Raw genomic sequence first — 57,671 nt, 5'->3', positions numbered from 1 at the left:
TCACGAAGGTGGTAGATCACTTTGGGGGCATCGATTTTTTAATTAATAATGCCGGGCAGGGAAAAGTAGCTACCTTTGAGGAGACACAAGATGAAGATTGGCTCGGAGAGGTCACTCTTAAATATTTTGGTGTCTTAAATCCGATCAAGGCGGCATTACCTTATTTGGAGCAATCTGATGTTGCTTCAATTACCAATGTTAACTCGCTCTTAGCACTTAAGCCGGAGCGCCATATGATTGCAACATCGGCGGCAAGAGCTGGATTACTCAATCTAAGTAAAACCTTAGCACAAGAGTTCGCTCAAAGAGGGGTAAAGGGGATTCGAGTTAATTCGATCTTAATCGGGATGGTGGAATCAGGTCAGTGGCGCCGACGCTATGAGGATCGATCAGATCGTTCTAAGAGCTGGGAAGAGTGGATCGCCGGTATTGCTCAAGAGCGAGGAATTCCTATGGGGCGTCTCGGTAAGGCAGAAGAAGCTGCGCGAGCACTTCTCTTTCTAGCATCCCCGATGTCCTCTTATACAACAGGATCGGTGATCGATGTCTCCGGCGGATTTAGTCGCGAAATATAATGAAAAGTGCTTTATGGAGATAAGAGAGGGGGAGAGATAATGAAAAAAATTGTAATGGTCGGTTATGGTGCAATGGCACAAGCGGTTATGCCACTACTACCTGCAGATGTCAAAGTTGGCTGGTTGGTGGTGATGCCACAAGATGTGGCTAAAATTCAAGCTGTAGTTGGAGATGATATTAAAGTTGTCAGTACTGTTTCAGCTATTGAGGGGAAACCTGATTGTGCGGTTGAGATGGCAGGACAAGCAGGATTGAAAGCACATATTTTTGATCTTATTGCTGCTGGAATTGATGTTGGGGTGATTTCGGTAGGAAGCTTTGCTGATGAAACGTTTCAGCAGCAGGTTGAAGCGGCAGCAAAAGCGAAAGGGGCAAAGATCGCAATTCTATCGGGTGCGATCGCCGGTATTGATGGTCTCGCTTCAGCAAAATTGGCAGGATTAGATTCCGTTCTCTATCAAGGAAGAAAAAATCCTCGTAGTTGGAAGGGAAGTTATGCCGAAGAGCTTGTGGATATTGATCAATTAAAGAGTGCAACAACCTTCTTTAAGGGGAGCGCAAGAGAGGCGGCAAAACGTTTTCCTGCCAATGCGAATGTTGCAGCAACTTTAGCGCTTGCGGGTATAGGTATGGATGCAACGGAAGTTGAGCTGATTGCAGATCCTGCGGTAGCACGAAATCAACATAAAATAGTGGCAGAGGGCGTATTTGGAGCAATGGAGATTCTTATGATGGGTGTTCCCTTAGAGAGTAATCCTAAGACCTCGATGTTAGCGGCGTTAAGTGTTGCGCGTTTCTGTCGTCAACTAGATGATGTGATCCTGATTTAGAATTATTGGGAGAGAAGGAGTCATTGTGAAAAAGATATTTTTAGCCGGTGAATGGAGATTAGGTCGTGGAGAGCCTTCAAAGAGCTTTTTTCCTGCCGATATGAGTCTTAATGCGGAGTTTTCTACAGCTTCTTTAGAGGATGTGGAGGAGGCAATTGTTGCTGCTGATCGAGCATGGAGAGATCCCTCTTGGCGTGATCTATTACCGACTGAGCGAGCGAGAATCCTCTTTAAATTTGCCGATATTTTAGAGCGGGATCGTGAGGCGCTTGCACAGCTTCAGACGCGAGATAATGGTAAGCCTCTCTATGAAACACGAGGATTAGTTGCAAGCGCAATAGCGACAACCCGTTATGTCGCCTCTACATTGGAGACAATGGATAATGAGTTAACAAATCAGCGAATGCATGATGCGATTACACTGAGTCTCTATGAACCGTTAGGCGTCATTGCTGCCATTACACCTTGGAACTCTCCGATCGCCTCTGAAGTACAGAAGTTGATTCCTGCCTTAGCTGGGGGGAATGCGGTGATCTTAAAGCCGGCTGAAGCCACATCCTTGATTGCGCTAGAATTAGCGGCGTGTTTTGAAGAGGCGGGTTTACCAAAAGGGATCTTAAGTGTTTTACCCGGACGTGGTTCAGTCGTAGGGAATGCGATTGTGAATCATCCATTGGTGAAGAAGATCTCCTTTACCGGCGGGACTAATACCGGAAGAGCACTTGCCCATATTGCGGCAGAGCGACTTATTACAACCTCTTTAGAGCTCGGGGGAAAATCGCCTACGATTGTTTTAGAGGATGCTAATTTAGAGTTAGCTGTTAATGGGGTTATTTATGGTATTTTCAGCTCTGCCGGACAAGCTTGTATTGCCGGTTCTCGTCTCTTTGTGCATCGTTCACTCTATGCTCCTTTTTTAGCAAAATTGATCGAAAAGAGCTCCGCCTTACGTGTGGGGCATCCTGAAGATCCGACAACTCAGGTTGGACCTGTGATTAGCGAGCAACATCTAGAGAGTATCGATCGCTATGTTCAGCAGGCCGTTGCAGAAGGGGGGAAAATCGAGATTGGGGGGAAGCGCTTATTAGAGGGATCATTAGCGAAGGGAAGTTATTATGCTCCGACGATTATTACCGGTTTAAAAAATAGTGATTCTGTCTGTCAAGAGGAGATCTTTGGCCCGGTATTGGTGGTGCTACCTTTTGATGATGAAGCGACCTTAATTGCGGAAGCGAATGATTCCATCTATGGGCTTTCAGCCGGCATCTGGACAGAAAATTATCGTCGTGCATGGCAATTAGCGCGAGTTTTAGAAGCAGGAACAGTATGGGTCAATACCTATAAGAAATTTTCAATCTCTACTCCATTTGGTGGTTATAAAGAGAGTGGTATCGGACGAGAGAAGGGGCGCTTAGGCATCCTCGCTTATATGCAACAAAAGAGTATCTTCTTAAGCTTAGATGAGAGACCTAATCCTTGGTGTGAGTAGTTTAGGATCAGTAGAGAAGAAGAAAAAAGATAGAAAACAGATAGAAAACAGATAGGAAAAAGAGCAGCGCTGCTGAAGATCACGTAGTAATTGAATAGAGATCGGTGCAGATTAGATGCCGTAGGAGAAAAGAATGAAGGTAACAGTTGGAGAAGCGATTGCACGTTTACTAGAGGCGCATGGTGTTGAGGATGTTTATGGCGTTATTTCGATCCATAATCTTCCCATTGCAGATGCGATTGGGCGTCGGGAGAGGATCAATTTTGTCTGCTCTCGTGGAGAAGCGGGTTGTTTAACAATGGCTGATGCTCATGCTCGTTTTAAGGGGTTAGGGGTTGCGATTACAAGTACGGGTGCCGGTGCGGGGAATGCGGTTGGGTCTTTGATTGAGGCTTGTAATGCTGCAAGTCCGGTATTACATATTACCGGTCAAGTTGAGCGAGAGTATCTCGATCGAGATGCTTCATTTATTCATGAAGCAAAAGATCAATTAACTTTTTTAAAGGCCGCGAGCAAAGCCGCCTATCGTATTATGAGTCCCGATAATGCCATCGGTATTATGCGTGAAGCGATTCGTGTGGCACAAACTGTACCGATGGGGCCTGTGAGTGTGGAGATCCCGATCGATATTCAAGCGATGGAGATTGAGCTACCTAAAGAGCTCTCACCGGTGGGTGCTCTACAGTTACCCGCCATAGAGAGTAGCGCTTTAGATAATGTTGCAAATGCATTAAGAGCAGCTAAACGACCCATCTTATGGATCGGTGGCGGTTGTTTAGGGGCAGAAGCGGAAGTGAAGGCCTTAGCCGATCTTGGTATTCCCGTTCTCTCATCGACCCATGCAAGAGGAGTATTACCGGATCATCATCCTCGTAGCTTAGGCGCTTTTCATAACTCCCAAAAGGTTGAGGAGCTTCTACAATCTGCAGATATTGCATTGGTGGTAGGATCTCGTCTGCGAAGCAATGAGACAAAGACCTATAGCATTCAATTTCCAGAGAAATTGATTCAAATTGATGCCAATCCGGTTGCACAGCAGAGAAACTACTGTGTTGATCACTTTATCTGTGCGGATGCAAAAGCATCATTAGCTTATCTTGCGATAAAATTAGCAGATCACTCCTTTATCGATCCGGCATATGACCAAGAGATTAAAGCTGCAAAAGAAGCCGCAATTGCCGCTTTAACAGAGCAATTAGGTCCTTATGCAGAGATCTGTTTTGCGCTTCGAAAAGCTTTGCCGGAGAGCGGTATTTTAGTACGAGATATCACAATGTCTGGTAGTACTTGGGGGAGTCGACTCTTCCCTGTACAAGCCCCCCTTCGCAATATTCACTCTTTAGCCGGTGCTATCGGCTTAGGTTTAGCGCATGGGATCGGATCGGCGATTGCTAATCGGGATAAGAAAGTTGTCGCTCTTGTGGGAGATGGCGGTTTAATGCTCGGCATTGGCGAGATTGCAACGATGGTTCAGGAGAAGCTGAATATGGTGTTGTTAGTGATGAATGATCAGGGTTATGGTGTGATGCGTGGCATTCAAAATAACTATTTTGGTGGACGTCAATACTATAATGAGCTTCATACGCCGAGCTATAAAAAGCTAGGGGAGTCGATGGGATGTGTCAGCTTTTTAGCAAGTTCTGTTGAGGAGTTTGAATCGGTAATAAGCGAGGCGATGGCTATTGATGGGCCTACTGTTGTTGAGGTCGATATGACAGCTATCGGTCCTTTAAACTTCGCAGGTCCGCCTCAGAAGAAGCTCTATTAAAGAGAGTCAAATTCAAGAGAATCAGCTTCAGTATCTGTATTGAGAGAGAGCCGTTATCATTGAAAGGTAACGGCTCTTTTTTGTGAGCCTCCTGCTTTTGACCTTTCTATGATATCTTGAAAGGAGAGTCCTTTTTTAGGCTATTTTAGGAGCACTTTTAAGGAGAGCAGAATGAAGCAGAATGAGAGAGATGGGGGTGCGAAATTAACACCGGCGAAGCAGCGTCATTTATCAGATAATCTATCCGATAATCATAATCTATCGAAAGGCTCACCATCTTATGGAGCCGATCGATCGCTAGAATCGGAATTTTCGCTATTGAAAAATTATGATCAGGCAGAGCGCTATCTTCGAGAGGTCGATCTTGATGCGCGTGCTTCACTCTCGCAAGATCCTAATCTGCAGAAGGCAAAATCAGCTTTTTCTCGTTGTGAGTCGATTCTTAATGAAGCAACATTTAAGGTGCGCCGGATTAGAATTAAAAATCTGCGTCGATTGAATGATTTAGAGATCACTTTCGATGATCGACTTACCGTCCTGATAGGCGAGAATGCAACAGGAAAGACCACTGTTTGTGAGTGTTTAACGAAGGGGCTCTCTTGGGTACTCAATGCGATTAATCGCGAAGAGGAGGCAGGTTTAGAGATCGCTGAGGAGGAGATTAAAAGTGGTGAAAATAGGGCGGAGATCTCTCTTGAGATGGAGGTTGATGCACATAATAAGATCCACTTTATGCTTGAACGTTCGCTGCAAGAGGGAGCAATTGCCCAACGCTCCGATTTTAGTGAACTCAATGCCTATGCTAAAGTAATCCGAGATTGCATCACTTTCAATGATTGTAATATTACGCTTCCCCTTTTTATCTTCTACAGTGTCAATCGTCCTAATTTTGTGCGAGGGGCACGTAAAATTCATCTTCATCGGGCAAGTGCATACGATTATGCGTTAGATGATAAGGTTCGAATTTCCGATATGATTGAGTGGTTTGTGATGTTAGAGAATCTCTCTCGTCAAGAATCGGGAACTGAATTGCGAGATCTTCATCAATTTAAAGCGCTCTTAGAGCAGACGGCAACGGAATTTGTCGAAGCCCATCAAAATGGGGATCCGATGAAACAGGTTTTAGTAGATGATATGTTATCGGATTTGAAGCGTAAGATTGAAGAGACCGATGAGAAAATCGCCGCACTTCAATGTCGTCCTCTTAATACTGCACAGAAATTAAAAGAGATCGTCAATGAGATTGTGTGTGATCTTATCCCTAATGCAACCGGAATTTTTGTCGATCGTTCTACAGGAAAAGATCGGGTTGTTCTCTCTATCTATGGGGAGTTGCATGATATTCAACATCTCTCCCATGGGCAACGCTCTGTGCTCTTTATGGTGGCAGATCTGATCTCAAGATTAGAGATCTTAAACCCCCATTTAGAGGATCCGCGTGAGAGTCCCGGAGTTGTGATTATTGATGAGATTGAGCTCCATCTTCACCCTACATGGCAGCAGACGATTATCGATTCCTTACTCAAAATCTTTCCTAATATGCAATTTATTATTACAACGCATAGCCCACAAGTTATCTCCACTGTTCATAAAGATCGAATTCGCTTTCTGAAAAATGATTTTGAAACCAATCGTGTTCGAGTTCATTCCCCAAGCTTTCAGACTCGAGGCCTCTCTTCAGATAATATCTTGTTGCGCATCTTAAATATTGCGGATGTTCCTGATGTGTACGAACATCAACAATATCAGCAGTTAGAGAAGATGATTGAAAATGGCTTAGATGAGACGCCGGAAGGGGAGGCGCTCTATCTGATGTTAGAGAAGCATTTTGGTCGAGAGAGTATCGAGATGGAGAAGCTTCGTCATCAGAAAAAATTGCAACAGCTCAAAGCGCGACTGCGTAATCGAAGACCTGCTCAGGAGAGAAAGGAGTAGGGGATGAGAAAATTAGTGCGGCCGAAAGAGGTGCCTAAATGTTTAGTACGAGCTCAGAAGAATGGCACAAAAAATTGGCAACGACTGAGAGGGGGTGATCGGCGAGAGATCTGGTCAAAGCTCAATGAGATGCAACATCACATTTGTGCTTATTGTGAAACACCCTTTACAACGGAAGATAGCCATATTGAGCATCTCTATCCGCGTGCAAAATATGAAGCTTTAACCTTTGAATGGAAAAATTTATTTGGTTCTTGTAACAACAATAATAGCTGTGGTATCTATAAAGATGGAGCGCATAATCCGCATAAAGTGATCCATGAGTTACTGATTAAGCCTGATCAGGAAGATCCTCATGCTTACTTTAGGTACTATCTTAATGGCCGAATTTCGGTAAAACCAGGATTATCAGATTATAATTATCATCGTGCTAAAGAGACTATTCGAGGCTTTAATCTCAATCATAATGCGTTAGTGAGTCTCCGAAGACGGCACCTTGAACCTCTTCAGCAGTTAGAGGAGGAGTTTATTCTCTGGTGTGAATTGTGTGATGGAGATCCGGAGTTACTCGAAGAGTTGGCAGAGGAGATTCGTTCACTTTTAGCTGAGCAGAAAAATAGCGCTTATCAATCGATTAAGGAGCACTATATTCACCATCATTTGGATCTTTTAGGATTGGTTGAAGAGCAGATCGAACCGATAGCGATATTGGAAGAGGTGGAGGAGGCAGAACGAAAGAAGCGGAAAAAGCGAAATAGACGAAAACGCCGAAAGAAGTAGCGTGGAGAGCCGGGAAATATCTTCGCGAGTAGATTCTATTAATAGCCATTGATCGTCATTAATATCTTATTTCCATATTTTTCATCTAATATTTTTATCTGATATATTTCTTATCGACATATTTTATCTATCAATTGCCGGCAACAGTAGCGGCAGCAATAAGAGGATCACTATGATTACACGAATTAATAAAGGACCGCGAATGTCAGATGCGGTGATCTATAACAATACCCTCTACTATACCGCTATTCCGTTAGTAGAAGAGGGCGATATCTATCGACAGATGCAGAGTCTCTTAGGGGATATTGATCAGCTCTTAGCGAAGGTGGGTGCAGAGAAATCCCATATTTTAGATGTCACCATCTTTCTTGTTAGCAGTTTAGATATTGGAGGAATGAACCGTGCTTGGGATGAGTGGGTCGACAAGGAGAATGCCCCTGTTCGTTGTACCGTGCAGGCGGGCTTGATGAATCCAAATTGGAAGGTTGAGGTGAAGATCATTGTTGCGTTGCCACAATAACAAATATCAAAAGCAACAAAAAACAAAAAAATAAAAGAGCCGATCATATTTGATCGGCTCTTCTCTATAGTATATTTATCATCTCGCCTCTTCTAAGGCGGTGATCTCTACCTTTAAAGTAGATGATGTAGATTACTCTTTATCCTCATCTACCTCGATAATCTCCACAACTTCAGTGGTATCGGTTGCTAGATCAACGGTTTCATCGGTTTCATCAGTTTGATGCTCTTCTAGATTGTGCTCAAGCTCGTTCTCATCATCGTGAGCCTCATCATCCGCATCATTCTCTTCAATACGAGACATACCAACAAGAGTATCTCCTTCATCGAGACGAATTAAGCGAACGCCTTGGGTATTACGACCTAAGATAGAGACCTCGGCAACGGATGTTCTGACCAATACCCCATTACAGGTGATCAACATCACTTCATCATCTTCTTCAACAATGGAGGCGCCGACAATCTGGCCATTTCGCTCAGAGGTCTGGATACCAATCACCCCTTTACCACCACGATTACGACGTGCGAACTCTTCAATTAAAGTGCGTTTTCCATAACCATTTTCTGTGGCGATGAGAACCACACCCTCTTCTACTGCAAGCATCATTGAGATAACATGCTGCCCTTCAACAAGGGTGATCCCTTTAACACCGCGAGAACCACGTCCTGTAGGACGGACATCCTCTTCGCTAAAGCGATTCACTAAACCGGTATTGGTGAAGAGCATAATATCATTTTCACCATTGGTGATCTCTGTTCCGATCAACTCATCACCTTCATCGAGGTTAACGGCGATGAGACCGCTTGAACGTTGACTTTGGAAGTTAGAGAGAACCGTTTTCTTAACAACCCCATATTTGGTTGCCATAAAGATGTAGCGATCATCATCATAGCTATCGACAGGGAGCATGGAGGTAATGCGCTCATCAGCTTCTAATGGTAGAAGATTGATGATAGGACGACCACTTGCGCCTCGACCCGCTTCAGGCAATTCGAAGACGCGGAGCCAATAGACGCGACCATAAGAGGAGAAGCACATCAATTGCGCATGAGTGCTGACAACCATGAGATGTTCAACATCATCTTCATCGACTACTCGCGCTGCTGATTTACCACGACCCCCTCGGCGTTGTGCTCGATACTCATCAAGTTTTTGATATTTGATATAACCGCGACGGGAGAGAGTGACAACAACATCTTCTTCTGCGATGAGATCTTCTAAGCTGATATCTTCTGCCGCTTCACGAATTTCAGTACGGCGCTCATCACCGAACTCATCTCTGATCGCAATAAATTCTTCTTCAATTACATCACGAAGACGATCAGGATTGACTAAAATTTCGATCAATTCACGAATAGTATCGAGAAGACCTTGATACTCTTCTAAAATCTTATCTTGCTCTAAGCCCGTTAAGCGCTGGAGGCGCATATCTAAGATTGCTTGCGCCTGCTCTTCTGAGAGCTGGTAAGTCGATCCAATAAGACCGACACCCTCTAATCCATCTGGTGTTGTCTTCAATTCTGCTGCGCGTGCTAACATGGCTGAAACTTCACCCGGTGCCCATTGACGCGCTAACATTCGTTCTTTCGCTTCCGCACCAGTTGCCGAAGTTCTGATCAGCTGAATCATCTCATCGATATTTGCAAGTGCAACCGTCAACCCCTCTAATAGGTGGGCTCTGCTACGGGCACGTTTCAATTCAAAGATTGTTCGGCGTGTGATTACTTCTCGGCGATGGAGGAGGAAGGCTTCTAAAACTTGCTTGAGGTTGAGGAGTTTAGGCTGGCCACGATCGATAGCCACCATATTGATCCCGAAGCTCGATTGGAGGGCGGTATGTTTATAGAGTTGGTTGAGAACAACTTCTCCCATCTCTCCTCGGCGAAGTTCAATAACAATGCGCATCCCATCTTTATCGGACTCATCACGGAGTCCATCGGGTGCGATTCCTTCAATAATTTTTTCGCGGTAGAGTTCCACAATACGCTCGATTAGACGCGCTTTATTAACTTGGTATGGAATCTCTGTAATGATAATGACATCACGATCTCGTTTTTCATCATGCTCAATCTCTGCTCTCGCACGAATGACAACACGGCCACGACCGGTATGGTACGCCTCGCGAATGCCTCTTGTACCATTGATAATCCCCGCTGTTGGAAAGTCCGGTGCCGGGATATACTCCATGAGTTGATCAATTGTTAGATTAGGATCATGTAAGAGTGCTAAAGAGGCATTGATTGTCTCTGTAAGGTTATGAGGTGGAATATTGGTTGCCATTCCCACCGCGATTCCGGCAGAACCGTTGACAAGAAGATTGGGGATACGCGTTGGAAGAACTGAAGGTTCGATCTCAGATTCATCATAGTTAGGGATGAAATCGACCGTCTCTTTTTCGATATCTTGAAGGAGTGTCTCGGCGATTTTACTCATGCGGATTTCGGTATAACGCATTGCCGCTGCAGAGTCTCCATCAATCGAACCGAAGTTACCTTGCCCATCAATTAACATATAGCGGAGGGAGAAATCTTGCGCCATACGGACAACAGAGTCATAGATTGCAGAGTCACCATGAGGGTGATATTTACCCATCACATCCCCGACTATACGAGCCGATTTTTTATAGGGTTTATTCCAATGGTTATTTGTCTGATTCATTGAGTGAAGTATGCGTCGATGTACGGGCTTCAATCCATCGCGGACATCGGGAAGAGCACGGCCGACGATAACACTCATGGCATAATCAAGATAGGAGCTTTTCATCTCCTCTTCTAGGCTAATCGGGACAATCTCTTTGGCAAAATCACTCATTGAACCAACCTTTACTGAAAAACGATAGATAACTTAAAAACAACATGTCATTGTAACACATTTTGTTGATTAATTCGCCTGTTTAAGATAGAAATTAGCGGATTGAGCGAGGGAATATTATTCCTGCTATCCCCCTACAGGAGAAAAATTATATTTAAAAATAGGAATATTTAGCGAATAATGCGCCGTCCTCCTATAAAAAGTGCTAAAAATGTGATGATCGCAACAAGCAACAAGCAACAAGCCAATAAGCAACAAGCCAATAAGCAATAAGCAATAAGTAGGGTAATGGTAATCAGTGAAAAGTATGTGTATCCATTTTTTAAGGGGATTTCAAGGGGGTTTCAAGGAATTTTTTTAAGGAAAGATGAAAAGCAGTAGCTCGAATGTGCCAAGCTGTGTTAATTGTAATAGAATGATTTGTCCCTTCTAGGGGGATATTCTTAGGAGATAATCATCTCAGAAGCTTTTCAGATAATTGTATAAGGATAGTCGGGTGTTAAAGAATTATAGAAAGGGGATCCTTCTCCTGTTTGTGGTGGGGCTTCTGGTCGGTTGTGGGCAAACAGGTGCGCTCTATATTGCAAAAAGCGAGGCAGAGCATAATGATGGACACTTTATGACAAGTTATAAAAAAGAGAAAGATGAAAATTGATCAGGTTCGTTTAACAGCAGTGGCGGAGGAGTTTCAGACGCCGGTATATATCTATTCTGCAGAGAAAATTTTAGCAAACTATGAGGCTTATCGACGTGGATTTGGGGATTATCCTCATCTGATCTGCTATGCCGTAAAGGCAAATAGTAACTTATCGATCTTAAAGTTATTAGCCGAAGCGGGATCAGGTTTTGATATTGTCTCTCGTGGTGAACTTAAGCGTGTATTGGCCGCAGGTGGAGATCCTATAAAAGTGGTCTATTCCGGAGTTGGAAAGCGTAATTGTGATCTGGAATTTGCACTTAAAGCGGGCATTGGTTGCTTTAATGTGGAGTCGGTCGCTGAAGTCTATATGCTCAATAAGATTGCCGGCAAATTGGGGGTTAAAGCGCCTGTCTCCTTGAGAATTAATCCTAATGTGGATGCAAAAACACATCCTTATATCTCAACAGGTTTGAAAGAGAATAAGTTTGGTATCAGCATGACAGATGCCTTGCCGATGTATCGTGAGATGGCACGGATGCCCCACATCGATATTCAGGGGATCGATTTTCATATCGGTTCACAACTGACCGAGATGGAGCCTTATGCCGAAGCGCTCGATATTACGCTTTCCTTAATCGATGAGCTCTCTGCGCTAGGGATTCATCTTAAATATCTTGATATGGGCGGGGGCTTAGGCATTCGTTATGAGGATGAGACCTTAATCGACCCTGCAAAGTGGATTGAGCAGGCGATTGAAAAGATCGGTGATCGGGATCTTAAAATCTTGATCGAGCCAGGTCGCTCTATTGTTGGGGATGCCGGTGTTTTAGTGACACAGGTGATTCTCACTAAAGAGAATGAGGGGAAAAATTTTGCAGTTGTTGATGCGGCGATGAATGATCTAATCCGCCCGGCGCTCTATAGCTCGTGGATGAATATTATCAATCTCGATGAGCGCGATGAGGGGGAGATTAAAAATTATGATATTGTCGGCCCTATCTGTGAAACGGGGGATTTTCTAGGAAAAGATCGTCCGCTCGCCTTAACTTCAGGAGATTATTTAGCGATTACCCATGCAGGTGCTTACGGTTTTACCATGGCCTCTAATTACAACTCTCGTGGCCGAGCTGCGGAGGTTCTATTAGTGGGAGATGATGCTAAATTAATTCGAAAAAGAGAGAGTGAAGAGTCGCTCTATATTGATGAGTTAGAGTATCTATAGCATTAAGTATGAGTCATTAGGATCAGTCATCAGTATGAATCATCAGCATGAATTTAGCATGAGTGCTAGTGATTGAGAGTAAGTTTCAAAAAGAGGCAGAAAGAGAAAGAATTATCGATATTAAGATCCCAATGTCCTTAGTGGACTTTGGGATTTTCTCTTTCACATAATCTCTTTTGCAGAATAGATTTCATACCGCTGAAATCGTTGAAATAGTGGTTGAAATAGTGACTATATCAGTAGAAATAAAGTAGGAATAGAATAACCGATGTTGAAATTATCAGATTATGATTATCATCTTCCCGAGGAATTGATTGCCCAATTTCCCCCTAAAGTGAGAGGCACCTCTCGATTACTGGTCCCCTATGAAGGAGAGATTCGAGATCATCGTTTTGATGCTTTGGTTGAATATTTACGCCCCGGGGATCGTATTGTTATCAATAATACCCGTGTTTTACCTGCTCGACTTTTTGGGCAAAAAGAGACCGGGGGTAAAGTGGAGATTATGGTTGAGCGTCTTTTAACAGAGAGTGAGATCTTAGCGCAAATTAAGGCGAGTAAAGCCTTAAAGCCGGGACAGAAGGTTTTGATTGAGGGAGCTCCTCGTTTAGAGATGGTCGCAAGGGATGAAAACTTCTTCCAATTACGAACAACTGATGGAACGCCGATTGCACAACTGCTAGAGACTTACGGGCATCTTCCGCTCCCGCCCTATATTACACGAAGTGATGAAGAGCTCGATCAATCTCGTTATCAGACAGTATTTAATAAAGAGGAGGGAGCTGTTGCCGCTCCAACAGCAGGGCTTCATTTTACCGAAGAGCTGCTCGATCAGTTACGGGCAAAGGGCGTTGATATTACAGAGATCACGTTGCATGTCGGCGCGGGTACTTTTCAACCAATACGTAGCGAAAATTTAGATGAGCATCAGATGCATAAAGAGTGGATCTCGGTACCAGCCTCTGCCGTAGAAGAGATTAAAGCGACAAAAGCGGCGGGTAAAAGAGTGATTGCGATCGGTACAACTGCGGTCAGAGCACTTGAGAGTGCAGCGCTTTCTGGAGAATTGCGCCCCTTTGTCGGTGATACGGATATCTTTATTAAGCCCGGTTTTGAATTTAAAGTGATCGATGGGCTTTTAACTAACTTTCATCTTCCTAAATCGACGCTCCTTGTTCTTGTCTCAACCCTGATGGGGAAGGCGCGTATTGAAGAGATCTATCAACATGCAGTTAAAGAGCGTTATCGCTTCTTTAGTTATGGAGATAGTATGTTATTGGTGCCGGAATTAGATCGAGTAAAGGAGTAGGTTATGGCGCAGGGTTTAACGCGGGATGAGGTAAAGACACTTTCGCTCTCTTCATTAGGAGGCGCCTTAGAGTTTTATGACTTTATTGTCTTTTTGACATTTGCATCGACACTAAAGGTGCTCTTTTTCCCGGCAGAATCGGAGTTAGTAGCAACAGTGATGACCTATCTCACCTATGCAATTGCCTATTTCGTTCGCCCATTAAGTGGTGTAGTTCTTGCTCATTTTGGAGACCTTATCGGCCGGAAGAAGGTCTTTATGTTCTCGCTCTTTATGATGGCGATTCCCACCTTAGCAATTGGGTTATTACCCACTTATAATTCGATAGGGTACTTTGCTCCGGCATTGCTACTCTTGATGCGAATTTTACAAGGCGTTGCCTTAGGAGGGGAAGTTCCTAGTGCCCATGTCTTTGTAACAGAGCATGTCTCTCGAGGAAGTTTTGGATTTGCAAATAGTGCGATCGCGGCAAGTTTGACCTTTGGAGTCTTAATTGGTCATTTTGTTTCAACAATGATGAATCTTACGTTTACTGCATCAGAGACTTTAGAATATGCTTGGCGTATTCCCTTCATTTTAGGAGGCATACTCGGTCTTTTAGCTGTCTATCTGCGTCGTTATCTTCAAGAGACTCCCGTCTTTTTAGAGATGCAGCGCAAGAAAGCATTACACGCTGGTACGCCGATGAAGACGCTTTTAAAAGACTTCCGTCCTCAACTCTTTATTGCAACTTTGAGTACTTGGCTCTTAATTACCGGAGTTGTTTTAGTCTTATTAGCACCTAATTTAATGAAGTCAGAGGTCTTTAATATTGAGGCGGGATTTGTTAATAAAGCGGCCTTAGTTGCCACCTTTATGAATATTGTAGGAAGTTTAGCTGCGGGGCTTTTGGTTGATCGGATCGGTTTGAGGAAGACGCTATTTGGTTTTGCATTACTCCTTGCGGGGACAAGCTTTATCTTCTTTAATGCGCTAGGAAGCAGTGATTTAACAGAGGTTGGTATCCTCTATGCCATCGCCTCCTTCTTTTTAGGGATCGTTGCTTGTGTGCCGATGATTATTATTCGACTCTTCCCGGCAGATATTCGTTTAACGGGGATGGGATTCTCTTACAATATTGGTAATGCTGTTTTTGCAGGATTAACAACCTTTTTAGTTCCTATTATTGCCGAGCATTTCCACCCGATGTTTATTGCATATTATATTCTTTTCCTCTGTGCTTTAGGAATCTTCTTAAGTCTCTACTTAGGCAGAGAGACGATGAAGAGTTATCTTTAAGAGATATTCTTTCGTATAGGGGAAATTCGTATAAGGTAAAGGTGACGAATAGAGCAGCGAATAGACCAAGAATAGAGAATAAAAGATAGAGCGAAAAAGAGAGGGAGCATACCGCTATAATAAGTGTATAGAGTATGCTCCCTTTTTATCCTACATTTTGAATGCTGAATGTTTAACGCTTAATACTTCTAGCAGAGCTTTTTATGGCTCTTCTCTTATCTTTATCAACAGAGATAGCGTTTCGTCGCTACCATTTTAAAGTAGCGCTTCCGGAGACTCCGGTAGAATCTGTCCACCGTCGATAATAATTGTCTGTCCTGTAATATATTTAGCTTCTTTAGAGGCTAGAAAGGCAGCAGCATAACCGATATCTTTCGGCTCCCCTAATGTGTGTGTTGGAATCGTTGCACGCATCTGGTTGAGATAGGTTTCCCCTTGCGCCTTAAGCCCTTCCGTTAAGATATTGCCGGGGAGAACAGCATTCACAGTAATTCCAAAGCGAGCATATTCAAGGGCTGCACTTCGCATAAAGCCTAACTGCGCAGCTTTCGAAGCACCATAATGGCTCCAGCCAGGGAAGCCGGTAATATTGCCAGTAATAGAAGAGGTGATGATGACTCGACCATAACCCTGCTGCTTCATCGCATTAAGCGCCGCTTGAACAATAAAGAAGGTGCCTTTTACATTTACTTCCTGCATAAAGTCCCACTCTTTTTCGGTCATCTCTTCAATTGTCGCTTGCGGGAAGATACCGGTATTAGAGCAGAGAATATCGAGTCTGCCATACTTTTCAATCACCTCTTTAATGCGCGTTTGGCAAAGAGATTGATCTGTTACATCTAATTCTACAAAATCACAATCTAACTCTTGTGCTGTTTTGCGCCCCGCTGTGGTGTCGATATCTGCGATAATTACAGTTGCTTCTGCTTCGATCAGCGCTTCAACAATACCGCGACCGATTCCTTTTGCACCACCTGTAACGATGGCGATCTGTTTATTTAATGAAAACATTGTTTCTCCTTTATTTTAGTGTAGATCTTATAGAGAGTAGAAATAGGGTGAAGAGGCTATAGCTCGAGATGCTCTCGTCGACGCCTCTCTTTTAATCATACAGGAAATAGATCCTATTTCGGGGTTATCATTGAGGTTTTACAATAATCATTAATAATATCTGCAATGATAGAAACATTTTTAATTTTAAGAATATTAATATTTTTTAATGTTTCAATGATGAAGTAATATAAAGATTTTTAAAGGGTAAAGAGGCGCATATTAGCGAGACTCTCCCCCCGTTCTTTTAAATAAGATTTGGCTTTAAAGGCGCCTTGTGGAACAATAGAGTTGATATTTTAATTTTTAGATAAAGGCACAAAATGATAGACAATGATGGCTTTCGGGCAAACGTTGGAATCATATTGTGTAATCAAAATCAGCAACTATTTTGGGGTCATCGCATCGGTCAATTAGATGCTTGGCAATTCCCACAAGGGGGAATTGATCCAGATGAGACACCAGAAGAAGCCATGTATAGAGAGCTTTATGAGGAAGTTGGATTACGCCCTGAACATATTAAAATTTTAGGTCGAACGGATCGGTGGTTACGTTACCGTTTACCCCATAATTTGATTCGTCGAAACCATCTGAATGAGAGAACATGTATCGGTCAGAAACAGGTCTGGTATATGCTTGAATTTGTTGGTGATGAAGAGGATTTTAATCTCAATGCGGCGGACCATCCTGAATTTGATCACTATAAATGGGTTGATTATTGGTTACCACTGCGCGATGTGATTCATTTTAAACGTAAAGTTTATGATAAAGCGCTAACAGAGCTTGCCCCTTTGATTTTTGAAAGAACGGTTCCAAAAAAACCTAAAGATTTACGCTCACGGAGACGCCATTCTCTCTTTAGAATGCACTCTCGAAGGCAGACTTTCAAAGAGCGAAACGGAGAGAAGAGAATCTCTTTTGAAGAGCGACAGATAGAGCAACATATTATCGTTGAGAAAAGCACGTATTAAACGTGCTTTTTTATTCCTCACTTCTTATTCCCCTATCAATCCCTATTAGGCGCTATGCGGGGAACTATAGATTGTTAGTAATCGATTTTGACTTGTTAATCCAGCCCTTATTTTGTTCAATACGATAGGTAAAATAGATCATAATAATGCCACGGAGAAGCATAAAGAGGAGAAAGGTGATCCAAAGACCATCATTACCGAAGGGGGTGAGAATAATGCCGATCGGTAACGCTATAAAGAAAGCGCCGAGCATTGCATTTCGCATCTCTTTAGCGCGAGTAGCTCCGATAAAGAGGCCATCAAGAAGATAGCTCCAAACGCTAATTAAGGGTAAGACTGTTAGATAAGTAATCAGAGGATAAGCATTCTCTCGGACAGAATCGATATTGGAGATCAGATCGATAAATTGAGTACCCCAGAGAAGAAAGAGGAGAAAGAAGAGCAAGGTAATAATGAGTGCCCATCCTCCGGCGATCACCATTACGGCGCATAACTCTGTTCGATTTTTTTCACCAATGGCTCGACCCGTTAACGCTTCGATCGCATGAGCAAAGCCATCGAGGAGATAAGAGAGAATAAAAAGGCCATTAAGAATAATCATATTTGCCGCAACAACATCGCCTCCTAAACGAGATCCTTGTAAGGTCACAAGAAAGAAGGTCAGTTGCAATGTTAAGCTACGGATAAAGATATCTCGATTTACAAAGATTAAAGATTGCCAGTTATGCCACTTTTTAAGAGGTGAGAAGATCCACTTACCTCGATTTTTTAGCAAGATTTTTGGCAAAATAGCAAGGCCGACAAGAAGACCAAAGTATTCAGAAATGACCGCCGCTTTAGCAACACCTGTAATACCGAGATTGAGTTTTAAGATAAAAAGTAAGGTTAAGAGAATATTAAGAATATTGGTGGCTAATAGCATATAGAAGGGAATACGAGCATTTTGCATTCCTAAAAACCAACCGATTAAAGCAAAATTGATCAGTGCCGCCGGAGCCCCCATTAAGCGCCATGCAAAAAATTGAGAGGCACCTTCATAAAGCTCGGGATCTGGATTGATAAGGGTGAAGGCAAGTTTTGTAATGGGGATAGCTAGCAATAGAAGTACAAATGCTAAAAAGAGTGCGAGAAGAATTCCTTGGATAAGAATAAGGCGGATCATCGCTCCATTTTTATCTCCATAAGCTTGGGCGGTGAAACCGGTTGTTCCCATGCGTAGAAAGTTTAAAATAGCAATTAAAAAGAGATAGATACTACTTCCGATTCCTACGCTTGCCATCTGATTTGCATCATTGAGATGACCAACAATCATGGTATCTACTGTGCCGACAAGGGGGACAGAGATATTTGAGAGTATCATCGGCAGTGTCAATGCCCAGACTCGATGATGAATAGTAAGGTTATTCCAAGCTAAAAAGAGACTTTTACCCATTATTTCCTGAACTGTATAGTGTGAACTCTGTTTTGAATTCTATTTTAATTAGATCGCTATTAAGATTGATTGTTATAAATTTGATTGTTATAAATCTGCACCTATAAATCGATCATTATAGGCCACTATAATAATGAAGGATTATTGTAAGGTTATACAAGGTTATGCAAAATGTTGAAAGATATATCTAATAGCGGTATGTGTGTGCGTGAAAAGGGATCTTATCAGAGAAGTTTTGTGGCTGCATTGAAAGTGGGTCACCACTTCTTATCGTTCTTTTATATAGGTGTATAATTATTGCTCAAAGTGTAGAAAAATAGGGTTCAAACGCTTGAAACCTATTTTTTTGACCCCATCAATTAAGACGTAACTCAGGCCGGACCTTGTCAATAGACTCTGCTAGGGGCAGATCGATAAGGTTCCTGATAATAACAATTGATAAAGCATCAGATTAGATAATTCTATAAATAGTTGTTTATTAACTGATAATTAGAGGTTAATGGGTAATTGTTAAGGGTTATTTAATAAATATTAATGATATTAATGAATTTTTTAATGAGGAATAGAGTATGAAATTACGTCCTTTACATGACAGAGTAATCATCAAACGTGAAGAAGAAGAGCTTAAAACTGCAGGTGGTATCGTTCTTCCTGGGACAGCGACAGAGAAGCCTTCACGCGGCGTAGTACTTGCCGTAGGTAACGGTAAGGTATTAGCAAGTGGTGAGGTAAAGACTTTAGATGTCAAAGTTGGGGATAAAGTTCTTTTCGGTAAATTCTCAGGTTCTGAAGTAGAGGTCGCTGGAGAAGAGTTATTAGTCATGCGTGAAGATGAGATCATGGCAGTTATCGAAGGCTAATCGTTCAAAGTGTCGGTAGGAGGCTCTATTGAAGAGTATGCTCCTCATCGTTATTGATGATTAACTCAATCTTTCACAGATCAAAGTTACAGAAGAATTCAAACATAAAAGGAATTAATAGATATGGCTAAAGAAGTACGTTTTGGTGAAGACGCTCGTAAAAAGATGGTTGCAGGTATTAATACCTTAGCGAATGCAGTAAAAGTAACGCTTGGCCCTAAAGGTCGTAACGTTGTATTAGATAAGAGCTTTGGTGCGCCGGTTGTGACTAAAGATGGTGTTTCTGTTGCACGTGAAATCGAACTTGAAGATAAGTTTGAAAATATGGGTGCGCAGATGGTTCGTGAAGTCTCTTCAAGAACTGCAGATACAGCGGGTGATGGAACAACAACCGCAACAGTATTAGCACAAGCGATTGTACGTGAAGGTATGAAAGCCGTTGCTGCGGGAATGAATCCAATGGATATCAAACGTGGTATCGATAAGGCGGTAGCAGCAGCTGTAGAAGAGCTCCGTAATATCTCTAAACCTTGTGAAGATGATAAATCAATTGCACAAGTAGGAACAATCTCTGCAAACTCAGATAAAGAGATTGGTGAGATCATTGCAAAAGCGATGCAAAAAGTTGGTAAAGAGGGTGTTATTACTGTTGAAGAGGGTTCAGGTTTAGAGAACTCACTTGAGACAGTTGAAGGGATGCAGTTTGATCGCGGTTACCTCTCTCCTTACTTTATCAATAATCAAGAATCAATGGCTGCTGAGCTAGAAGACCCATTTGTTCTTCTTTGCGATAAGAAGATTGGTAACATCCGTGAGATGATTACAATCTTAGAAGAAGTTGCAAAAGCAGGGCGTCCACTCTTAATTATTGCTGAAGATGTTGAAGGCGAAGCATTAGCAACACTGGTTATCAACAATATGCGTGGTATCGTGAAAGTTGCAGCGGTTAAAGCACCAGGGTTTGGTGATCGTCGTAAAGCAATGCTTGAAGATATCGCTGTCTTAACAGGTGGTACTGTAATCTCTGAAGAGATCGGTATGAGCTTAGAGAAAGCAACTGTTGCAGATCTTGGTATTGCGAAACGCGTTGTGGTTGATAAAGATACAACAACAATCGTTGATGGTAATGGTGATAAAGCTGCTATCGATGCGCGTGTAGCTCAAATCCAACAACAAATGGCTGAAGCAACCTCTGACTATGATAAAGAGAAGCTCCAAGAGCGCGTTGCTAAACTTGCAGGTGGTGTTGCCGTGATTCAAGTAGGTGCAGCAACTGAAGTTGAGATGAAAGAGAAGAAAGTACGTGTAGAAGATGCGCTTCATGCAACACGTGCAGCTGTTGAAGAAGGTATCGTCCCTGGTGGTGGTGTTGCTCTTGTTCGTGCATTGACTCGTATTGCAGACCTTAAGGGTGATAATGATGAGCAGGATGCAGGTATTCGCGTTGCGCTTAGAGCAATGGAAGAGCCTCTCCGTCAAATCGTTACTAATGCGGGTGAGCCAGCTGATGTTGTCCTTAATGCGGTTAAAGAAGGCAAGACTGATTCCTTCGGTTATAACGCAGCAACTGGACAATATGGCGATATGGTTGAGATGGGTATCTTAGACCCAACGAAAGTAACACGTTCAGCGATTCAAAATGCTGCGTCTGTCGCTTCTTTAATCATCACAACAGAGTGCATGATTGCAGATCTACCGAAGAAAGATGGTGGTATGCCTGATATGGGCGGCATGGGTGGCATGGGTGGAATGCCAGGCATGATGTAATTATATAATTCTAATAATTATCTATTTATTAGATAGAGGGTCGCACATTGTGCGGCCTTTTTTTATATCTACGACTCGTCCTAAATAACGTTGACAATTGTATCAATCCTAACAGGAGAAGTTAGATGACAGCGTATGTTAAGAGTATGCAAAAAGATTATACTTTGACTTTTAAATTAGCTGCTGTAGCAGAAGTTGAAAGCTGGGGTAATGAGATTCTCTTGCTTGATATTTTTTATAAAAAAAGATAAATACATAGAATAAATAGCGAGTTGTTCGTTAATTTTTGCGTTACAATTGTGGTGTTAGTCTCGATTCTATCAGCCTTATGACTATTAAAATCAGGAGAGAAAATAATGAAAAAATTAGCCATCTTATCACTAGCGCTATTGATGACAGGTTGTACTGTAGCGAATTTCCAATATACTCCGGAGGGTGATTTTATCGCTGTTACTGAAGCAGAAAGAATGCCGATGCATTTAGGTGATGTTTCTGTTGATGTTGCGAAGAATGTTCCTAGTGAAGCATTTTTCTTTAATCTAGAGAATAAAAATAAGTATGAGTCTGAGTTTAAATCGGCTTTTGCCCAAGCACTTCAAGAGAGTCTAGATCAATCGCAGCTCTTTAGTGGTGCGAAACGAGAGGTTAATTTAAAAGCGACAGTGTTAAGATTTAGTCAGCTAAGTGTTGGTCTACATTTCCCGACTGTTATGGAAGTGAATTACCAACTTGTTGATTCGGGAACAGGACGAATCTTATTTAATCAAAATATTAAAACAGAAGCAGAGGCCCCATTAAAAGTCTCTTATCTAGGCACAGCAAGAGCGATCGATGCTCGAAATTTAACGGCGCAACAAAATATTCGCCAATTACTTGATGCTTTGAAAAAAGCAACAATTCGATAAGCTTGTTGTTAAGTTAACTTCTAGCGAGTTTAAAGATGTAAAAAAGCTCACTTCAAATTGAAGTGAGCTACTTTCTTGCTCTTGCTACTTAATCGTATAACACGGTGTATATTCAGATCCCGGCAACTTCATCCGTTGTTGTTCTACAAATTCTCGTAAAAGCTGGTCGATCATCTCCATTAATTCAGGATCTCCTGATAATTCATAGGGACCATGTTCTTGAATGGATTGGATTCCAAACTCTTTTACATTTCCGGCAACAATACCAGAGAAGGCTTTACGCAGGTTGGCTGCTAGACGAGCTTTTGGCTGATTTAGATGAAGGTCAAGTTTAGCCATATTTTCATGCGTTGGGATAAAGGGTTGCTGAAAATCTTTAGGAATGGTGAGAAGCCAGTTAAAGCAGTAGGCATCGCCACGTAGCTCTCGGCACTCTTTAACCTGAGGCATCGATAGCTTCATTTTTTTAGCAACAGAGACGGGATCATCAATAATAATCTCGTACAGTTTTTGGGCTTCTTCACCTAATGTTTTACCAATAAAGGTATCTAATGTGCGGAAATAACTCTCGCTCTCTTGTGGTCCCGTTAAAATCAGAGGGAGGCAGATATCTTTATTTTTAGGGTGAAGGAGAAGGCCGAGGATATAGAAAAACTCTTCTGCTGTTCCGACGCCTCCTGGGAAGATAATAATCCCATGACCTAAACGGACAAAGGCCTCGAGGCGCTTTTCAATATCGGACATCACAATCAATTCATTGACTAAAGGATTGGGTGGCTCTGCTGCAATAATTGAGGTTTCTGTAATACCAATAAAGCGGCTCTCTTTATTCGCTTGGCGGGCATGACCTACGGCTGCTCCACGCATGGGTGCTTCCATTGCTCCTGGGCCACAGCCGGTACAGATATTAAGATGGCGAACGCCTAGCTCTTGGCCAACGGCATAACCATAATCATACTCTATTTGGTTGATGGAGTGTCCTCCCCAGCAGACAATGATGTTGGGATCCTGATCGGTGAGTAGAGCATTGGCATTTCGTAAAATTGCAAAGACAAAATCAGTGGTTAAAGAGTTTCGTTGATTCTCAGAAACTTTGATGAGCGATCCGGTATCATTGCCATTTTTATACTCATGGTAGAGTTCTGCTACTGAATCGATAAAGAGGGTATCGCGTAAAACGGAGAAGAGATTACGACGAATAATATTGGTTAATTTCCCATCCACAAAGACAGATTGAGGGGGATTGAAGAGACGTAATTTGATTCCTCTCTCAGTGCGGATTAATTCAATATCATAATCTTTATGTTGACTTGCAATTAGCTGAGGATCATCTGTTTTACTGCCAGTATTGAGAACCGCGAGCGTACAATTTCTAAAGAGAGGGTAGAGCTCTCCTTTGGCCGTTTTTTTCAAAATGGCGCTTTCGGTATGGGAGATCAGATCCATCGATCCTTTAGGTGGATAGATATCGTAGCGAATACGGTTTGGCATATCTGCAAACTCCTTATAGGAATATAGGTATCTAAGAGAGATAGAAGCGATACGATATCTGCTCTATCTCTGAAACTTATTTTTATAAAAATTATTTTTATAAACTATTTCGATCAGTGATATTTTAATTAAGTAACTTTTTGATAAAGCGTATCTTAAAGTATCTCAACATCTCGACTAATCGGATAAAACAAATCATAAACAATAGATCATAAAAAACAAATTATAAATAAGAGATCTCTTAATCAAAAAATAATTAATCAAAAGGTTATTAATAAAAACTAATATGAGCTTTTTTGATTAAAATTTATGACTAGAGGTTTATGAATAGAAAATTTATTAATGATCTATTATATCACTAAATCACTCAACCATTTTAAGCCTTAAAGAGTGCTTTAAGATAGGAGGGTAATGTGCGTAGAAGTAAGGTGAGTTGCTGCAATAGCAGGGAAGAGACTAGGTCGCTCTGTGCATAATGCTGTTGAAGTTGAACAATTTCCCGTTTTAGCTGACTATAAGCGGGTCGATTAAATTGCTGCTGTTGTAAGGTTTGAATGATGAAATCGCTCGTTTTATTAAAAAGCTGTAAAACTTGCTGATTCTCAATAGCGGTGCGATGAGCCCCGAGCGCGGATAGATAACCTAAAAATGTGTTATTGAGGCAGAGGTTATTAAAAAGTTCTGAGAGTAAAGCTTCATCTTGACCTTTAGATTCTGATAAGGAGGCGAAGAGTGCTGCAAGCTCACTATCAGTTTCATTAGCGCGCGCTCGTGCTGAAAGATAACTTAAGCTATCGTGACGCCCATGATGATATTGTGCTTGGATCTCTTTTAAGTATTCACTATTTTTTTCCGCAACCTTATGATAGGCCTGCTGAATATTGTGATAACGCCAATCAGGAAGAATATAGCGTGCAGCGAACCAGGCAATTGCACAGCCAATGATTGTGTCGATTAGCCTTTCCGGCGCAATAAAGTCGTAATCATTTAGATTAAAGCTAATTAGCACCATAATGGTGATTAATGCCGTTGTGAAGGAGTAACCTAGGGCGCTTAAGCTAAAAAAGAGGGTGCTACTTGCAATAACAAGAAGGACCTGAAGAGATGTTGATGGAGAGAATTGAAGAAAGAGCAGTGTCAATAGAACGCCGATAAAGGTACCGGAGAGTCGCTTTAAGATACGACTTTTAGTCACAATAACATTCGGTTGGCAGACAAAAATTGCCGTTAATACAATCCAGTAGATACGATTAGTGACAGGGCCATTTTCAAGAATATTGATATTAATAAGATTAATACCCCAGATGATGAGGTAGCCTGTTCCCATAACAAATCCCATTCTCACTGCATGGCGAAAAATTTCCGATTCTTTTGTTAAATGGGCGTTGATAGTTTGATAGATATTGAGAGCCATCTCTTTGAGCTTGGCAATCTTAGAGCCCCTTTTATCTGGAATGAGCGCTTTAATTTCTGCTTGGAAGAGTGCTGAGTCTGTGAGTCCACTCTCCATCTTAAGGAGCAATGTGTTGATCTGTTTAAGATTATGGAGAATATTCTCAATAGAGATAATAATTTCAAGCGATGCGGCATGATCTTTTTTGAGTCTTAATGTGGTCTCTTCAAGACGGCTCGTGATGCGCGAGAGATATTGTGGATAGAGATACTCTTTTTTATGAAGTAGAGCTTCGGCCACCTTTTGAGCCGCATTGCCTTGCTGCATCATGACACGCTGATAGCGAAAGAGCAGATCACTATAGAGAAACTCTTTATGCAGGATCTCATATTCTACATGGATAGATGATGCGCGCTCGTAGATCGCTTGTGCTACAAGGTAGTAATTGAGAAGTTCTGAATAGGGCTGATTAGATTGCTCATTCTGTAATCTTCGTATTAAAGCACCCTTAATACTATTGAGGCGCGTTGTTAATGTTTTGCCGGCAATAGAGAGTTTTAATTTGAGTTTTTGAATGCTTTCCCCCTCATCAGGATCGAAGAAACGTGCTTTAAGCTCTAAAAAGTGAGCAAGATCTCGATAGGCCTCACCTAATGATTCTGTGATAGGGCGAGCGGGCCAGATAATATGAAAAAGTAGGGAAATAAGATGATACCAGAGTGCGCCAGTTAGCAGTGTTAATGGTTGAATATACCAAGCTCGATCTGGTTCCAGAGTGAGCATAGCATAGACCATTAAGACTAAAGTTCCAAAAGCGGTCGTTGCATAGCGCTCTCCTAAGGCGCCAAGCATCATTAAGGCGCTAGTTCCAAGGATACAGAGGAGAAGAAAGAGGGGAGGGTATGGAAAGAGGATCTCGACAATTGTTGCGGCTAGAAAAAAGATCAGAAGGATGGATCCTATATTTTTAACTCTTCCTTTAATATGATCATCAAGATCGGAGAGTGCTGCTGCAACTGCTCCTAAGATAGGGGAGAGCTGAAGATCTCCAGTAATTGCCATTGGAATGAGGACAACGCCTACCATAATGATCAATATTTTTAGGCTATAGAGGAGATAATTATTGTAAAAAGGCGCTACAATCTTGGTGAGCGCAAATATTCTCGTCATCTCTTTGATCTCCATCGCTAAGGGAAGGGCTATTTTATCACTCTATTGTCTCGTCGGTATTATCTTCGATATTATCTCATTGGTCTCTCTTTTCTATTTTGAAAGTGGATGATCGCTTTAGGGGAGAGATAATCATCGAGGGGAATATCGCCGGAGTAGCTATCTATTACTCTCTCTACCGGAGGAAAGAGGCCGATACCAACTCTTTTAAGTTGAGGGTACTCCTTAAAAAATTGATCATAAAAGCCACCCCCATAACCGACACGATTACCCGATAAATCACAGGTTAAGAGGGGGGTAATTACCGTTGTAATGGTGTGGATCTCTTCTGGCATTAAGGGTGCATAGTGGCGTGCGGGTTCCCAAATGCCCCACGGATTCTTCTCTAATGCGGTTTCTGCGGTAAGAGGAACGTGTTCAAGAGAGCCCTCTACTACTCTAGGGACAGTGATCTTAATACCTTGTTGCCATAATGTCGGTAATAATGGACGAAGATCGACCTCCCGTTTTGCTTCAATAGGAAGAAAGAGGTGAATATGGGTGCATGCAGTTTTTTGCTCAGAGAGATAGGTCAAAAGCTGTTGACGAACTTGTTGGGAATAGTGTTGATATTGATCTGTTGATAATTCTGTTCTAGCTCTACTAAAGAGATCTCTAAGATCCGCTTTTTTTGCGATGAGAGGGGGCTGGTGCTCCATCATATTATCCTCCTTATAAATCGGTAATGACAATTTTCGTAGCTTAGATAAGCCTCCATTAAGGCATTGCTTTTCCTCTTCATTATAGGGATTTAAAGGGTGATTTTATAGCGATATGAAAAAGCCTAGCATAAAGCTAGGCTACGATCTCTTTTTAGATGTTTTTTTAGATATCAAGAGTATTCAGAGAGTGAATTTCTTTAGAGATAGCTCTCTAGAAGGGAATATCATTATCGAAGTCATCAAAATCATCCATAGCGCTACCACTATCTTGCTGTTTTGGTTGATTAAAGCTTTGATTTTGCCCTTGTTGGCCATATCCTTGGTTGGGGTTCGGGCGTGCTGATTGTTGTGCTCCGCCTCCACCATATGAGTCCTGTTGAGGAGCTTGGTTAAAATCAGGGTAACCAGAGGATGCCGCCGGGCCGCCAAAGTTATTACCGCCACCACCGCCTCCTAACATCTGCAATTCATTTGCATTGATATCTGTTGAGTAGCGCTCAATACCATTTTTGTCGGTGTACTTATTAGTTCTAAGTGAACCTTCGACATAGACTTGGCTTCCTTTTTTGAGATATTGTCCTGCAATCTCTGCTAAACGACCAAAAAAGACTACGCGATGCCACTCAGTGCGTTCTTGCTGCTGTCCAGTATTGCGGTCCTTCCAACTCTCTGATGTTGCAACAGAGATCGTAGTAACGGCGCTACCTGCCGCAGTGTAACGAACATCAGGGTCATTACCGAGACGACCAACAAGAATAACTTTATTAATTCCACGAGACATAGTAAAAACCTTAAATCATGTAATGAGTATAAATAGGATTGTTACACTATACGCTATTTAGGCGTTATTTTAAATTTATTGATCGGCAATTGATATGAATTAGAGCGTGAGTATTGCCACTCATAAGTAGCGCTCTTTATAAGGGTAGGAGAAGAAATATTTTTTTGATTAAAGTGATTAAAGGCGGCGTCAAAACATCAGCTATTGAAGGGGTTACTTAGGGTTTAACCTCAATAAAAGGAATTCGTTGCTCATCGAGGTAACGTTTTGTTTGAGCAAGATCTTTCTGGCTGAAGGGGCCAATCTGTACACGATAAACAGTCTTTCCATTGACCGTTACTTTATTAACAGTGGGTGTATATCCCATCGATTCGAGTTGTGATTTATGGATATTGGCCTCAAAAGTTGAGGAAAAACTTCCTGTCTGCAACTTTTTCTGTACCCCTTGATCCCGATCGGGTTCAGGTGCTACATACTCAGAGACAGAAAGTAGCTCGAGCGCTAATTCACTCTTGATCTCCTTATCGACCGATTCATAGCCGGAAGGCTGGCTAATTAATTCAAATTTGAGCGGTTTTTTCTCCTCTTTAGGAACCATCGGCACCTCGCTAAAATTTCGGCCACCGATTGTCTCCTCTCCTGGCATATGGAAGGAGCGATTAGCAAGCTGTTCATAGAAGGAGAATTCCGATTCTGGAATCTGAATCTCTTCTGGAGAGAAGGGTTTCTGCTTCTCAAGTTCTCTTGCTAGTGCGCGCTCCTCCTGAGCAATACGTCGTGCCTCTTTTTCAGCCGCACGTTTCTCTGCATGATGGGCAAAGAAGAGAGAGATTGCAATGACTGCGGCAACAATGATCGCATAGACTACAAACTCACCACGAGTCGGTGTTCTACGAAAGAATCGGAGAAAGGCTTTCACCCTTCTCCATTGTCCTTTTATCTGTACTTGATCAATTTTTGGCATACTCTATACATCACATCTTTGTCGGAGCTGAAAGTCCTAATAGCGTTAATCCATTTGCGAGAATCTGTTTTGCCGCCATTAAAAGATAGAGTTTAGCATCTTGACGTCCTCTCTCTGATTCATTATCTGTTAAGATTCGAATCGTATTGCCTGATTCATCTTTTGCATTGTAATAGCTATGGACATCTGCCGCGAGTTCTTGCAGATAATTCGCAATCAGATGAGGAGCACGATTACGTCCCGCCGTGGCAACCATCTCTCCAAAGCTTGAGAGAGTTCGCATTAAACGATACTCCGCCGTAGCTGTTAGCTCTAAGAGGTGTTGTGCTGCAAATTGAGGGTCGAATGGTTGTGCTTGTTTAGCTCTCTCCGCCAAGATTGAGCAGATGCGAGCATGCGCATACTGGATATAGTAGACTGGGTTATCACTCGATTGTGAGAGTGCAAGATCGATATCAAACTGAAGTTGAGAATCAGGATTGCGCGCGGCAAGGAAGTAACGAGTTGCATCTTTACCAACTTCATCGATTAGATCACGCAATGTAACATAAGCACCGGCCCGTTTAGAGATCTTCACCTCTTTACCATCACGTAATACCATAACCATCTGATGGAGAATATATTCTGGCCATCCTTGGGGAATGCCGATATCGAGAGCCTGAAGACCCGCTCTTACTCGAGAGATTGTGCCATGGTGATCGGCACCTTGTTCATTGATCACAAAGCGGAAACCACGTTCCCACTTCTTCTCATGATAAGCAACATCGGGGACAAAGTAGGTATAACCCCCCTCTTTTTTGCGCATGACACGATCTTTATCATCGCCATATTCTGTCGTTTTGAGCCAGAGCGCACCATCTTCTTCATAGGTAACCCCTTTTTCAATCAATCTCTCGACAACGCGATCGACCGCGCCATCTTTATAGAGAGAGGATTCGAGATAGTAGACATCGAAGTTGATATCGAAGGCACGAAGGTCAAGATCCTGCTCACGACGAAGGTAAGCAACGGCAAAGTCGCGGATATTCTCTATATCATCAGGATCACCGGAAGCTGTAATTTCGCGATCATCTGCGGCAACGCTCTCTTTTGCTAGATAGCTTCGGGCAATATCGATAATATATTCGCCGCGATAACCATCTTCTGGCCAGCTTGTATCTTCCGGTGTTTTTCCATCAATACGCGCTTTGACTGATGCAGCAAGATTGTCGATCTGAGCGCCGGCATCGTTATAGTAGAATTCACGAGTCACATCGAAACCATTCGCTTCTAGAAGACGCGCTATGGAGTCCCCCACAGCAGCGCCACGGCCGTGACCGACATGAAGAGGACCGGTTGGATTTGCAGAAACAAATTCAATCTGTACTTTTTCACGATTTCCACTACTGTTATGACCATATTGATCACTCTTCGCAAGCACCTCTTGGAGCTCTTGATGATAGACCTCAGGTTTAAAGGTAAAGTTGAGGAATCCTGGGCCTGCGATTTCGATCTTTGCAATTTCAGGCTGTTGGCCTATAGCCTCGATAATCTTTTCAGCTAAAGCGCGAGGATTGCTCTTAAAGGGGCGAGCACACATCATCGCAATATTGCTAGCAAAGTCACCATGGCTTAGGTCACGGGTTCTCTCGACACTCTTTTCAGCAAGCGCAAGATCGATATCGACCTCTTCACGCTCTGCAACTTGTTGGAGGGCCTGTTTAATAATACGGATAGGAATCTGTTTCATACGGTACTTTTAGTCTGTTTTCTAAAATAGACACGAGAGAAAAAAGAGTCGCTATTAGCGTTATAGTTCATTATGGATTGCAGATTGCAGATTACAGATCAAGCTGATATCTAACGCTCATTGAATAATGCATAATGCATAATGCATAATGCGCTAATGCGACTCTAGAGAATTTTCGTGTTATTGATTGAACTTGTTGAGGAGCGATTGCATCTTCTCATCGAGCGTCTGCTGTGGCGCTTTCTCGACCGCTTTTTTCGCGGTTGATGCATGCGCTTTAGGGGCTTTCGGCTTGCGATTTCTAGGTGCTTTTTGTGCCTGCTTTTCAGCGCGTTTTTTTGCTCTTTCTGGATTTTTCTTAGCTAGAAGCGTCTGAATCTTCTCCACATTCTCTTTAGCAAGGGTGCGATGCTCATCATCAATTGCCTCAGCCTCTGTTCCATCGAGGTTTGTTCGATGAGGAGCATGGACAACCGCTTGTTGATAGCGAAGTTGCTTGGTATACCAAGCGAGTGCAGAGCGGAGATTGACCGCGCTAAAACCCCATTCAGTTACGATCGGAATAAGTTGCTTATGAATACCAATCGCTAATGCAACAGGACGACCATCCTTGGGCTTAGGAAAGATATTCGGAAACTCTTCTGATAACTTCTGAAGAAGCTGCTGGGAGATTTCGATGCGCTTTTGACGAGCTTCTTGCGGCGAGAGATGAACCTCTTCTTGGGGAGCCGATGCTTCTAGTTGTATATTATTTTCGTTTGACATTATTTCCAAAACCTAGATCTATAAAATTTTTGCTAAGGCTAATTTTATTATATCTTAGCGATAATTGCATTAAGGTGGTAAAATTCTTCTGTTTACACACGTGTTGAGATGACTCTTTAGAGAGGTAATCGATCGATATAACTCATTGAATTTTTCAGAAGTGAGCCTTTATGAAACTGCGTATTTTATCTTTGATAGCTCTTTTGTTTATATCCCTTCCAAGTGCGATGGCGCGTCTTGGAACCGTTGATGGTATCGCGATAGTGATCAATAATGACATTATCACATTATCTGACTGGCAACGAGAATTAGATCTTGCAAAACAGGAGATGGCCTATCTTCCGCCAAATCAGAGAATGAGTGGAACAGCGCTTGAAGACCATGTGGCTCGTGTCTTAATTACGAGCAGATTTCAGGATCAATTTGCAAAACAACTAGGTCTTTATGTGCAAAATAATGAAGTTGATGCCGCAATTATGGAGATTGCTGCACGAAATGGTACCGATGTTGCGACTTTAAAAGAGTATATCGCCTATCAAGGAATGGACTTTAATCAGTATCGTGAGAATATTCGTGGGCAGATGTTAGCTTCACGTTTACAAAATCAGGTTGTTCAAGGGATCAATATTACAGAGAAAGAGCTTGATCTCTATATGAAGACGGCAGAATTTAAGCGTCTTAAAGAAGAGATGATGCGTGCGGATGTGCCGCAACATAAGGTAAGCCATATTTTAGTGGCTGTGAATAAAGATAAGTCTGAGGCGAAGGCGTTGCAGGAGGCGAATCGTTTAAGAGATCGCATTATCTCCGGTGATGGAACCTTTGAAGATATTGCCCGAGCAAACTCGCAAGATCCCTTTTCAGCGGCACAAGATGGTGATTTAGGTTGGGTCGGTCTTGGACAGTTAGCACCCTCTTTTGAAAAAACAATGATGACGCTTCCTGTTGGAGAGATTAGTCAGCCTGTGAGAACGCCTTATGGATATCATTTAATTAAGGTGGAAGAGCGACGCAAAGGTTTCCAAGATGATGAGACGATCCGTAACGTTGCGCGTGAGTTCTATTTCCGGAAAAAAGCGGGAGATACCTTTGATGAGTGGCTCAATAGAATGTTGTCGGATGTTCATATTGAGAAGCGAGTCGGTACTCCTACGAAGAATTAGGTAATCGCTTACGCTTAATAAGATAAGCGCTTAATAAAATCATCAAAATCATCAAAATTATCTAAATCACTTAATTAATAATTGTTGAATGGTTAGGTGTCGCATAAGATGCTGCAATCAGATGCGTAAGAAATTGTCAGAAATGCAAGAGAAGTAGCAGCAGATCATAAAACATAGCTCCGATAATCTAGAGATAGGCTATCGGAGCTCTTTTTTTATCAGCATTGATAGTCAGAATCGGGTTTACCCTTTAAAATGGCTCTTCAATCATATTTTTTATAGTAATGTTTTAGCGGAGTGATGAAGCTCCGTTTTAGCTTCAACATAAATTCAATATTGAGATATCAAGATATCAAAATATCAAGGTATCAAGGTATCAAGGTATCAAGGTATCAAGATGTCGAGAATATTGAGCGTATTCAGATCGGTTAAAGTAGAGAGAAAGGTTATCAGAATGAATAAACCCCAACATAGAGCACGGAAACGATTTGGCCAAAACTTTTTGGTAGATGAGAGTATTATTTTTCAAATTGTTGCCGCCATCATGCCTCAGCCGGGCGATAAAGTTGTTGAGATAGGACCTGGCCTCGGAGCAATGACACGTCCGCTGCTTGCCGCGGCAAAAGAGATGACCGTGATTGAGCTCGACCGAGATCTGATCGCCTACTTAGAGTCATTGCGCGGTTTAACTGTGATCAACAATGATATTTTACAGGTGGATCTTGCAAAGTTATGTGAAGGGGGAAGAAAGCTGCGGGTTGTGGGTAATCTTCCTTATAATATCTCTACACCGATCATCTTCCATCTTCTTGCGCATGTTGAGCTGATTGAAGATATGCACTTTATGTTGCAAAAAGAGGTTATTGATCGTATGGCCGCTCAATCAGGAGAATCGGCATTTGGGCGACTCTCTATTATGGTACAGCGCTACTGTGAGGTGGTTCCGCTCTTAGAGATTCCTCCCCATGCATTTGATCCCGCTCCAAAGGTGATGAGTCAATTTGTCCGGCTGATTCCCTACGAGGGCAATCCTTATGGCATTAAGAGTGATGCGCTCTTTTTTGAGGTCGTTAAAGCGGCCTTTGCGATGAAGCGGAAGATGTTGCGTAATAATTTGAAAGGATTGATGGGTGAAGAGGAGATTGAATCCCTCGATATCGATCCTAAAATTCGGGCAGAAAATTTACAGATCGAAGATTTTGTCCGCTTAAGTAACTATTTAGCAGAACGATAGCTGAAAGATAAGTTGTCATTATATTAGCGTTATTGTTTCTGCGATGAATGGAGCAGACATGAAAGATAATATCTATGCGGTCATCGATTTAGGTTCTAATAGCTTCCATATGGCGGTGATGCAGGAAGATCATGGTCGGATTTTGGTGGTTGATCGTATCAAAGAGATGGTACAGCTAGGGTATGGCTTACTCGATGGTGGGGGCATTGATCCTGTTGTTAGAGAGCGAGCGCTTCACTGTTTGCGGATGTTTCGAGAGCGACTGATCAATATTGCGCCTCAAAATTGCCGAGCAGTTGGCACCTTAACGCTACGTAAGATGAAAGATCCGCGCTTTATTAAGGAGGCAGAGGCCGCTTTAGGTCTGCCGATCGATATTATATCGGGGCGAGAAGAGGCGCGTTTAATCTACTTAGGAGTTTCCCAATATGTTCATGTTGAGAATCAAGATCTCTTTGTGATGGATATTGGCGGAGGTAGTACGGAGTTTATCTTAGGGCAACAGAGCAATATTAAATCGGCCTACAGCCGGGATGTGGGCTGTGTCAATATGACGAAGCGCTTCTTCCCAGATCGAGCATTTACCCAGAAAGGGTATGATCAGGCGCTTGTCTATATTGAATCTGAATTGCAGTCATTACGTTATCTTATTCCCTATAAGGATGCCTATTTTGTCGGGACATCGGGCACGATTAAGACAATAGGGACATTGATAACCTACTTAGGTTTTGAAGATGAGCTTATTACCGGGGAGGCGCTTAAACGGCTAGTACGAAAATTTATTGCTCTAGGTTCTGTGAAAAAGATTGCAAAATTTTTTGATATTAGTGAATTGCGGGCAGATGTAATTGGGGCGGGGTTAATAATCTTACAGGCCGCTTTTAAAATTCTCTCCATTAAGCAGATGAGCGTGACAAATGTGGCGCTGCGAGAGGGTATCCTTTTTGATCTATTAGGGCGAGTTCAGCAGAAAGATCGCCGGGATGAGACAATTAATAGTCTTATTACCCGTTTAGGGGCGGATGAGGGGCAGGCGAGAAGGGTGGCGATTAGTAGCCTTAAACTCGCTAAGATGTTGAAAAATAGTGAGGGAGAAAAGATCCTTTTAAGTGAGGAAGCGCTTCGTTACCTAAAGTGGGCCTCTTATCTTCATGAGATCGGCCTTTCAATCTCCCATCATCGCCATTTTCGTCACTCAGCCTATCTTGTTGAACATGCTGATCTCGATGGCTTTAGTAAGCAGGATCAACGGATATTGGCCACAATTATTCGAAACCATCAACGTAAAATCGATCTTGATGACTTTGTGGGACTACCCGATTATCTCTTGAAAATTACGCTACTTCTGCGCGTCTCTGTTCTTTTTAATCGGGGGCGTTACTTACAGGAGTCTCCAACGGTTGAGATTATTGTCTCCGATAATGAGATTCGGCTCCATTTTGAGAAAGATTGGTTGAAAGAGCATCCGCTCTTTTTAGAAGATCTCTCGAGTGAGCGGCGCTTCTTACGTCAAGCGGGGATCGATCTTATCTGGTGATAGGAATAAAGTTATAAAAAAGAATACGTTGAAAAAGAAGGATTTGAGCAAACGTATTTTGATTCGTTATGACGAGTAAAGAGTAAAGAGAGAAGGCGAGGGCTCGATACCCAATTAGTGACGAGCGCTACGCCCTCTCTCTTTTTTCGGATTATCTGGGATCTATAATAGATAATGACTCCAACGAATCCCATGAATCCAATGAATCCAACAAATCGAGTATTTTAATTTCTATTCTTAATAAGGAAATCGGGATAGATATTTGCAGATTTGATATAGGGAAGGGGGTCACGACCTCGAAGGAAGCCCCAATCTGCTTTGAGTAAGGTTTTACAGCCCGCTTCATTGCCGCCTAAAATATCGGTATGGAGAGTATCTCCCACCATTAGAACGCGATGAGGCTCAAACGCTCCAACAACCTCCTCTATTCTCTGGAAAGCCGCTTGGTAGGTATTTTGGAATGGTTTGCCACAATAGGTGATTTCAAGATCAGGAATCATATTTAGTAGCTCAATCGCGTAGTAGCCCGGCTCAACGGAAAACGAGGTTTCAAGAGGAGCGCTAATATCAGGGTTACCGATAATGATCGGTCGGCGACGTTTGATTAAGGAGATTGTCAGTCGTTCCTGCCATTTCTGATTCCAATAGCTAGTTGCCAGAAAGATAAAACCATCGACACGATCGATATTCTCTTTTGAGAGAAGTACTGTATTTGCCGGCAATCGCTCTATAAAAGCCCCATCACCGACAATAACCCCCCAAGTGCCACCGGCACGAGTTAATTCGAAGTGGGGAAGTTCCTGCTCCACTGCATCGCGAGAAGAGATAATGTGGGAGGCGGGAATATCGTAACCTAATGGAGGATACATCTTGGCACGAACATCGGTAGGATAGGATGCTCCATTGGTGAGGATAAATGTCTCCTTGCCTTCACTCTGTAGTGCTTTGATGGTATCGGGCATATGGGGAACTGCTGTACCGCCGATATTGAGGACGCCGAAGCCATCGAGCAATAAGATATCATACTGATCTTTGATTGCGAGTAGGGAGTCAACCTGCTCTACAGCTTTAATGGGAGCACTACTGTTCGGAAAGAGTCGGTCATGATTGTAATGGGTATCATAAAGAGACCAAACTTTGTCAAAATCAAGCATTTTACACCTCTATTGCAAGAAGTTAGGGTTGTCAAAAAAGAGAGCACTTACCATATCATACCTTTATGGCAATGTTTTAACATGTTGTTTAAATGAATCCTCGGCGAAAGTTGCTGCTATTTTGGTAGATAAGGGGTGAAATTATATTTTATTTTTCACTATCCTTTTTATGAAAAAGCGGAGTAAACTAGAGCTATTATCAGCTACCTTGAGGTTTTTGTGCGCCGTTATAATCTTCTTGTGATTAAACTATTTGCAAGTTATGTGATTCCTACAGTGCTTGCGATGTTTATTAGTGGAACATATCAGATTGTTGATGGTTTCTTTGTAGGGCATTTTATCGGGGTTGAAGGGTTAGCAGCGGTCAATATCGGCTGGTCTTATATTACGCTCCTTTTGGGCTTTGGATTTTTGGTAGGGGTGGGAATTGGTAGTCTCTACTCTATCGCGAAGGGGGAAGAGGAGCATTCTCGCGCTCGGAAGATCTTGGGGCAGGCACTCTTTTTGCAATTTATCCCAGGGATCTTGATCGGTATTATCCTCTACACACTTGCGCCATGGCTAGTGAGTATCTTGGGCGTTTCAGGTGAAGCAGCAGAGATGTCGATCCTCTTTATCCGCACTTTCTCTTTTGCCGCGCCCTTTGTTATTGGTAGCTTAGCGATGCCTTTTATTGTTCGTAATGTGGGAACACCTTTGCGGGCAACTGGTTATATCGCTGCTGGCGTCACAGTCAATATCCTGCTCTCTTTTCTTCTTATCTCCTATTTTAAAATTGGTATTTTAGGCGCCGCTTTAGCGAGTATTGGCGGAGAGATGGTTGCGATGGTACTTGGTGGCTACTATGTGCTTAAGCAGAGTGATGAGAGATTGACTCTTGCAGATTTTAAGCCAGATTTTCGCCTTCTAGGTCGTATTCTTCTAACCGGAAGTTCCGCCTTTTTCACCTTTATCTATATCGGCTTTATTATGACCTTGCACCATAAATTCTTAATGGAGTATGGTGGAACAGTCGCAGTCTCAGCCTATACCATTGCCGGCTATCTTCTAACCATCTATTACTTCGCTGTAGAGGGGGTTGCAAATGGTGCCCAACCGCTAATTAGCCGCTTTTATGGTGAAGAGCGAGTGATGTCTACCCGCTATGTGACCCGTTTAATGATCTATGTAGGATTAGGGGTCGGAATTATCATTACAGCGCTATTGCTGATCTTTCCCCATTTTTTCACAAGTTGGTTTACCGATGATCCAGAATTGGTCTCTGTGACGGTCTATGCCCTACGATTACATTTAGCAGTTCTCTTTTTAGATGGACTCTTTGTAACGGCAACTATGTTCTTCCAAGCGATTGGAGAAGGGCAGAAAGCATTGGTGATATCGGTAGGAAATCTTCTACTACAGGTGCCATTCCTCTACCTACTTCCTAAATACTGGGGATTAGATGGCGTTTGGCTTACGATGCCCATTGCTACAGTTATTCTTGCAGTTCCAGTCAGCTTTATGTTTTATCATCGTTATCAGCGAATTACCGATGAAGAGTTTGAAGATGAGCTAGGAGAATAGCGCCCCCATTTATCTTCATTTATCTTCTTTTGTCTTCATATATCGTTACTAGTCGTTACTGATCGTTTTTTTATTTAAAAAGCCAATGTAACAAACATTATTACATTGGCTCTTTATCTCTTTGACGCTATTTTATAGCGAGTGCTATTGGTCTTGTGAGTCTAATTATCGGTCTAATTATCGGTCTAATGACTGGTCTAATTAGCGTTCTAATGGCTAGGCGTGATTATCCCTTCTATTTTAATCAGCAAAGAAGTTATATTCGAGCTGTTTATCGGATCGTCCATGTTCCCGGAAATATTGGAGATCTTCCGGCGTAATATCGAAACGCTCGATCTCGCTTCTAAAGTGAGGAATAGGACGTTTATAGATAAATCCAATATCACTTCCCGTGCGATTAAGGAGTGCAGGATACTCTGTAAATGCTTCGATTACGGAGGGTTTATAGCCCATAAAATCCATCACCATTGGTGCGATAATCATCTGATTGGTAATGCCGGGATTTTCTATTAAACGCTCAATTAGAGGGCTCTCTAAGACAGACTGATCCGCAAAAAGTAGTAGTGGAACAATTCCCTCTTCCATGGAGGTTGTCTTCGCATCACAGTGGGTCTTCTTATTTTTGGGGTCAGAGAGGTCTTGTCCATGATCTGAAGTGTAGATCACGATAGTATCGGGATATTGTTCTAAGAGTGTCTTAAGTTTTACAAAAAACTGATTGGTATTTGCTAAAATCAAGTTTTTATAGGAGTTAAGAGCCTCTTCAGCGGTCGCATCGGCAAGAACGGTATTTTTCATTGCAGGCTCAAAGGGTGTTGGGAAGCCTGTATTTTGGAATGGGAAGTGAGAGCCTTTCAGACCGGCATAGATGAAGGTAGGAGTCTCATTCTTTGCAAAGATCTCTGCAATAATATCGATCACTTCACCATCACTCTTTAATTGTGATCCTGGGATATTGACAACATTTTTTAATTCTTTATCAGTATAGAAGTTGTGGCCTGAAGCATTATGTTGTGCATCGATCACATAGGGTTTAAAGCCGGCAGTTTCTGCAAGATCCCAGACGGTTGTTTTATCTAAAAAGAGATCGCTAGGCTCTTTATTGAGTCGAGGCAGTTTGCGCGCGGCAAGGTTTGAGGTATCACTACAGTTAGAGAATGAGGCTATTAATCCAAAATCGTAGACACTTTCAGGTGTAAATGTGGTGAGCGCAGGTGTGGTGCCGGCACGATTATCAAGAGAGACCATATCCCCGCGGATCGATTCATCCATCACAACAATGATATGGCGAGCTTTAGGTGTTGTTAGATCTGCGGCGGTAGGTGCTTCTCGAGGATAGAGCTCAAAGCTTGCACTATCGGCACGGAGATAGTTGAGGTAGGTGAAAGTAACAACTTGTGCTACCGGCGTAATATAGGAGGCGCGTCCGTTGGTCCCTTTTCCACTTTTGTTGTAGATAATCATTAACATTCCAGCAAGGGCGATCAGATAGAGTGCAATCGCCGTTGTTGTTCCTTTCCAACCCATATAGATCTTAGGGAAGAGAAAGATGCCGATTGTTATAGGAATATGGTAAAGAATCGCCATCCAGATCGCATCTTGGTAGCCCAGAGCGGCATCCTTAATCATGACCCGAGCATCCATCAAAGTACGAAAATCTTCATAATCAGGCTCACTGCCCGCAGAGAAGTAGTAGATCAGATAGGTCATTGAGCCAAACAGAAAGAGCAGGTAGAGCGGAATTCGGTAGCGCATCTTTGTAAAGGCAAAGAGTTCAATGATTGTTAAAGCAAAGAGTGCGGTTAAGAGATGCCGAATCAGCCGGTCAGGGCGTTCAATTGAGATGTAGTAGTAAGCTTTTCCCTCAATGAAGGGGTAATTGATCAGAATAAAGCCGAGGGCAATTAAGATAATTTTACTCAGAAGGCGCATAGAGGCTCTTGCTCCTATTTCAGGAATGGATAGAAAGCTTGCATTATACCGATCATTTTTCAAGTTGAGTAATAGAAGATCGATCTTTAGTGCTCATTGGCGCTTTAGGTTTTTAAAGGCAATTTCATATCTGGTGGCAGGTTTTCTCTAAAATAGCGATATAATACAGAGAAAATGCAGAGAGGAGGGGGAGAAGAGGGAGAAAATAAGGGATCCTCTCTTTGACAAACAGAAGAGGATAGTAGAGAGATATCCCCGCTGTCTATGCTAAAATAGAGCATCTTTCGATAATTTGAGAATAGGAATAGTGCATGCAATTTCAAGATCTACGGGAATTTATTGCTTTTTTAGAGGCACGGGGAGAGCTTAAACGAATCACAGAAGAGATCGATCCTTATTTAGAGATGACCGAGATCAGTGATCGAACCTTAAGAAAAGAGGGGCCTGCACTTCTATTTGAGAATCCTAAAGGCTTCGATATGCCGGTGTTGACTAACCTTTTTGGAACACCGGAGCGTGTTGCTTTTGGAATGGGGCAGGCATCGGTGGATAAGCTTCGTGATGTCGGGGAGTTTTTAGCTTTTCTAAAAGAGCCAGAAGCACCGGAGAATTTAAAAGATGCTTGGAAGAAGCTTCCACAATTTAAACAGATCTTATCGATGCGTCCTCAACGTGTTAAAAAGCCACTCTGTCAGGAGGTAATCCTTGAAAAAGAGGAGATCGATCTGACAGCGATGCCGATTCAACATTGTTGGCCAGGAGATGCGGCACCGCTTGTTACATGGGGCTTAACCATTACAAAAGGGCCTTCTAAGCGCCGACAAAATTTAGGAATTTACCGGCAGCAGGTCATAGGTAAAAATCGTCTGATTATGCGCTGGTTAGCTCATCGAGGTGGTGCGCTCGATTATCGTGATTTTCAACTTAAAAATCCCGGCAAGCCCTTTCCTGTTGTTGTTGCTCTAGGTGCTGATCCGGCCACGATTTTAGGCGCTGTAACACCGGTGCCAGATGCCCTTTCAGAATATGCTTTTGCCGGACTTTTACGTGGAAAGAGAACAAAGATCGCGCGTGCAACGCTCCATCAAGAACTCTCAGTGCCGGCAACTGCGGAGATTATATTAGAAGGATATATCTATCCAGATGATCTCGCAGAAGAGGGACCTTATGGTGATCATACCGGTTACTATAATGAGACAGATTTTTTCCCGGTCTTTACTGTTGAGAGAATGACAACAAGAGTCAATCCGATCTATCACTCGACTTATACGGGTCGACCACCCGATGAGCCAGCTGTGTTAGGAGTTGCTCTGAATGAGGTTTTTGTCCCTATTTTGCGTAAGCAGTTTCCGGAAATTGTCGATTTTTATCTTCCACCGGAGGGATGCTCTTATCGGATGGCTGTCGTTTCTATTAAGAAGCAGTATCCTGGGCATGCAAAACGAATTATGTTAGGAATCTGGTCCTATCTGCGACAATTTATGTATACCAAGTTTATTGTGATTGTCGATGAGGATGTCAATTGTCGTAATTGGCAAGATGTGATCTGGGCGATTACCACGCGAATGGATCCATCGAGAGATACCGTGATGGTAGATAATACCCCGATCGATTATCTCGATTTTGCGTCGCCTATTTCTGGCTTAGGCTCGAAGATGGGGCTTGATGCTACCAATAAGTGGGAAGGGGAGACCGATCGCGAATGGGGAGTTCCGATTGTTCAAGATCCTGAGATTGTTGCCAAAGTTGATGCAAAGTGGGATCGCTTGAAGATCTTTGATTGATCTTAGAGATGGGTCTTGACTAATTTTGGCTAGCCCTTGATTGATGATCAACAATTGAATCATGAGTCGTTGATGGTGGAATGCCCGCGATCGAAAATGGGTGATGGAAAGAGATCGCTTCTGAAGCGAGAAGGAGTAAAGATGAAGAAGTTACTAAAAATGGGCATCCTCTATATGATGGCTCTTGTTGTGGTGGGTTGTGCTTCATTAGGCGGCGGAAATATCTCTACAAATAATCCTAATGCTTATGGTGATTATCAGGTCGATATGATGAGTAATCAGGAATTGATCGGCAAAGAGGTTATCTTAGGTGGAATGATTATCACAATGAATCAGCCGGCATTTGGAACACGGATCGAACTGGTGCGTTATGAACTCAATCGAGATGGCTATCCTCTTCGAAATGGGGAGATGGATAATAATCGTCTGATTGTTGATATTCCGGGGGGGATTCGTGTTCGTGGTTATTCGCCGGGGGATTATCTTACGGCAGTAGGGATTGTTAAATCTGCAGAGGAGGTCTCATTAGGTGGGGAGCGGGTGCGTGTCATCACCTTAGATGCGCTTGACTATCAGTTTTGGCGCGATCCGAAACGAGAGATCTACTATGATGAACCCTTCTTTAACAGCCCAGCTATCGGTTTCGGTTTTTACCGACCTAATTGGGGTTTTGGATTTAGTCCCTACGCACCCTATTACTATTAAGGATGATTAAGTGATAAAATTTAGGCGATTGAAGTGATAGAATAGAGCAGCGTTGATTTCGAGCGAAATTAGCTAACAAAGAGATAGTAAACAGAAAACAGACAGATAAAAACGGGATAATGTTTAAGATAACTAGAGAGTCGATAATAGATAGATCAATGTTAGATGAACATTAATATAAACGTTAGATAAAGCTAGATAGAACGTTGATCTAGAGCAGAAAAAAGAAAGTTAGTATAAAACTCGCAAGGTACTAGGTAAGCTTGTCGAGTTTTGTTCTTTCTTGCTTTTGTAGAAAATAGAGCAGTAGATGGCTTGGAAGGGTCTTTGTGAGTGGAAATATTTATCTCAAAAAAAGAGAGATAAATGGCAAAGACGCTATTTATAAAGGGTAGATCTCAATGCGTAATCTCCTGAATTTTGGTATGATTTGGGCGCTTATTATATTTGAGGATAGATTGGATTTTAATAGCTCATGAGTTTATTAGTATTAGGGATAGGACATAAGACTGCTTCGGTAGAAATTCGAGAGCGCGCAACATTAGTGCCGGAAAATATTCGAGCATTTTTAGAGATGGCAAGAAGTCATCAATTAGCGAGCGAAGTTGTTGTGTTATCGACTTGTAATCGAACAGAGTTCTATTTTTATCAGCTCTCTATATCGGTAGAAGAATTTTGTGAGATTTGGGCGAAGTACTCGGAGCTTGATGCAAAAACGGCAAAATCTCATCTCTATCAAATTGAAGGGGATGCGGCCGCGCGTTATATTTTTCGCGTTGCTGCCGGCTTAGAGTCCCTTATTCTTGGTGAGCCTCAAATTATGGGGCAGTTGAAGGATGCTCTTACCTTAGCGACAGAGTATGGAACTGCTAAAAAGTATCTTCAAAGAGTGTTACAGATGAGTTTCAATGTCGCCAAAGAGATTCGTACAGAGACAAATATCGGTGCATTTGCTGTCTCGGTTGCCTTCTCTGCTGTGCAGTTAGCGCGTAATATCTTCGATGGTTTAGAGCATCATCATGTATTGCTAGTAGGGGCAGGTGAGACAATTGAGCTTGTGGCGCGTCACTTAATTGAAGCGGGCGTTCGCAAAATCACAATTGCTAATCGACGCGTTGAGCGAGCTGAGTTGATGATTGAAGAGTTAGGGGTTGAAGCGCAAGCGCATGGTTTAGAACAGTTGCCAGAGCTTCTACCGATAGCCGATATTGTGGTTGCTTCTACTGCGGCTCAGGATGCCTTAATTACAAAAGAGATGGCTAAAGCTGCCTTAAAGATCAGAAAAAATCGCCCAATTTTATTAATTGATCTTGCCGTTCCGCGTGATATTTCACCAGAGATCGATAAACTCTCTAACACCTATCTCTACACAGTTGATGATCTCAATGAGATTGTTGAGAGTAATCAACGTGCTAGAGAAGAGGCTGCAATTCTTGCAGAGCAATATATTGAGAAAGGGCTTGTACGTTGGTGTGAATGGTATAAAATCGCAGAAATAGGTCATTCTGTACAAACAATAGTCGCTTATGCCGAGAGGGAGCGAGATGACGCGATTCGTCGCCTCTTCAATCAACTTGAGAGCGAATTTGATGCGGAGTTAATCGAAAAGATGGCAACTCAGCTGACCAATCGTATCCTTCACCCAATGATTGAACATCTTAAGTCATTAGAAGAGTCAGAAGAGACGGCGACTGTTGCCGAGCTTTTAACACAATTTAAGATTTAAAAAAGAGGTAATTTGGTATAATTACCCCATTCATTTTTTATTTACTCAAGGATTGGTATGTCAATTACGTTTGAAGAGGCGCAAGATATTATTGCTAAATCGGAAGAGATTATCTTAGCTTCAGAAATTCAGGACGCTTATGATGCGATGGGTCGTGCTATCACCTATGATTTAGAACTTTCAGATCCACTAGTATTAGTGGTGATGAATGGAGCATTGATTCCTGCTGGACAACTTTTAACTCGTTTGAACTTCCCTTTTCAGATCGGTTATCTTCATGCAACAAGATATAACGGGGATATTGAGGGTGCAACACTTGAGTGGAAAGTAAAGCCATCTGTTGATGTGAAAGATCGGGTGGTACTACTTATTGAAGATATCTTTGATGAGGGAACTACACTCAAGGAGATTGTCTCCGTTATTGAGAATATGGGCGCACAGGTGGTCTATACGGCAGCATTGGTGAATAAAGTCCATGAGCGTAAACCGAAAGATTTTAAAGTAAATTATATTGGTGTTGATGTGCCTGATCGTTATATCTTTGGTTGTGGCATGGATTATCATGAGTATTGGCGTAATCTTCCCGGGATTTGGGCGTTAAAAGAGTAGACTAATAGAGATAATAGAGAGCTAACAGAAAGATAACAGAGGTGTGAGATGAGTAAAAACTTAATTATAAGAGCGCGACAGTTACTACTGCTGATGGTTTTCTCATTAGTAGCGATAGTTCCTCTTCATGCACAAGTAAAATTAGAGATTGTTAAAGCATCGAGTCAAGCTTATCCCATAGCAATTGTTGATCATGCGACAAATAATCAGAAATTTTTAGAAGTGGTGATCAATGATCTCCATCGTTCTGGGCGTTTTATCCCTAAGGTGGGGCTTGCGGTGCCTGAGCAGTTGAATAATGTGGGGCAGGCAGATAGTGGAATTTGGCGTGCTGCCGGCATCAACTTTATCGCGATCTTAACGCCGAAAGGGAATATGCTCCATGTTGAGGTGGGTGACACCTTTTCAAAGAGTGTGCGAGCGAGTCGAGATTTTCAATATGTGAATGATGAGAAGGGGCAACGAGCAGTAGCTCATAAAGTTGCTGATTTTATCTATGAAGCAATTACTGGTGTTCCCGGTTCATTTAGCTCAAAAGTAGCTTATGTTTCTCGTAATAACCGTACCTTCTCACTAGTTGTAGCTGATGCCGATGGCGCCTACCCACAGGTGATTTTAGAGTCAAATGAACCGATTTTATCACCTACTTGGTCGCCGGATGGTCGTAAAATAGCATATGCTTCTTTTGAGAAGAAGCGGAATCAGATTATGGTGCAAGATCTCTATAGTGGAAAGCGCCATGTTGTGATTAGTGAGCCTGGGATTAACTCAGCACCTACTTGGTCGCCTGATGGTACCCGTCTAGCTTTCACTCTTTCACGAGATGGAAATCCAGAGATCTACACTGCAAATATAGATGGTAGTAATTTAACCCGTTTAACAAATAGTCCAAGTATCGATACAGAGCCGGCATGGGGTCCTGATGGGATGATCTACTTCACCTCAGATCGTGGAGGTACTCCACAAATTTATAGAATGCCAGAAAATGGTGGAGCACCTGTTCGTATCTCTAATGTGGGTAACTATAATGCCAATGCGACAATCTCAGCGGATGGAAAACATTTGGCGATGATGCAGCGCAATCCAGGGCAAGGCTTTGGAATTGCAGTGATGGATTTAACAACAGGTAATGTTAAACGATTGACAAATGGTGGTAAGGATGAGGCGCCAAGTTTTTCAGGTAATAGCCATATGATTCTCTATTCAGATGGTCGCGGTGGGCTCAAAATTATCTCTACAGATGGAAATGTTGAGCAACGATTCTATGGAATCGGAACCGATGTTCGTAAACCGAGCTGGTCGCCTAATGTTCGATAGATAACAATAAAAGATTTACTACTACATAGATTTCAAGAGGGTTTAAAATGCGTAAGTTAATGATGAGAGGTATCTCCATAGCGCTATTAGGAGCTGTGGTTGCAGCGTGTAGCTCTACAGGTGGAGCGGGTGGTGTCGGTGGCACCGGCGGTCCTGGTGGCGTAGGTTATGGCTATGGTTACGGAGAAGGGCCTGCTAGTACCTACTATGATGCCGACTATGGTAAACGTGGAACAGCAGATCGTATTATCTACTTTGATTTTGACTCAGATCGTTTGCGTCGTGAGTCTTATGATGTGGTTCGTGCGCATGGACAGGAACTTAAAGCAAACCCTAATCGAGGTGTTTGGTTAGAAGGGCATACCGATGATCGTGGATCGCACGAGTATAATATGGGATTAGGCGAACGCCGAGCATTGAGCGTTAGGGATCTTCTCCTCCAATCAGGAGCAAATCCAAATCAGATTAAAGTTCGAAGCTACGGAAAAGAGATGCCAGCAGTCTCAGGATATGATGAGAGTGCGTGGGCACAAAACCGTCGCGTAGAGATTGTCTACTAATTAAGGTTCCGCATCACGAATTAGGATCGATATAAAGAGAGCGCCTGTGCAGCAGTAGCATAGGTGCTTTTCTACTTTTAAGAAGGAAGTTTTGTGATTAAAAAAGAGAGTTTGGGCTTATATAAACGGATCTTATCTTACTCTTTCAAATATCCGCTGATCTTAATTACTTCACTTTTATGTGTCGTGCTCGGTGGGTTTGCAGAAGCGGGTCTATTTTGGTTATTAAAACCGATTCTAGATGAAGGCTTTGTCGATAAGAATCGGCTCTTTATTGAGTTGATGCCGTGGCTTGTTGTCGGTGCTTTTATCCTAACGAGCGTACTCAATTTCGCAGGTAGCTTTGGGATGCAGTGGATCTCTCAGAGAGTGATCACGACACTTCGAGTCGCAATGTTTGATAAATTACTGCATCTACCGCAAACAGCATTTGATAAGCACTCTACTGGTTACTTTATGTCGAAGTTGACCTTCGATGTTGCACAGTTGATGGCTGTCAGCTCCCTTACCTTAGTATCGATTATTAAAGATAGTGCCATGATCATCGGATTGGTTACGGTGATGTTTGTGAATAATTGGCAAATTACACTTCTTGTCTTCTTAATGGCGCCATTTCTCTATCTGATTTTACGCTATGTCTCTAAACGTTTGCGGGGGATCTCTCGAAGAATGCAGGGGCATATGGGCGAGTTTAATCATATCTTAGAAGAGGGGATTAGAGGGCAGAAGGAGATCAAGCTCTTTGAAGCTTATGATCAAGTTAATGGACGTTTCTCTAAGGTTAATAAGGATCTAAGACACTTGAGTATGAAGAGCTTGGTCGCTAGCCAATTAGCAAGCCCTGTCTCCCAAGTCTTTTTAGTGATTTTTATCGCCTTTGTGATCTGGTATGCCTCAAATCAAGCCTCGGCAGATCAGGTTACTATCGGAAGTTTTATCTCGTTGTTAGCAGCGATGGTTGGAATGTTAACGCCGATTAAACGTTTAGTCAGTATGAATGAGGCGTTACAACGGGGAGCGGCCGGTGCTGAAGGGGTCTTTAGTATTTTAGATGCGGAAGGAGAAAAAGATCAAGGCGATGCTAAGTTATCGCAGGTGAAAGGGCATATTGAATTTAAAGATGTGACTTTCCAATATGAGGGAAGTGAGGTAGCGGCACTTAAAGAGATCTCTTTAGAGATTAAGCCCTATGAAACGGTAGCGCTTGTAGGTGCCTCCGGCAGTGGAAAGAGCACCTTTGCGAATCTGCTTTCCCGATTTTACAATCCAACCTCAGGTTCGATCTCTTTAGATGGTAAGAATATTGAGGAGATTGAGCTCGCCGCTTATCGATCAGCGATCGGTTACGTTGGGCAGCATGTCATTCTTTTTGCAGATACGATTGCTAAAAATATCAGTTTTGGTAACGAATTTTCGACTGAAGAGGCGATTGAAAAAGCAGCTCAATTTGCAAATGCCAATGCTTTTATTGAGAAGTTACCTGAGCAGTATGAGACAGTCATTGGTGAGAATGGGGCAAAATTATCAGGAGGCCAGCGTCAAAGGATTGCGATTGCGCGGGCGATTTTGAAAGATGCTCCGATCTTAATCTTTGATGAGGCGACAAGTAGTTTAGATAATGAGAGTGAGTATGCCATTCAACAGGCACTCAAAGAGCTGAGTCGTGAGAAGACGACGATTATTATTGCTCATCGACTCTCAACGATAGAGCATGCCGATAAGATTGTTGTTTTTGATCAAGGACGAATTGTTGAAGTTGGTACACATCAAAGCTTGCTTGAGAAGGCGGGATATTATGCCAAACTCTATCGGGTAGATAAAAAATAGACTTATCTTATTATAAATAATTTTTATTCCATGATGGATCACCCGGGCTTGATCGGGGTTGTATCAAAAAAGATATTTGTATTAAAAATCCCACAAATTTGGATTTTTGATGCAAATATGTATCAATTCTAATAAAAATGAGATATGATTGAACCGTTAGTTTGTATTATCTGAAGGTAACTTGTTACAACTGTCTGTAATACATTTATTTTATAATTAGTAATTAAGTGGAGACTTATATGAAAAAGCAATTAACTATTGCTGCATTAGCAGGTCTATTCGCGACTTCTACAGCTGTAGCAGCGACAGATTCGTTAATCGATAGACAAGGTGAGTTTGTAAAAGATCGTCAAGGCGAGTGTGTCTTAGTTAAAGATGGCGTTCCTGGATGTGGTGTTGTTGTGCAAGATTTAACTTTCTCAGCAGATACATTCTTTGCTTTTGATAAAGCAGAACTTCGTCCACAAGGCCGTGAGTTACTTGATAAAGTAGCAGCAGAGCTTGTTAAGAATGCAAACGATGTAAAATCAATCACTCTTACAGGTCACACTGATGCGATCGGTAGCGAGAAATACAACCTTGGTCTTTCACAACGTCGTGCAGATGCAGTACGCAACTACTTAGTTGAGAAAGGTGTTAACCCAGCAATTATCACTGCTAAGGGTGAAGGTATCAGCTACACATTTGACAACGCAACTGCTGAAGGCCGTGCGAAAAACCGTCGTGTAGATGTTAAAATTGAAGCAGTAAGAGAAGTAAACGTTAACTAATTAACAATTTCTCTATTGTTGAGCAACTTGCTCCGATAATAATTTCATCGGGGTAATGTTCAGAGCACTCTATCTAATAGAGTGCTTTTTTTGTGCATTCTATTTTTGTAATCATTTTAATATTTATCACTCTGCGATAAACTCTGCGGCAACAGCCACCATTTAACGCCGATTATTGGCGATTGTAGCGATCAACTGTTTTATGAGAGTTATTCCACTCTAGAACCTCATCGGTTTGATTAAAGCGGATATTCTAAGCCTGAGGGGTGCTTTTAATCTTATAATACTTCTCAATGAGCATATAAGGATTGATCAGATAAGGGCAGAAGCATGAGGCTTGAGAAGGTAAAAGCATATTTCATTGTTAATTGTTAACTTGCTGATGTAATATTTAGGATTTAGAATGGCGAGCTTACACTATTAGCCAAGTATTCACTCTAATATTAATTTAGAAAAGGTAATATTCTGATTTTAGCCTAGAATATAGTCTCCGAGGCTGATGAAAGGAGCATCAACAAAGATCGATAGAGGTTCGATAGATGATTCTTCTCTGGCTTTTTTTAGATAAAAAAAGGGTGCGCTTCCGTAGTAGTCGGTTGCAAATCACCAAGACTCTTGAACGCGTACGTTCAAGTGGATACCTAATAGAGTTCTTTAGGCTTCTGAACTAAATCAGCTTGCACACCAAACTCTAATGTCGGCGATCCAAAGTATTAAAATTAGGATCAAGAGGTGTATGGTGATAAAAACGCTCGTACATAACAGAAACGCACCAACGACATTTTGACATAATCACCATAAATTATCAACCTAAGATTGGGCGATAAAAAGGCCGTAAAGCTCCTCTGTATGAGGACTATCCATCTTTTTAAGGAGTTGCTTAAAGGAGCGACCAGTTGTCACAACATCATCGATAATAAGGAATGATCTCTGCTCTGCAGGCGATAGAACAGCATGATTTTTAATAAAGTGGTTTTGTAGATTTGTAAGTCTTTCAGATCGTTTAAGGTCTGTCTGAGGAATAGAAAAGGCACGCTTTTTTAGATAGTTATCACAGTAGGAGAGCTCACTACGTCTCGATAGATGTCGAGCCACTTCACTGACGGGATTGTATCCTCGCTTCGCAATGCGAAGACGGCCACTTGGCATAGGAATAATGGTTGTATCGATCGGTAATTGAGCAAAGAAGTTGGGTGCTTGCTGCCACATTAACTGAGTTAATGTTTTTGCTAAATAGGGGCGTAGGGAGTATTTAAATTGCTGAATAATCTTACGAACAGTGTTCTCATAATTGAAACAGACAAAAATATCCTGAAGTTTAGGGTGTTCTTTTTTGCAAAAATGACACAGAAAGGCTCCGGTTGTATCACAAAAGATACACTTTCGATCGGCAAAAATTATTTTTGAGACACAGCTTTGGCAGAGATTTTCATACTTCTCTAATATAATTTTTTGCTGGCAGAGGGTGCAAAAAGGTGGGAATAGTGACTTTAAGAGATATTTTGTACGCTCTAATATCGATTGCTTCATTGTTGCTCTCGCTTAATTGACTCTTCGAAACTGTTCCTAAAATTGGCTTTTAAATCGGATTGCTTCCATAACCCTCATTGCTACTCATTACTCTCATTAAGTCTAAGTCTAAGTCTAAGTCTAAGTCTATTAAGTCTATTAAGTCTATTAATTTTATTGCTATTCCTCTTATTATTTTCGTTATGAGTGAGGGAATGGCTACTAAGGATAGGTGTTGAATACATTGTGTTGTAATTTTATTTGATCTACCCACCTTTTCGACTTTTTATCTTCTGTTTAATGACCTTTGGCATCACTTGCTTGGGATATTGTGGCAAATGGAGGATGCCTCCTCTAGTGGTTTGAGAGGGGGGATCGCACTAATTTGAACACTGATAGGATCATGGTCGGAATAGCGAAAGGTGTAATATAGGTTGGTATTGATGTGATGTGCTTGAGGATTATGGTATGAGAGGCGATGATCAACCAAAATATAATCTAGTATTACCGGCCGATTTCGATGCTTTGTTGTGTAGAGTCTTCCCGGAAGATCTTTCCAGATAGATCTTAATTCTTTACTTTGTAATATCTCTAGCGTCTGACTATTGGGGGTATCGTTAAAATCCCCTAAGAGAATAATATAGTGGTTAGGTAGCTGTTGAGTATAGAAGTTATAAATCGCTTGTGCCTGTTGATTTCGCTGTTTTCGTGCGCGCTTTTTATCTTGATTTGTTTTTGCATTTTGTGATTTGAGATGACAGTTGATCAGCATGAGAGGATGGCCATGATAATCGATCGTTAGCGCAAGTGGGTAGCGGGAGGCCGAGAAGAACTGCTGCTCATCACCCGAAAAACAGCTCATTGTAGGTAGCGTCTGTAGTTGTTGTACCGAGAGAGATTCTTTAACGAGAAATGCGGGGCGAATATTGAGGTCAGCGGCACCACCAGAACTCTCATTTGTAGGAGGAAGATCGAGATAACGATATCGAATACCACTTCGTTGTGCTATCTGTTGGCAGATCCAATCGCCGATAATCGCTTCGGCTCTTGGATGATCGCTCTTTGTCTTAGCACCGATCTCTTGCAATGCAATGATGTCCGGTAAATTGAGGGGATCATCAAGCGCAATAATGAAGTGAAAGAGTTTCTGGATAGAAGAGCCTTCATAGAGGTTTTGTACATTGCAAGAAGCAATCGAGAGATCGAATGAGTGATCGAGTATTAGTGGCATGAATGATGTTTTGTGGGAAAGGTCAATAGGGTAGCGCTATGATTGGTAGTAATGACCAATCGATTGTAAAAGAGCGATCTTATGGTGATCGTCTGTCGCAGTAGCCTCTTCTAAGAGCGCTTCATAGGTAGGCTGATAGCGGGTACGATAATACTCTCGTTTAAGGAGGATATAACGTTGCCACTCTTCCTGCTCATCTTCAAAGAGTGTTTCAAAGTAATTGCGTGCGCGGTAGATAAAGAGAAGGGGGTCGAGGCGAGGGTCATCAAAATAGAACTCATGATACTTTAGCTCCTCGCCATTCATCTTAGGCACTAGATCCATCTGATGACGATCTTTACGCTCAAAGAATCCTTGGTAGAGCAGTGATTCTACCGGTTCACTGTGAGGATCGCTCTCAAAGTCGCGTGGTGTTTGATAGATCTCCATCAATTTTGTTTCCATCAATTCTCGATTATCGATAATAAGCTGATGATTTTTAAGGCAATGTTGTTGATCTAAAATATCTGAGGGGAGGGTAGAGAGAAGCGCTGTGGGTGCTAAAACGGGGCAACGATTGAGATGAATGCCTTTAAGGGGAATTCTTGCCTCTCCTTCAGGCAGTTCAGCGGTTGGGGTGTAGAGCTTCTCTCTAATCGTTTCTGCAGGGAGTTCTAAGAGTGGTTCTATCTCTCCCATAAGATCGATAGAGATTAATTCATTACGATTTTGTGGGCTAAAAAGCACCGGCGTGATCATGGAGATATTATTACGCTCTAATCCAAACATTCCTGAGATATGAAGCAGTGGTTTGAGTTTTTGTAGATCGATTAATTGTTGAAGATCTCGCGCGCGCCGATGATTGAAGTAGTAGGAGAAGAGGCGCGGTTGCCGTTCTTTGATCAATTTAGCCATTCCAATGGTGGCATAGACATCACTGAGGGCATCATGGGCTTTCTCATGGAGGAGATGATTCGCCTTTGAGAGATTTTCTAATTTAAAGCTGACATTCCCCTTCTCATCTTGGGGCCACTCAATCCCTTCTGGGCGAAAGGTATAAGTGGCACGAACGATATCGAGCAGATCCCAGCGAGAATTTCCATTTTGCCAACTATAGGCGTATGGATCGATAAAGTTACGATAGAAGAGGTAACGAATCATCTCATCATCGAAGCGGATATTGTTATATCCCAAGATGCAGCTATTAGGTCGAGAGAATGCTTCCGCTATTTGGGTAGCAAATTGAGCTTCAGAAAGCCCTTTCTCTTGAGCTTCCTCTAAGGTAATGCCGGTGATAAGAATCGCATTGGGATCAGGGAGATAATCTTCCGGGGGGTGGCAATAGATATTGATTGGCTCTTCAATGATATTGAAGTTTTCATCTGTTCTAATGCCGGCAAACTGCGCAATACGATCCTCTTTAGGATTAATCCCAAAGGTTTCAAGATCATAAAAAAAGAAGCTTGGTGACATGACATCTCCTCTATCGATTGCTATTTGAGTTGCGATTTAATTATCGCTTTGCGGCGATAAGAGAGCATGATAACAAAATCTATGATGGGGCTCTATTGATGCGACCCTTTAGAGTGAGAAGTTTTCTCCAAGATAGACGCGACGGACATCTTCATGATTGAGAAGATATTCTGTGTCTCCTTCTGCGATAACGGTGCCGGCACTTAAAATGTAGGATCGTTCGCAGATCGAGAGCGTTTCACGAATATTGTGATCGGTAATTAAAATACCGATATTACGCTTAGAGAGTTGGAGAATAATCGATTGAATATCAGAGACAGAGAGCGGATCTACGCCGGCAAAAGGTTCGTCGAGTAGCAGAAATTTAGGATTGAGCGCTAAGCTTCGGGCAATCTCTACACGGCGACGCTCTCCACCTGATAGGGAGATTCCTAGGGAGTTTGCGATGTGAGTGATTTTAAAGTCTTCAAGTAACTCGTCGGTAAGCTCTTGTTGTGCTTGTGGCGAGAGATCTTTGCGAGTTTGACAGATTGCTAAAATATTATCGCGACTACTCATCTTTCTAAAGATAGATGCTTCTTGCGGGAGGTAACCGATCCCTAATTGGGCACGGATATGCATCGGACTTTGAGTAATCTCTTTATCATCGATAAAGACCTCACCCTCATCTGGGGTAATGAGACCAACGGTCATATAGAAACTGGTTGTTTTCCCGGCGCCATTAGGGCCTAAGAGCCCGACGACCTCACCCTGTTCAATATGGAATGAAGCACCATTGACAACGGTGCGATTCTTAAAGCGTTTAATGAGATTTTGTGCAGTTAGTAGCATTGTTTGCTTACCTTTCACTCGTAAGAGATTGTTCAGAATCATTCTATTGCGCTAAAACATATCAGAGCGATACGATAGAGCGATAGGCTATTAGTCCCGATTATCCATCTGAATGGTAAAGTGGACTCGCTCTTTAGGGCTTCTTTCAGCATTAATCGTTCGAGTATCTAGATCGTAGATAATTTTATTGGCTGTCGCGATATCTTTGTTCTGTTCTACTTGAGCATTGGTTTCAAGCTCTAATATTGCGCGTTTAGGGAAATAGCGGAGCGTCTGCCCTTCACCAAAGACCCAAGGTTCATCTGGCTTAGGAAGATCTTTAATTTTCACCGGATCCCCGGTAGCAATAATATACTCTAATTCACCATCTTCGAGGAGAAAATGCGCCTCATCGGCATAGATTGTTAGATTTCCTTGAACCATGACCACATTTCCCCGATAGATCCCGGTAGGTTCTGTCGGGGAGCTGCTCTGGAACTCCGACCAGTCGGCATCGATATGGAGTGGTAGTTTTCGATCTTCCGGGAGTGCTAAAGCGATACTATTGAGAAGAAGGAGGAGTGGCATGCCCTTTTTTAAGAGGGCAGAGAGCGGTGTTAACAAACTATTTTTCATCGTGATGACCTGTATCTGGTTCAGTTATATAGGTAGATTTTACATCTCTATGGAGCGTAAAGTGTTCTTTACGGGGATAACCGATTAATCCATAGCCGGAGAGTTTTCGTGTAGGCATCTCTAATTCAACAAAGAGATCAGTTGTGACCTTATCTCCTTCATCATGAATATAGAGTAGATCTGTCGTAATGACCATATCATCTTCAGGTTTCTCTCGATCAGGTTTATGGAGATAGACATTTTTAATAAGAGTGAGCAGCGATTTATCTTCTGTGTAGCGAGCAAAATCGCTCTTTGCAGTCCATTCGATCAGTTCATTGAGTGGGCGCTCATCGGCATTGAGGGCCATTAAGTTGTAATGTTTAAGGAGTGGATCGGTTAAATATCCTCCTTCAGCATTATCGTAATGAACAAGGGTCTCTCCTATTAGGAGATATTCAAGTATTCCCTCTCTATTGTATCGAAAGACCTCAAAGTCATTGAGAGAGAGTTGTGGATCTGTTGATTCTACTTTCTCTTGCCCACGACTATCTTGATAGATGACCCATGCAAAGTAGAGGAGAATGCCTAAGATAAAGAGCAAGAGGAGACGTTTGAGGATCTCTGCAGTTGTCATAAGGGCTCCTTTTAAAGGGTCGGCCTGAGGTTGTCAGGGAAATTGGGGACTTTACGAGATAGACCTAATAAGATCTGATTATCTATCAGATTATCTTATTAGGTCATCTTATCAGGCAGTTTTATAGGCCGATCTTAGTAGTCATCGTCAATTTCATCAGGTTATTCTGATCAATGACGATCGCCGACCTTCAATGGCCTTTTATTTACCTTTTAATAAAATTTTAATAACTTCTTTAATGGTTTTTAAAATATTTTAATAATTTTTAAGAGGTTTTATTATTTTTTAGTCAATGTTTGGATATTTAATGCGTCATCTGCCATCAGAAGGATATCTGCCCCTCGCGCTGCAAAGAGACCATTAGTTACTACGCCGGTGATCTGATTGATAGATGCTTCCAATTGAATAGGACTTGTGATCTTAAGGCCGGAGACATCAACAATGAGATTATGGTTATCGGTGATAAACCCTTCTCTAATTTGAGCTCTTCCTCCCATCTGCTCCATTTTACGCATCACGTAATGTGCCGCCATCGGGATCACTTCGATCGGGAGTGGGAATTGCCCTAATGTTTTTACCAGTTTTGATTGATCAGCAATACAGACAAAGCGATTAGCATGAGCGGCAACGATCTTTTCACGAGTTAATGCACCGCCGCCCCCTTTGATCATGGCCAGGTTGTGGTTGATCTCATCGGCGCCATCAATATAAGTATCGATAAGTGTGATATCAGCAAGATCGACAATAGGAATGCCGAGGGCTTCGACCTGTTTTGAGGTTCGTTCTGAGCTCGATGCAACCCCTTTGATCTTAAAAGGAAGCGTAGGAAGCAGGGCAATTAAGCAATCGACAGTGGAGCCGGTGCCTAGACCTAAGATTTGATCTTCAGGGATATATTGTAGCGCTGCTTTTGCAACAGCTTCTTTTTGTTGTTGTGCGTTCATAATATAGTGTCACAATAATTAGGAATAAAAGTGGAAAGTAGTCTAGACGCTCAAATGATAAGGATTTAATCGTTTATATACTACGTGCTTTGCTGTATAGTGTACGGACTAATTATACTCGTAAAATCGATAAAGGGAACATTCAATGACAGTAGCAAAAGATAAAGTAGTTAGCGTAATTTATACCCTCACTGATGACCAAGGTACGCTCCTTGATACAAACAAAGGTCAAGAGGCTTTGGATTTCATTCAAGGGCATGGAATGATGATCCCTGGATTTGAGAAAGCGCTTGAAGGTGCAGCTGAAGGGCAAACACTCTCATTCACAGTTTCTCCAGCTGAAGGCTATGGCGAATCAAACGATGATTTTATTATTGAAGTTCCCCGTACAGCATTCCCTGAAGATGAAGAAGTTCAAGTGGGTTGGCAGGTAACAGGTACAACACCTGATGGTCAAATGCAGGCATTTAGAGTTCTTGCAGTCTCAGATGAAACAATTAAATTAGATGCAAATCACCCATTGGCAGGCAAAAATCTTAACTTTGAAGTTGAGGTTGTCGGCCTTCGTGATGCGACAGAGCAAGAGCTTGCACATGGTCACGTTCATGCCGATGGTCATGATCATTAATTTTTAAAATTTTTGATTTATAAAAAATATCTATGTCTCAAAGTAAAATTTATCAATTGAAGGGGGAACTATCGACAATGATGGTTCTCTATTTGAGAGGAATAGATCTAAAATTATTAGAAGATGAGCTATCAAGACAAATTGATAGCTCTCCTCAATTGTTTAGAGGTATTCCTATCATTGTTGATCTCTCTGCGATTACCGTTGGTAATAGCTTAGATCTAAACTGGCTGAAAAATCTGCTATTGACGAAGGATCTTGTTCCTGTCGGTCTTAGAAATGCGAATGAAGATCTCATTGCTAAAGCAGGTAGTGCCGGGTGGGCATTATTGGCGGGAAATAGTGGTCGTGCGCGTGAAATAGAACTCAATAGTGCTGAGATCGCTTTAGAGGAGCAGAATCGTGCCGCTATAGATGCGGAGAAACAAACGGTCGTAGAGAAAGAGATCGAGGTTATTCAGCCTATTGAGACAACGATGCATGTTCAGCAAGTGCGTTCAGGTCAACAATTGACGGTCTCTCAAGGCGATTTAGTTGTGATCAACTCCGTCAATGAAGGTGCTGAACTTCTTGTTGATGGTAATATCCATGTTTATGGCGCATTAAGAGGCAGAGCCTTAGCCGGTATTCATGGGAATCGATCTGCAAGAATCTTCTGCCAATCGCTTGAAGCTGAATTGGTGGCGATTGCTGGTTTTTATCGAATGCAAGAGGATATTCCTTCTGAATTACGAGGCAAAACGGTGCAGATCTATCTTGATCAAGATGAATTAAAGATCGAGCAATTAATTAAGTGATATTGATAGATGCTCGAAGGAGCACTCTAT

The 57,671-nt window shown here is 42.2% G+C and carries 48 protein-coding genes, 1 other RNA gene and 1 pseudogene (1 of these 50 cut by a window edge); 30 read left to right on the top strand and 20 right to left on the bottom strand.

Translation table 11 applies throughout. The annotated features are described in order from the left end of the window. The 7 genes from DC077_RS06620 to DC077_RS06590 all read left to right on the top strand — a co-directional run. Positions 1–575, top strand: the 3' portion of a protein-coding gene (locus DC077_RS06620) for an SDR family oxidoreductase (RefSeq protein ID WP_109201558.1). Its footprint begins 238 nt before the window's first position; 575 of the gene's 813 nt are visible here — the last part of the coding sequence; its start codon lies off the left edge, out of view; it ends in the stop codon at positions 573–575. A 39-nt stretch (positions 576–614) separates the two neighbouring features. Continuing rightward, the gene (locus tag DC077_RS06615; protein ID WP_109201559.1) at positions 615–1,406 is read left to right on the top strand and encodes an aspartate dehydrogenase; all 792 of its coding nucleotides are present in this window, start codon (positions 615–617) and stop codon (positions 1,404–1,406) included. Positions 1,407–1,428: 22 nt separating this feature from the next. Then, positions 1,429–2,895 (top strand): aldehyde dehydrogenase, encoded by a 1,467-nt coding sequence (locus DC077_RS06610; protein WP_109201560.1) that lies wholly within the window; start codon positions 1,429–1,431, stop codon positions 2,893–2,895. Between the two features lie 133 nt (positions 2,896–3,028). Continuing rightward, positions 3,029–4,663 carry a thiamine pyrophosphate-binding protein gene (locus DC077_RS06605; RefSeq protein WP_109201561.1) on the top strand — a complete coding sequence of 545 codons (1,635 nt, stop codon included), beginning with the start codon at positions 3,029–3,031 and terminating at the stop codon, positions 4,661–4,663. 171 nt (positions 4,664–4,834) lie between these two features. Beyond that, entirely contained in the window at positions 4,835–6,598 is a 1,764-nt protein-coding gene (gene ptuA, locus DC077_RS06600) for a retron Ec78 anti-phage system effector ATPase PtuA (RefSeq protein ID WP_109201562.1), read from the top strand. Between the two features lie 3 nt (positions 6,599–6,601). After that, positions 6,602–7,378, top strand: a complete 777-nt coding sequence (gene ptuB / locus DC077_RS06595) for a retron Ec78 anti-phage system effector HNH endonuclease PtuB (RefSeq protein WP_109201563.1) — start codon at positions 6,602–6,604, stop codon at positions 7,376–7,378. 172 nt (positions 7,379–7,550) lie between these two features. Next, positions 7,551–7,898 carry a RidA family protein gene (locus DC077_RS06590; protein WP_109201564.1) on the top strand — a complete coding sequence of 116 codons (348 nt, stop codon included), beginning with the start codon at positions 7,551–7,553 and terminating at the stop codon, positions 7,896–7,898. A gap of 132 nt (positions 7,899–8,030) precedes the next feature. Here DC077_RS06590 and gyrA read toward each other — a convergent pair whose 3' ends face one another. Then, positions 8,031–10,709, bottom strand: coding sequence for a DNA gyrase subunit A (gene gyrA, locus DC077_RS06585; RefSeq protein ID WP_109201565.1), 2,679 nt, complete (start codon positions 10,707–10,709; stop codon positions 8,031–8,033). A 496-nt stretch (positions 10,710–11,205) separates the two neighbouring features. Here gyrA and lptM point away from each other — a divergent pair. From lptM to DC077_RS06570, 4 genes and pseudogenes are all read left to right on the top strand, one after another. Then, positions 11,206–11,298 (top strand): annotated as a pseudogene (gene lptM, locus DC077_RS11130) (LPS translocon maturation chaperone LptM); the annotation flags it as partial. A gap of 55 nt (positions 11,299–11,353) precedes the next feature. Next, entirely contained in the window at positions 11,354–12,571 is a 1,218-nt protein-coding gene (lysA, locus tag DC077_RS06580; RefSeq protein WP_109217900.1) for a diaminopimelate decarboxylase, read from the top strand. A 271-nt stretch (positions 12,572–12,842) separates the two neighbouring features. Continuing rightward, entirely contained in the window at positions 12,843–13,880 is a 1,038-nt protein-coding gene (gene queA / locus DC077_RS06575) for a tRNA preQ1(34) S-adenosylmethionine ribosyltransferase-isomerase QueA (protein WP_164488753.1), read from the top strand. A gap of 3 nt (positions 13,881–13,883) precedes the next feature. After that, positions 13,884–15,158 (top strand): MFS transporter, encoded by a 1,275-nt coding sequence (locus tag DC077_RS06570; RefSeq protein ID WP_109201568.1) that lies wholly within the window; start codon positions 13,884–13,886, stop codon positions 15,156–15,158. Positions 15,159–15,413: 255 nt separating this feature from the next. Here the strand turns inward: DC077_RS06570 and fabG are convergent, their stop codons facing one another. Continuing rightward, positions 15,414–16,169: a 3-oxoacyl-ACP reductase FabG gene (gene fabG / locus DC077_RS06565; RefSeq protein ID WP_109201569.1), complete on the bottom strand. Its 756-nt coding sequence runs from the start codon at positions 16,167–16,169 to the stop codon at positions 15,414–15,416. Between the two features lie 362 nt (positions 16,170–16,531). Here fabG and DC077_RS06560 point away from each other — a divergent pair, with 362 nt between their 5' ends. Beyond that, complete coding sequence (locus tag DC077_RS06560; protein WP_109201570.1) at positions 16,532–17,179, top strand: RNA pyrophosphohydrolase; 648 nt, start codon at positions 16,532–16,534, stop codon at positions 17,177–17,179. A gap of 64 nt (positions 17,180–17,243) precedes the next feature. On the opposite strand, the gene DC077_RS06555 is transcribed toward DC077_RS06560, so the two are convergent. Further along, a complete protein-coding gene (locus tag DC077_RS06555) occupies positions 17,244–18,611 on the bottom strand; it encodes an MATE family efflux transporter (protein WP_109201571.1) in 1,368 nt (455 codons plus the stop codon). 569 nt (positions 18,612–19,180) lie between these two features. Between DC077_RS06555 and DC077_RS06550 the strand changes: the two genes are divergently transcribed. The 4 genes from DC077_RS06550 to DC077_RS06540 all read left to right on the top strand — a co-directional run bounded on the left by DC077_RS06550 (position 19,181) and on the right by DC077_RS06540 (position 22,143). Continuing rightward, complete coding sequence (locus tag DC077_RS06550; RefSeq protein WP_094567660.1) at positions 19,181–19,471, top strand: co-chaperone GroES; 291 nt, start codon at positions 19,181–19,183, stop codon at positions 19,469–19,471. A gap of 123 nt (positions 19,472–19,594) precedes the next feature. After that, entirely contained in the window at positions 19,595–21,238 is a 1,644-nt protein-coding gene (gene groL, locus DC077_RS06545; protein WP_109201572.1) for a chaperonin GroEL, read from the top strand. 125 nt (positions 21,239–21,363) lie between these two features. Then, complete coding sequence (locus DC077_RS11080) at positions 21,364–21,489, top strand: hypothetical protein (protein ID WP_275663903.1); 126 nt, start codon at positions 21,364–21,366, stop codon at positions 21,487–21,489. A gap of 105 nt (positions 21,490–21,594) precedes the next feature. Then, entirely contained in the window at positions 21,595–22,143 is a 549-nt protein-coding gene (locus DC077_RS06540; protein WP_109201573.1) for a hypothetical protein, read from the top strand. Between the two features lie 84 nt (positions 22,144–22,227). Here DC077_RS06540 and ppnN read toward each other — a convergent pair whose 3' ends face one another. From ppnN to DC077_RS06505, 7 genes are all read right to left on the bottom strand, one after another. Then, positions 22,228–23,634, bottom strand: coding sequence for a nucleotide 5'-monophosphate nucleosidase PpnN (ppnN, locus tag DC077_RS06535; RefSeq protein ID WP_109201574.1), 1,407 nt, complete (start codon positions 23,632–23,634; stop codon positions 22,228–22,230). Between the two features lie 376 nt (positions 23,635–24,010). Next, positions 24,011–26,197, bottom strand: a complete 2,187-nt coding sequence (yccS, locus tag DC077_RS06530; RefSeq protein WP_157953502.1) for a YccS family putative transporter — start codon at positions 26,195–26,197, stop codon at positions 24,011–24,013. Positions 26,198–26,268: 71 nt separating this feature from the next. Beyond that, complete coding sequence (locus DC077_RS06525; RefSeq protein ID WP_109201576.1) at positions 26,269–26,898, bottom strand: 5-formyltetrahydrofolate cyclo-ligase; 630 nt, start codon at positions 26,896–26,898, stop codon at positions 26,269–26,271. A 211-nt stretch (positions 26,899–27,109) separates the two neighbouring features. Next, positions 27,110–27,679, bottom strand: coding sequence for a single-stranded DNA-binding protein (locus tag DC077_RS06520; protein WP_109201577.1), 570 nt, complete (start codon positions 27,677–27,679; stop codon positions 27,110–27,112). Positions 27,680–27,896: 217 nt separating this feature from the next. Beyond that, positions 27,897–28,643: an SPOR domain-containing protein gene (locus DC077_RS06515; protein WP_109201578.1), complete on the bottom strand. Its 747-nt coding sequence runs from the start codon at positions 28,641–28,643 to the stop codon at positions 27,897–27,899. 10 nt (positions 28,644–28,653) lie between these two features. Continuing rightward, positions 28,654–30,372 (bottom strand): arginine--tRNA ligase, encoded by a 1,719-nt coding sequence (argS, locus tag DC077_RS06510; protein WP_109201579.1) that lies wholly within the window; start codon positions 30,370–30,372, stop codon positions 28,654–28,656. A 180-nt stretch (positions 30,373–30,552) separates the two neighbouring features. Further along, positions 30,553–31,137 (bottom strand): ProQ/FINO family protein, encoded by a 585-nt coding sequence (locus DC077_RS06505; protein ID WP_109201580.1) that lies wholly within the window; start codon positions 31,135–31,137, stop codon positions 30,553–30,555. A gap of 170 nt (positions 31,138–31,307) precedes the next feature. Between DC077_RS06505 and DC077_RS06500 the strand changes: the two genes are divergently transcribed. From DC077_RS06500 to DC077_RS06490, 3 genes are all read left to right on the top strand, one after another. Next, entirely contained in the window at positions 31,308–32,300 is a 993-nt protein-coding gene (locus tag DC077_RS06500) for a peptidylprolyl isomerase (protein WP_109201581.1), read from the top strand. 454 nt (positions 32,301–32,754) lie between these two features. Beyond that, positions 32,755–33,534: a 16S rRNA (adenine(1518)-N(6)/adenine(1519)-N(6))-dimethyltransferase RsmA gene (gene rsmA / locus DC077_RS06495; RefSeq protein ID WP_109201582.1), complete on the top strand. Its 780-nt coding sequence runs from the start codon at positions 32,755–32,757 to the stop codon at positions 33,532–33,534. 58 nt (positions 33,535–33,592) lie between these two features. Continuing rightward, complete coding sequence (locus DC077_RS06490) at positions 33,593–35,071, top strand: Ppx/GppA phosphatase family protein (RefSeq protein WP_109201583.1); 1,479 nt, start codon at positions 33,593–33,595, stop codon at positions 35,069–35,071. 224 nt (positions 35,072–35,295) lie between these two features. Here DC077_RS06490 and DC077_RS06485 read toward each other — a convergent pair whose 3' ends face one another. After that, on the bottom strand, positions 35,296–36,225 hold the full coding sequence (locus tag DC077_RS06485) for an HAD-IIA family hydrolase (RefSeq protein WP_109201584.1): 930 nt from the start codon (positions 36,223–36,225) through the stop codon (positions 35,296–35,298). Between the two features lie 219 nt (positions 36,226–36,444). On the opposite strand from DC077_RS06485, the gene DC077_RS06480 reads away from it, so the two are divergent. Continuing rightward, the gene (locus DC077_RS06480; RefSeq protein WP_239990350.1) at positions 36,445–37,788 is read left to right on the top strand and encodes an MATE family efflux transporter; all 1,344 of its coding nucleotides are present in this window, start codon (positions 36,445–36,447) and stop codon (positions 37,786–37,788) included. A gap of 240 nt (positions 37,789–38,028) precedes the next feature. Here the strand turns inward: DC077_RS06480 and DC077_RS06475 are convergent, their stop codons facing one another. Beyond that, positions 38,029–39,720 carry a sulfatase-like hydrolase/transferase gene (locus DC077_RS06475; RefSeq protein WP_109201585.1) on the bottom strand — a complete coding sequence of 564 codons (1,692 nt, stop codon included), beginning with the start codon at positions 39,718–39,720 and terminating at the stop codon, positions 38,029–38,031. 311 nt (positions 39,721–40,031) lie between these two features. On the opposite strand from DC077_RS06475, the gene ubiD reads away from it, so the two are divergent. From ubiD to DC077_RS06435, 8 genes are all read left to right on the top strand, one after another. Beyond that, complete coding sequence (gene ubiD, locus DC077_RS06470) at positions 40,032–41,504, top strand: 4-hydroxy-3-polyprenylbenzoate decarboxylase (RefSeq protein WP_109201586.1); 1,473 nt, start codon at positions 40,032–40,034, stop codon at positions 41,502–41,504. 141 nt (positions 41,505–41,645) lie between these two features. Next, on the top strand, positions 41,646–42,209 hold the full coding sequence (locus DC077_RS06465) for a Slp family lipoprotein (protein ID WP_157953501.1): 564 nt from the start codon (positions 41,646–41,648) through the stop codon (positions 42,207–42,209). Between the two features lie 475 nt (positions 42,210–42,684). Beyond that, positions 42,685–43,935 carry a glutamyl-tRNA reductase gene (gene hemA, locus DC077_RS06460; protein WP_109201588.1) on the top strand — a complete coding sequence of 417 codons (1,251 nt, stop codon included), beginning with the start codon at positions 42,685–42,687 and terminating at the stop codon, positions 43,933–43,935. Between the two features lie 57 nt (positions 43,936–43,992). After that, positions 43,993–44,544, top strand: a complete 552-nt coding sequence (locus DC077_RS06455) for a hypoxanthine-guanine phosphoribosyltransferase (protein WP_094567641.1) — start codon at positions 43,993–43,995, stop codon at positions 44,542–44,544. Between the two features lie 48 nt (positions 44,545–44,592). Beyond that, complete coding sequence (gene tolB / locus DC077_RS06450; protein WP_109201589.1) at positions 44,593–45,861, top strand: Tol-Pal system beta propeller repeat protein TolB; 1,269 nt, start codon at positions 44,593–44,595, stop codon at positions 45,859–45,861. Between the two features lie 47 nt (positions 45,862–45,908). Continuing rightward, the gene (gene pal, locus DC077_RS06445) at positions 45,909–46,421 is read left to right on the top strand and encodes a peptidoglycan-associated lipoprotein Pal (RefSeq protein ID WP_109201590.1); all 513 of its coding nucleotides are present in this window, start codon (positions 45,909–45,911) and stop codon (positions 46,419–46,421) included. A gap of 93 nt (positions 46,422–46,514) precedes the next feature. Then, positions 46,515–48,248 (top strand): lipid A export permease/ATP-binding protein MsbA, encoded by a 1,734-nt coding sequence (gene msbA, locus DC077_RS06440; RefSeq protein ID WP_239990265.1) that lies wholly within the window; start codon positions 46,515–46,517, stop codon positions 48,246–48,248. 239 nt (positions 48,249–48,487) lie between these two features. Further along, positions 48,488–49,018, top strand: coding sequence for an OmpA family protein (locus DC077_RS06435; protein WP_109201591.1), 531 nt, complete (start codon positions 48,488–48,490; stop codon positions 49,016–49,018). Positions 49,019–49,594: 576 nt separating this feature from the next. Here the strand turns inward: DC077_RS06435 and ssrS are convergent. The 8 genes from ssrS to rpiA form a co-directional block, all read right to left on the bottom strand. After that, positions 49,595–49,789: non-coding RNA, 6S RNA (gene ssrS / locus DC077_RS06430), on the bottom strand. A gap of 39 nt (positions 49,790–49,828) precedes the next feature. Continuing rightward, positions 49,829–50,548, bottom strand: a complete 720-nt coding sequence (locus DC077_RS06425; RefSeq protein ID WP_109201592.1) for a ComF family protein — start codon at positions 50,546–50,548, stop codon at positions 49,829–49,831. A gap of 292 nt (positions 50,549–50,840) precedes the next feature. Further along, positions 50,841–51,758: an endonuclease/exonuclease/phosphatase family protein gene (locus DC077_RS06420; protein ID WP_109201593.1), complete on the bottom strand. Its 918-nt coding sequence runs from the start codon at positions 51,756–51,758 to the stop codon at positions 50,841–50,843. Positions 51,759–51,794: 36 nt separating this feature from the next. Further along, positions 51,795–53,210 (bottom strand): exodeoxyribonuclease I, encoded by a 1,416-nt coding sequence (gene sbcB, locus DC077_RS06415; protein ID WP_109201594.1) that lies wholly within the window; start codon positions 53,208–53,210, stop codon positions 51,795–51,797. Between the two features lie 108 nt (positions 53,211–53,318). After that, a complete protein-coding gene (gene lptB / locus DC077_RS06410; RefSeq protein WP_109201733.1) occupies positions 53,319–54,041 on the bottom strand; it encodes an LPS export ABC transporter ATP-binding protein in 723 nt (240 codons plus the stop codon). Between the two features lie 90 nt (positions 54,042–54,131). Then, positions 54,132–54,656: a lipopolysaccharide transport periplasmic protein LptA gene (gene lptA / locus DC077_RS06405; RefSeq protein ID WP_109201595.1), complete on the bottom strand. Its 525-nt coding sequence runs from the start codon at positions 54,654–54,656 to the stop codon at positions 54,132–54,134. Next, positions 54,646–55,272, bottom strand: coding sequence for an LPS export ABC transporter periplasmic protein LptC (gene lptC / locus DC077_RS06400; RefSeq protein WP_109201596.1), 627 nt, complete (start codon positions 55,270–55,272; stop codon positions 54,646–54,648). Before lptC ends, lptA begins: the two co-directional genes overlap by 11 nt. Positions 55,273–55,550: 278 nt before the next feature. Continuing rightward, a complete protein-coding gene (rpiA, locus tag DC077_RS06395) occupies positions 55,551–56,216 on the bottom strand; it encodes a ribose-5-phosphate isomerase RpiA (RefSeq protein ID WP_109201597.1) in 666 nt (221 codons plus the stop codon). Positions 56,217–56,361: 145 nt separating this feature from the next. On the opposite strand from rpiA, the gene DC077_RS06390 reads away from it, so the two are divergent. Together DC077_RS06390 and minC are read left to right on the top strand one after the other, a co-directional pair. Next, positions 56,362–56,844 (top strand): FKBP-type peptidyl-prolyl cis-trans isomerase, encoded by a 483-nt coding sequence (locus DC077_RS06390; protein ID WP_109201598.1) that lies wholly within the window; start codon positions 56,362–56,364, stop codon positions 56,842–56,844. A 32-nt stretch (positions 56,845–56,876) separates the two neighbouring features. After that, a complete protein-coding gene (gene minC, locus DC077_RS06385) occupies positions 56,877–57,641 on the top strand; it encodes a septum site-determining protein MinC (RefSeq protein WP_109201599.1) in 765 nt (254 codons plus the stop codon). The last annotated feature ends 30 nt before the right edge of the window (positions 57,642–57,671 follow it).

The sequence above is a fragment of the Ignatzschineria cameli genome, assembly GCF_003121895.1.
Classification (GTDB): Bacteria; Pseudomonadota; Gammaproteobacteria; order Cardiobacteriales; family Wohlfahrtiimonadaceae; genus Ignatzschineria; species Ignatzschineria cameli.
The sequence above is the reverse complement of the archived record's forward strand: the minus strand, read 5'-3'. Positions and strand labels throughout refer to the sequence as shown.

Excerpts from the sequence above, each read along its gene's own strand:
- DC077_RS06615 (WP_109201559.1), top strand. The coding sequence starts at position 615 with ATGAAAAAAATTGTAATGGTCGGTTATGGTGCAATGGCACAAGCGGTT.
- DC077_RS06605 (WP_109201561.1), top strand. The coding sequence starts at position 3,029 with ATGAAGGTAACAGTTGGAGAAGCGATTGCACGTTTACTAGAGGCGCAT.
- ptuA (WP_109201562.1), top strand. The coding sequence starts at position 4,835 with ATGAAGCAGAATGAGAGAGATGGGGGTGCGAAATTAACACCGGCGAAG.
- ptuB (WP_109201563.1), top strand. The coding sequence starts at position 6,602 with ATGAGAAAATTAGTGCGGCCGAAAGAGGTGCCTAAATGTTTAGTACGA.
- DC077_RS06590 (WP_109201564.1), top strand. The coding sequence starts at position 7,551 with ATGATTACACGAATTAATAAAGGACCGCGAATGTCAGATGCGGTGATC.
- gyrA (WP_109201565.1), bottom strand. The coding sequence starts at position 10,709 with ATGAGTGATTTTGCCAAAGAGATTGTCCCGATTAGCCTAGAAGAGGAG.
- lysA (WP_109217900.1), top strand. The coding sequence starts at position 11,354 with ATGAAAATTGATCAGGTTCGTTTAACAGCAGTGGCGGAGGAGTTTCAG.
- DC077_RS06570 (WP_109201568.1), top strand. The coding sequence starts at position 13,884 with ATGGCGCAGGGTTTAACGCGGGATGAGGTAAAGACACTTTCGCTCTCT.
- fabG (WP_109201569.1), bottom strand. The coding sequence starts at position 16,169 with ATGTTTTCATTAAATAAACAGATCGCCATCGTTACAGGTGGTGCAAAA.
- DC077_RS06560 (WP_109201570.1), top strand. The coding sequence starts at position 16,532 with ATGATAGACAATGATGGCTTTCGGGCAAACGTTGGAATCATATTGTGT.
- DC077_RS06555 (WP_109201571.1), bottom strand. The coding sequence starts at position 18,611 with ATGGGTAAAAGTCTCTTTTTAGCTTGGAATAACCTTACTATTCATCAT.
- DC077_RS06550 (WP_094567660.1), top strand. The coding sequence starts at position 19,181 with ATGAAATTACGTCCTTTACATGACAGAGTAATCATCAAACGTGAAGAA.
- groL (WP_109201572.1), top strand. The coding sequence starts at position 19,595 with ATGGCTAAAGAAGTACGTTTTGGTGAAGACGCTCGTAAAAAGATGGTT.
- DC077_RS11080 (WP_275663903.1), top strand. The coding sequence starts at position 21,364 with ATGACAGCGTATGTTAAGAGTATGCAAAAAGATTATACTTTGACTTTT.
- DC077_RS06540 (WP_109201573.1), top strand. The coding sequence starts at position 21,595 with ATGAAAAAATTAGCCATCTTATCACTAGCGCTATTGATGACAGGTTGT.
- ppnN (WP_109201574.1), bottom strand. The coding sequence starts at position 23,634 with ATGCCAAACCGTATTCGCTACGATATCTATCCACCTAAAGGATCGATG.
- yccS (WP_157953502.1), bottom strand. The coding sequence starts at position 26,197 with ATGACGAGAATATTTGCGCTCACCAAGATTGTAGCGCCTTTTTACAAT.
- DC077_RS06525 (WP_109201576.1), bottom strand. The coding sequence starts at position 26,898 with ATGATGGAGCACCAGCCCCCTCTCATCGCAAAAAAAGCGGATCTTAGA.
- DC077_RS06520 (WP_109201577.1), bottom strand. The coding sequence starts at position 27,679 with ATGTCTCGTGGAATTAATAAAGTTATTCTTGTTGGTCGTCTCGGTAAT.
- DC077_RS06515 (WP_109201578.1), bottom strand. The coding sequence starts at position 28,643 with ATGCCAAAAATTGATCAAGTACAGATAAAAGGACAATGGAGAAGGGTG.
- argS (WP_109201579.1), bottom strand. The coding sequence starts at position 30,372 with ATGAAACAGATTCCTATCCGTATTATTAAACAGGCCCTCCAACAAGTT.
- DC077_RS06505 (WP_109201580.1), bottom strand. The coding sequence starts at position 31,137 with ATGTCAAACGAAAATAATATACAACTAGAAGCATCGGCTCCCCAAGAA.
- DC077_RS06500 (WP_109201581.1), top strand. The coding sequence starts at position 31,308 with ATGAAACTGCGTATTTTATCTTTGATAGCTCTTTTGTTTATATCCCTT.
- rsmA (WP_109201582.1), top strand. The coding sequence starts at position 32,755 with ATGAATAAACCCCAACATAGAGCACGGAAACGATTTGGCCAAAACTTT.
- DC077_RS06490 (WP_109201583.1), top strand. The coding sequence starts at position 33,593 with ATGAAAGATAATATCTATGCGGTCATCGATTTAGGTTCTAATAGCTTC.
- DC077_RS06485 (WP_109201584.1), bottom strand. The coding sequence starts at position 36,225 with ATGCTTGATTTTGACAAAGTTTGGTCTCTTTATGATACCCATTACAAT.
- DC077_RS06475 (WP_109201585.1), bottom strand. The coding sequence starts at position 39,720 with ATGCGCCTTCTGAGTAAAATTATCTTAATTGCCCTCGGCTTTATTCTG.
- ubiD (WP_109201586.1), top strand. The coding sequence starts at position 40,032 with ATGCAATTTCAAGATCTACGGGAATTTATTGCTTTTTTAGAGGCACGG.
- DC077_RS06465 (WP_157953501.1), top strand. The coding sequence starts at position 41,646 with ATGAAGAAGTTACTAAAAATGGGCATCCTCTATATGATGGCTCTTGTT.
- hemA (WP_109201588.1), top strand. The coding sequence starts at position 42,685 with ATGAGTTTATTAGTATTAGGGATAGGACATAAGACTGCTTCGGTAGAA.
- DC077_RS06455 (WP_094567641.1), top strand. The coding sequence starts at position 43,993 with ATGTCAATTACGTTTGAAGAGGCGCAAGATATTATTGCTAAATCGGAA.
- tolB (WP_109201589.1), top strand. The coding sequence starts at position 44,593 with ATGAGTAAAAACTTAATTATAAGAGCGCGACAGTTACTACTGCTGATG.
- pal (WP_109201590.1), top strand. The coding sequence starts at position 45,909 with ATGCGTAAGTTAATGATGAGAGGTATCTCCATAGCGCTATTAGGAGCT.
- DC077_RS06435 (WP_109201591.1), top strand. The coding sequence starts at position 48,488 with ATGAAAAAGCAATTAACTATTGCTGCATTAGCAGGTCTATTCGCGACT.
- DC077_RS06425 (WP_109201592.1), bottom strand. The coding sequence starts at position 50,548 with ATGAAGCAATCGATATTAGAGCGTACAAAATATCTCTTAAAGTCACTA.
- DC077_RS06420 (WP_109201593.1), bottom strand. The coding sequence starts at position 51,758 with ATGCCACTAATACTCGATCACTCATTCGATCTCTCGATTGCTTCTTGC.
- sbcB (WP_109201594.1), bottom strand. The coding sequence starts at position 53,210 with ATGTCACCAAGCTTCTTTTTTTATGATCTTGAAACCTTTGGGATTAAT.
- lptB (WP_109201733.1), bottom strand. The coding sequence starts at position 54,041 with ATGCTACTAACTGCACAAAATCTCATTAAACGCTTTAAGAATCGCACC.
- lptA (WP_109201595.1), bottom strand. The coding sequence starts at position 54,656 with ATGAAAAATAGTTTGTTAACACCGCTCTCTGCCCTCTTAAAAAAGGGC.
- lptC (WP_109201596.1), bottom strand. The coding sequence starts at position 55,272 with ATGACAACTGCAGAGATCCTCAAACGTCTCCTCTTGCTCTTTATCTTA.
- rpiA (WP_109201597.1), bottom strand. The coding sequence starts at position 56,216 with ATGAACGCACAACAACAAAAAGAAGCTGTTGCAAAAGCAGCGCTACAA.
- DC077_RS06390 (WP_109201598.1), top strand. The coding sequence starts at position 56,362 with ATGACAGTAGCAAAAGATAAAGTAGTTAGCGTAATTTATACCCTCACT.
- minC (WP_109201599.1), top strand. The coding sequence starts at position 56,877 with ATGTCTCAAAGTAAAATTTATCAATTGAAGGGGGAACTATCGACAATG.